Source organism: Pseudomonas sp. AP19 (genome assembly GCF_001728855.1).
In the GTDB taxonomy this organism is placed as follows: Bacteria; Pseudomonadota; Gammaproteobacteria; order Pseudomonadales; family Pseudomonadaceae; genus Aquipseudomonas; species Aquipseudomonas fluorescens.
This window is the reverse complement of sequence record NZ_LXJP01000017.1, coordinates 1-56,997: the sequence shown is the minus strand read 5'-3', so window position 1 is coordinate 56,997 and position 56,997 is coordinate 1. Positions and strand designations below refer to the sequence as shown.

The window sequence follows — 56,997 nt, the reverse complement described above, 5'->3', positions numbered from 1 at the left end:
GGCATCGCTGGCTTGTTGCAGGCCGGGCAGCAGGATGATGAATTCGTCGCCGCCCAGGCGCGCCACGGTGTCGACGTCGCGCAGTTGCTCCTTGAGCCGCACGGCGATGTCCTTGAGCAACAGGTCGCCAACGGGATGGCCAAGGCTGTCGTTAATGTGTTTGAAACGGTCCAGGTCGAGGAACAACACGGCACCCTGGTTACCGCTTTCCTGCTGGCCATTAAGTGCCGCCTGCAAACGGCTTTCAAACAGGGTGCGATTGGGCAGCCCGGTCAGCGGATCATGATGGGCCTGGTAGTCGAGGCGGGCCTGGGCATGCTTGAGGCTGGAGATGTCGGCAAACACCGCGACAAAGTGTGTGACCACTTGATCGCGGTTGCGCACGGCACTGATGGTCAGCCAACTGGGGTACAGTTCGCCGTTCTTGCGGCGGTTGGAAATCTCACCTTGCCAGTGTCCATAAGCGGTCAATTGGTGCCACATTGCCGCATAGAATGCGCTGTCATGCAGGCCGGAGGCGAGCAGACGCGGCGTGCTGCCGAGGGCTTCGGCTTCGCTGTAGCCGGTGATTTCGCTGAAGGCGCGGTTGACGGCGCTGATGTTCTGCCGGGTGTCGGTGATCAATACCCCTTCGGCCGTACTTTCGAACACGGTGGCGGCCTGTTGCAGTTTTTCCTGCATGAGTTGGCGCTCGGTAATGTCCCGCGCGATGGTCAGCATGCAATTTTCATCGGCAATGGGCAGCGGGCGGCTGGACACTTCGCACAGACGAATTTGCCCATCACTGCGTCGTATATGGCAGACGAAATCGCGGACAAAACCGTCGCGCTTCAACAGTTCCAGCATGTGCCTGCGCTCGTTGAGGTCGACCCAGATGCCCAGGTCCAGGGTTGACTGGTCAAGTGAGGTTGCGCTGGTGTACCCGGTCAGTCGGCTGAAACCCTCGTTCACTTCAATCAGTAACCCATCGCTTTGGCGGCTCAGCAGCAAGCCATCGGGGGACGCGTGGAAGGCTTTGGCGAATTTCTCTTCGGAGGTTTGCAGCTGTTGTTGGGTTTCCTTGAGCTGGCTGATGTCACGCACCACCACGACCAGGGCCTCGGTGGTGTCGAGCTGGAACGGCTCCGCGGAGATCAGCCCGGTAAACGCTTGGCCGTTGCTGCGCCGAAAGGGCATTTCCAGGTTGCGCACGCTGCTGCTTTGGACCCGTTGCAGCAGGTCGGGGCCGACGCCCTGGATGCCCCAGATATTCAGTTCGGTGGCGGTTTTGCCGACGACTTCTTCGGCGCTAAGGCCAATCTGGTCCTCGAACGCTTTATTCACTTCAAGCAGGCAGCCATCGGACATCCGCGCAATCACCAGGATGTCCGGGCATTGCTGGAACACCGAGGCAAATTTCTGCTCGGACAGTTGCAAGGCTTCTTCGGTGCGCTTGGCTTCGCTGATATCGATCATCAGGCCGCGTAGCACCGGCTCATGCCCGTGCTCGATGAGGCTGACAATGTCGCGCACCCACAAGCAGCGGCCGTCGGCGGTAATCACTCGATAATCGATGCTGTGGTCGCGGTTGGCGCGCGTTTCCCGGTAGCAATAGGCTTCAGCGCGCGTCAGGTCGGCAGGGTGGATGATGTTGCGCCAAAAACCTGGAATCAGCCAATGGGCGCGCGGGTAGCCCAGCAGTTCTTCGGCATGGGGTGATACGTAGCTGTAGGTGAAATCGCTGATGCTGGCTTCCCAGGCGATGGCGGACAGGCTCTCGACCAGGCCGCGATAGTGATATTCACTGCTGCGCAATTCCTGCTCAAGGGCGACCCGCCGGGAAATTTCCGAGCTGAGTCGCCGATTGATCCGAATCACAATGGCCAGCACGGTGCTCAACAACAACACCGCCGGCAGGCCGTATTTCAGTAAGTCGACCCAGAAGGTGCGGTGATCGGTGACGCTGCCGACCCAGTGTTGCTGGATCGCGTCGGTTTCGTCTGAACTGAGGTCGGCGAGGACTTTGTCCAGAATGCCCACCAGCATTTTCTGATCGCGCGGCACCCCCATCGCCAACTGATAGCGGTAGGGGGTTTCGCCGCTGACGTACAACCCATCGAGTTTGAGCTGGCGCAGGCTCCAGACGCTGGATGCCAGATCGCTGATTACGGCATCCACTTCGTCAGTGGCCAGTGCTTGCAGGGTCGAGCTGACATTGGGCATCGCCACTAAATTGAGGTCGGGGTGGTGGGTGCGCAGCAATTCATGAGGCGCGTAGTTCTCGACGACCGCGATCTTCAAGCCATACAGGTCCTTGAGGTTGCGCGGTTGTGCGCCGCCCTCATGGGCGAGGATGATGATGGGGAAGTCCAGATAGGGCCGTGTGAAGGCCAGGTAGTTCTGGCGCTCCGGTGTGGACATGATGCCGGGCAGCAGGTCGAGCTGGTTGTTCTTTGCCTGCTCAAGCACGGCGGTCCAGTTGACGGGCTCGACCAGCTTGATCCTGACGCCCAGGCGGTCCTGGATCAGGCGAACATAATCGGCAGCCAGGCCTTGGTAACGGCCATTTTCATCACGGTATTCGAAGGGTGGCCAGGAAGCGTCCACCCCCAGGCGCAGCTCCTGATGGTCCGCCAGCCAGCCACGCTCTTCATCGGTGAGAGTCAACGCGCCAGCCGTTGCGGTCCAGGTCAGCAGCGACAGCAGTATCACAGTCGGCAGTCTGGGCATAACGGTCTCGTTATGGCACGGGGAATGTTTCGAGTGTAGACGGGCATTGCGGGGGAGGGGGATTGCGCGGCAGTAAATCTGTAGAAAGTAATCTGCAGAAAGCAAAACCCCCGGCCTGGGCCGGGGGTTCTGGTATCACTCGTCGAGGAAGGAGCGTAGATGCTCGCTTCGCGTCGGGTGGCGCAACTTGCGCAGTGCCTTGGCTTCGATCTGACGGATCCGTTCACGGGTCACGTCAAACTGCTTACCGACTTCCTCAAGGGTGTGGTCGGTATTCATGTCGATGCCGAAACGCATGCGCAGTACCTTGGCTTCACGGGCAGTGAGGCCGGACAGTACGTCGCGAGTCGCTTCTTTAAGGCTCTCAACGGTAGCCACATCGATGGGCGACTGCATGGTCGAGTCTTCGATGAAGTCACCCAGATGGGAGTCTTCGTCATCACCAATCGGCGTTTCCATGGAGATCGGCTCTTTAGCGATCTTCAATACCTTACGGATTTTATCCTCAGGCATTTCCATGCGTTCGCCCAGCTCTTCCGGCGTCGGTTCGCGACCCATTTCCTGCAACATCTGCCGGGAAATACGGTTGAGCTTGTTGATGGTCTCGATCATGTGCACCGGAATACGGATGGTGCGGGCCTGGTCGGCGATCGAGCGAGTGATCGCCTGACGGATCCACCAGGTGGCATAAGTCGAGAACTTGTAGCCGCGACGGTATTCGAACTTGTCCACAGCCTTCATCAAGCCGATGTTGCCTTCCTGGATCAGATCGAGGAATTGCAGGCCACGGTTGGTGTACTTCTTGGCGATGGAGATCACCAGACGCAAGTTCGCTTCAACCATCTCTTTCTTCGCGCGGCGGGCCTTGGCCTCACCGATCGACATGCGACGGTTGATGTCCTTGATCTCAGCAATCGTCAGACCGGTTTCGGTTTGAAGCGCGGTCAGCTTCTGCTGGCAACGGATGATGTCCGGCTGCAGGCGACCAATGGCTTCGGCGTACTTCGCCTTGCCTTTGGCCAGTGCGTCGGTCCAGCTTTCATCCACTTCGTTGCCCGGGAACTGGCGCAGGAAGTCGGCACGCGGCATGCGTGCATCACGTACGCAGAGCTGCATGATTGCGCGCTCTTGGGCACGCAGACGCTCAAGAGCACTGCGCACACGCTCAACCAGGCCTTCGAATTGCTTCGGCACCAGCTTGATTGGCATGAACAGCTCAGCCAGGGCCACCAGCTCGGCAATTGCCAGCTTGTTGCCGCGACCGTGCTTTTTCAGAGCCTTGCGGGTGATTTCCATTTGATCGGAAACCGCACCGAAACGCTGGGCAGCGATGATCGGGTCCGGGCCGCTTTCGACTTCATCTTCGTCGTCGCTGCTGGCTTCAGCATCGTCGTCGTCGGTGTCGTCGTCGGCTTTAGGGGCCTTCGGGTCGACGGGCGGCGGTACTTCGGCGGCAGGCGGCGCAATGCCGTCGTCCGGGTCGATATAACCGCTCAGAACGTCGGACAGGCGACCACCTTCGGTGGTGACGCGGGTGTACTCGGAGAGAATGTGGTCAACCGTGCCAGGGAAGTGCGCAATTGCGCCCATCACTTCGCGGATACCCTCTTCGATACGCTTGGCGATTTCAATTTCGCCTTCGCGTGTCAGCAGCTCGACAGTACCCATTTCACGCATATACATGCGCACCGGGTCTGTCGTGCGGCCAATATCGGTCTCTACTGCAGCCAGCGCGGCAGCGGCTTCTTCAGCGGCGGCCTCGTCGGTATCAGCGTCGGCCAGCATAAGGGAATCCTTATCTGGCGCGACTTCGAATACGTTGATCCCCATGTCATTAATCATGCGGATGATGTCTTCCACCTGCTCTGGATCTGAAATATCCTCAGGCAGGTGGTCGTTGACCTCCGCGTAAGTCAGGTAACCCTGCTCACGACCGAGTGTGATCAACTCTTTGATACGAGACTGCTGTTGCGCTTTTCCGGACATAACACCCTATCCACTGAAGGTCTTGGCGGGCAAAAAACAAGCCGAGGATTATACCCGAGCTATGACCTCACACGCCAGCTGAGGTCGGGTTTGATGCGGAAACATTCTGTTTTAAGAGGTCACGCATCTGTTTTGCTATCTGAATTTGCTCTTCAGCCGACAATCCCGGCTGCCTCGCTCTTTTGATGAGTTCATCGAGGGTCTGCGTATGCTGACCCGCTGATAACCTAGTAATGGTGTCTAAAAACTGTTGTTCAAGGTTATCGCCGTCAATTAGCCACTCCTTTTCCGCAAGTGCTTTAAGAAGGCGGCCTTGTTCGGTGCCATGCCAACGAGCCATCAACTGAATTGAGTTTAGCTTAGGATTTTTCTGTACCGCCTCGATCAAGGCGATCAGTACCTGAGCATAGGTGTTGCTCTCGTTGGCAAAATGCTCGGCGCTTTCGACCCTTTCCGCCAATTGCGGGTGGTGAATAAGCGTGCGCAACGCAATAAGCGTCGGGGCTTCTACCGCGACGGGGGTGCGTGGAGCGTAGGGCTCATCGCGATCACCGCGCTTACCGTTCTTGCTCCAGGGTTTCTTGTCCCATTTTTTACCGCCGGCGCCGGGCTTTTTCGGTGTCCACTCCTGCTGGGGCGCGTAGGCCTCCTGCGGTTGGTGGAAGTCGGAATAGTCCGGCATGGCGTCGTAATCCATGCCTGGGTCGTACGCGGGTGGCGCGTCTTGCGGTGCGTTGTGTACCAGCTGGCTGACGGCTTCGCCGCTCAAGCCGGTGATTTCCAGCAGTCGCATGCGCATCAGTGATTTCAGGTTGGCGCCCGGCACTTTGTCGATCAGCGGTGCCGCAAGGGTGGCCATGTGGGCCTTGCCTTCGAGGGAGCGCGGGTCGGCTTCTTCAGTCAGCTGCTGGAAGAAATAGTCCGCCAGGGGCTGCGCATGCTGATTAATGCGCGCGCGGAAAGCGTCGGTGCCTTCGGAGCGCACCAGGGTGTCCGGGTCTTCGCCTTCCGGCAGAAACAAAAAGCGCGCACGGCGCCCATCCTGCAGGCTCGACAGCGTGGCTTCGAGTGCGCGCCAGGCGGCGTTACGGCCAGCCTGGTCACCGTCGAAGCAGAACAATACGCTGGGCACCACGCGAAACAGGCGTTTCATGTGTTCTTCGCTGGTGGCGGTCCCCAGCGTGGCGACGGCATTGCGCAGGCCCTGCTGGGCGAGGGCAATCACGTCCATGTAGCCTTCCACCACGATGATTTCATCGAGGTTGCGATTGTTTTTGCGCGCCTCGAACAGGCCGTAGAGTTCCTGGCCTTTATGAAATACCGGGGTTTCCGGGGAGTTCAGGTACTTGGGTTTATCGTCCCCCAGCACTCGGCCGCCGAAAGCGATGATCCGGCCACGGCTGTCGCGGATCGGGAACATCACGCGGTCGCGGAACCGGTCGTAGCGCTTGCCCGTCTCGGCGTTTTCCACCAGCAGGCCGGCGTCGATCATCGCCTTCTGTTGCAGCGTGTCACTGCTCAGGTGCTTGTACAGGTTGTCCCAGCCAGGCGGGGCGAAGCCGAGGCCGAAGTCCCTGGCGATCTCGCCCGTGAGGCCGCGGCCCTTGAGGTAATCGACGGCAGCCTTGCGCTGCGGATGGCTTTTAAGCGCCTGACGATAGAAGTCGGCAGCGGCCGTCAGCAGCGGGTACAGCGGCGAATCGGTGGGTTGTCGCGGTTTGTGCGGGCGACCACTTTCTTCGCGAGGGATCTCCATGCCGGCGGCTTTCGCCAGTTCCTCGACAGCCTGGGGGAAGTCCAGGTTGTCGTGGTCCATGATGAAGCCGAGGGCATTGCCGCCCGCGCCGCAGCCGAAACAGTAGTAGAACTGCTTGTCGGGGCTGACGCTGAACGACGGGGTTTTTTCTTTGTGAAACGGGCAGCAGGCGGTGTAGTTCTTGCCAGCCTTCTTCATTTGCACGCGCGAGCTGACAACATCGACGATGTCGGTGCGGTTCAGAAGGTCGTCAATAAAGCTCTGGGGAATTAGCCCGGCCATGGCGTTCTCGTCATCACTGCGTGTCAATGAGGCCCGTGAAGTGCTCGGGCGCGCAAATTGTGCGGCTCGATCAACTGTCGTCTGCTTGGGCTGTCAGGAAGTGTATCTGCCGAACATTCACTGACGTTAATTTCAATCAGATTTCGGCATGGAAATGTTGCCCGGGAGTCCGGTCTTGGCCGTTTGCGGGCCTCGGAAGCTCATCGGTGGGCGCAGTCGATCTGTTGATCGCCTGTTAAAAAATAAGTGTGCTCGTCAGTAGCCTTGTTAGGCTCGTCAGAAGAGACGCGCACCGCTGGCAGAAGAGCCAGTCCTGACGTTTGAAGCAGTGTCTCGGTCGCGTGTGCGGCGTCGACGATGAAGCATCAAGCGATATCCGCAAATGCCAACAGCCCGGCTGAGGGCCGGGCTTGGCAGAAGCTTGCTACGAACGTCTGTGTATTAGTACAGACGAACGGCGCGGCGCTGTTCGCGCTGAACTTTCTTGGCGTGACGCTTAACAGCGGCTGCTGCTTTACGCTTACGCTCAGAAGTTGGCTTCTCATAAAATTCGCGGCTACGAACTTCAGCCAGAACACCGGCTTTTTCGCAGGAGCGCTTGAAACGACGCAGAGCTACGTCGAAGGGTTCGTTCTCTTTTACTTTGACGGCTGGCATCCAGAGCTACCTTCTTTCATTACCGGGAATCAACGTTCTCGTCGCAAAAAATTCGCGGCTGAGGTCGTCGGTTTTTAAGGGTTGCGGATGTTAACCCCTCATTGCCCGGAATGCAAAGCCTCTGATCGAAAACCGCTAGTCGGGAGGGGGAGTGGCGACTATTATGCGCGCCTTCGAATTCAGCCTCTACAAGGCGCAAACCCATGCTAGTACTGGGACTTGAAACCTCCTGCGACGAAACCGGTGTCGCACTTTACGACAGTGAACGCGGGCTTTTGGCCGATGCGCTGTTCAGTCAGATCGACCTGCATCGCGCCTACGGCGGCGTGGTGCCGGAGCTGGCCAGCCGTGATCACGTCAAACGCATGCTGCCGTTGATTCGCCAGGTGTTGGACGAGGCCGGCTGCGTGCCGACCGAGATCGATGCAATCGCTTACACCGCTGGCCCTGGATTGGTCGGAGCCCTGCTGGTTGGGGCCTCTTGCGCTCAGGCACTGGCGTTTGCCTGGGGCATTCCTGCCCTGGGTGTGCACCACATGGAGGGGCATTTGCTGGCCCCGATGTTGGAAAAAACACCGCCAGAGTTCCCGTTCGTCGCTTTGTTGGTTTCCGGCGGCCATACGCAGCTGGTTCAGGTCGATGGAATAGGCCAATACACGCTTTTGGGCGAGTCTCTGGATGACGCGGCCGGCGAAGCTTTCGACAAAACCGCGAAGATGATGGGCCTCAATTACCCTGGTGGGCCGGAAATCGCCCGTCTTGCCGAAAAAGGCGTCCCAGGCCGCTACACGTTCCCGCGCCCGATGTGTGATCGCCCTGGCCTGATGTTCAGCTTCAGCGGCTTGAAAACCTCGGCGCTCAACACGTGGCAGCAGAGCGTCAGCGCCGGGGACGACAGTGAGCAAGCCCGTTGCGACATCGCGCTGGCGTTCCAGCAGGCCGTGGTGGAGACTTTAACCATCAAGTGCAAGCGAGCCCTCAAGCAGGCCGGCATGAAGCGCCTGGTGATCGCGGGCGGCGTCAGCGCCAACAAGGCCCTGCGCACCTCGCTGGAAAAAATGCTCGGCGACATGAAGGGCGATGTGTTTTACGCGCGCCCTGAGTTCTGCACCGACAACGGCGCAATGATTGCGTATGCCGGTTGCCAGCGCCTGCAGGCCGGCCAGCATGAGAGCCTGGCGATCAGCGTGCAGGCACGCTGGCCGATGGAACAACTGACACCGTTGTAAGCGGCGGATGTGAGCCGGGCTCATCGAAGGTATTTAAAAATGCCGTTCGCGCCCGGCAAACAGGTCGCGTAAATTGCCGCGGTGGCGCCAGACGATCAGCAGCGTCAGTACGCTCATCGGCAGCAGCGCTGCCGGTTCTTGCCAAGCCAGTAATGGCAGGGTGAGCGGCGTGGCGATCAGTGCGGCCAGGGAGCTTGTACGGGTCAGGTAGAACGTCAGTAACCAGGCGAGCACGGCCAGCAGCGCTGCCGGAGGGTAAATCCCCAGCAACATGCCGGCCGCCGTGGCGACACCCTTGCCACCGCGAAAGCGGAAGTACAGCGGAAACAGATGGCCCAGGACGGCAGACACGCCCACCCAGGCTTGTTGTTGCAGGCTAAGGCCGAGGTAGTTGGCGAGCAGCACGGGCAGCAGGCCCTTGCACACGTCGCCCAGCAGCGTCAGCACGGCGAGTTTCTTGCCGGCCAGGCGCAACATATTGGTGGCGCCGGCATTGCCTGAGCCACTCATTCGCGGGTCGGGATTTCCCGTCAGGCGGCTGAGCAAAATGGCGAAGGACAGCGAGCCGAGCAGGTAGGCGAGAGTCGCCAGTAACCAAAACATGCTAACTATTCCGGGCGAGGACGCCCTGATTCTAACGGGGCAACGCGCCCTTGTCGTGCTGCGGAGAAGAGCTTGGACAGAGTGTTTATCGAAGGCCTGGAAGTCGACACCGTGATCGGGGCCTACGACTGGGAGCGCGGCATCAAGCAATGTCTGCGTCTGGACCTGAGCTTTGCCTGGGACAACCGCCCGGCTGCGGCGGGTGACGATCTGACCCTGGCGCTCGACTACGCCAGCGTATCTGCGCGTATCCAGGCCTTTGCCGAGCAATCCCAGTACCAGTTGGTAGAAACCTTTGCCGAGCGTCTGGCCGAAGTGCTGATGCGTGAATTTCAGATTCCCTGGCTGCACCTCAAGTTGACCAAGCCCGGCGCCGTACCGGCCGCCAAAGGCGTGGGCGTGGAGATCGAGCGCGGATGTCGCTAACTCAGATTTACCTTGGCCTTGGCAGCAATATCGAGCGCGAGCGCCATTTGGTCGCTGGCCTGGATGCGCTGGCGAGCTTCTTGATCGATGTGCGCTGTTCTCCAGTGTTCGAAAGCCAGCCGGTGGGCATCAAAAGCGGGCCATTCTTCAATCTGGTGGTGTCGGCCTATACCGACCTGCCGCTGATGGAGCTGGATCGTCGGTTGAAATTCATCGAGGCCGATAATGGTCGCTATGCCCCGGACCGCAAGGGGCTGCCGCTGGACATCGATGTGTTGCTGTACGGCGAGCTGGTGGGCAATTTCGATGGCTTGATCCTGCCGCGAGCAGAGATCCTGAAAAACGCCTTTGTGCTGTGGCCGCTGTCGTTGATGGCGCCCGATCGTGTGCACCCGGAGGCGGGCAAGACATTGGCGCAGCTATGGCGCGATGCGCAGATTGATCAAGTGCTGGCGCCCGTCGGTTTTGAGTGGCAGGGCCAGCAGCTGACGCCGGACGCGCCCCTATAGGGCGCGTTGTTCTTTGTAGACTTTCAACACCCTGAGCCGCTCACGCTTGAGCGCCTCACCGAGCTCGGGGCCTTTGAAACCTTTCTCCAGTAAAGGCGCCACAGGCACCTCGCGTGCCGCTTTCGCCGCGCCGCGTAAATAATCCGCTTGTGGATAACTTCTTTGCTCCAGGCCTTTGCGGCCCCGCGCGTCCATTTCACAGCTCACCACGAATTCTTCAAAACGCTGTGGCCTGCGATAAACATCGAAACTCTGCAGCAACTCCAACAATGTCGAAGCTTTCAGCTCCAGCGCGCGATGGCCATGGGTGTGATATTGGCCGACAAGCAGGGCCAGTTCCTGACAATCCTTCGGCACCTTGAAGCGCTCGTTCATCGCCTTGATCAGCTTCAGGCCGGTATGTTCGTGGGCAATATGCTGCGGCAACTTATCCACAGGTGTCAGGCCTTTGCCCACGTCATGCAGCAGGCAAGCCCAGCGCACGGTGAGCGGCTGTTGGTGCAGGGCCGCCTGTTCCAGCACGCTCAAGGTATGTAGGCCGGTGTCGATTTCCGGGTGATGGGCTGCGGGTTGCGGTACGCCGAACAGGGCGTCCACTTCCGGCATCAGGGTTTTCAGCGCGTTGCAGTCGCGCAGTACTTGAATAAAGACCTGAGGCTGATCCTCCATCAGCGCCCGGGAAATTTCTTTCCAACTGCGCTCGGGTGTCAGGGCGTCCAGTTCGCCGGATTCGCTGAGCTGGCGCATCAGCTCTATCGTTGGCGGCGCGACGGTAAACCCGAGGTGAGCGTAACGTGCTGAAAAGCGTGCAACGCGCAGTACGCGGAGGGGATCTTCGGCAAACGCGGGGGAAACGTGACGCAAAAGACGCGCTGCCAAATCACGCTGGCCGTGATAGGGATCGGTCAGGTTGCCGTCGTCATCCTCCGCCATGGCATTGATGGTCAGGTCGCGACGAATCAGGTCTTCTTCCAGCGTCACCTCGGGGCTGGCATGGAACACAAACCCCCCATAACCCCGGCCGCTCTTGCGTTCGGTGCGGGCGAGGGCGTATTCGTCGCCGTTTTTGGGGTCCAGGAATACCGGAAAGTCAGCACCCACCGGCTTATAGCCCTTGGCGAGCATTTCTTCGGTGGTTGCGCCGACAACAACCCGGTCGATGTCGGTGACCTTGATGCCCAGCAAGCGGTCACGCACCGCACCGCCGACTTTGTAGATTTTCATGAAAAAGCCTCCATTAGCGGCACAGGATAACGCCTGTGCCTGACCAATGGAGGCTTTGCTGTTTCAGAGATGAACGACGGCCAGGTCCAGGCGGCCGTAGTCGTTGTCGTTGTGATCACTGCGTGGCGGTACGTGGTGGGTCTTCATCACTTGATCGCCCTGCAGGGTTTCCAGGTGAATGTCGAAGCCCCATAACCGATGCAGGTGCTTGAGCACTTCCTCGGTGGATTCGCCCAGAGGTTTGCGGTCGTGCTGTTGATGGCGCAGGGTCAGCGAGCGGTCGCCGCGTACATCGATGCTGTAGATCTGCACGTTAGGCTCACGGTTGCCCAGGTTGTACTGCGCCGCCAGGGTTTCACGGATGGTGCGGTAGCCGGGTTCGTCATGAATTGCCGGCACCACCAAGTCATCCTTGAGGTCGTCATCCATGATGCTGAACAGCTTGAGGTCGCGAATCACCTGGGGTGACAGGTACTGCAGGATGAAGCTCTCATCCTTGAAGCTGCTCATGGCGAACTTGATGGTCGACAGCCAATCGCTGCCGGCGATTTCCGGGAACCAGCGACGGTCCTCTTCGGTGGGGTGCTCGCACATGCGCCGGATATCGCGATACATCGCAAAGCCCAGCGCGTAAGGGTTGATGCCACTGTAATACGGGCTGTCAAAACCGGGCTGGAACACCACGCTGGTATGCGAGGTGAGGAACTCCATCATGAAGCCGTCGGTGACCAGGCCCTCGTCATACAGGTCATTCATCAAGGTGTAGTGCCAGAACGTGGCCCAGCCTTCGTTCATCACCTGGGTCTGACGCTGTGGATAAAAGTACTGGGCGATCTTGCGCACAATGCGCACGATTTCCCGCTGCCACGGTTCCAGCAGTGGCGCGTGTTTTTCCAGGAAATAGAGGATGTTTTCCTGAGGTTCGGCGGGGAAGCGCGCATTGTCTTTGTCGCTGTTCTTGCCGGCGCGTTTTGGAATGGTGCGCCACAGGTCGTTGATCTGTTTCTGCAAGTGCTCCTCGCGCTCCTTCTGGCGCAGGCGTTCTTCCTCGGCAGAAATCGGGTACGGACGTTTGTAGCGATCAACCCCGTAGTTCATCAGGGCGTGGCAGGAATCGAGCAAGTCCTCCACCGCGTCGATGCCATGGCGCTCCTCGCACTGCATGATGTACTGCTTGGCGAACACCAGATAATCGATGATCGAGCTGGCATCGGTCCAGGTGCGGAACAGGTAATTGCCTTTGAAGAAGCTGTTATGCCCGTAGCAGGCATGGGCCACCACCAAGGCCTGCATGCAGATGGTGTTTTCCTCCATCAGATAGGCGATGCACGGGTCGGAGTTGATGACGATCTCGTAGGCCAGGCCCATCTGGCCGCGGGTGTAGGACTTTTCAGTGCTGAGGAAGTGCTTGCCATAGGACCAGTGGTGATAACCCAAGGGCATGCCGACCGACGCATACGCATCCATCATCTGTTCAGCGGTGATGACTTCGATCTGGTTAGGGTAAGTGTCCAGGGCATAACCCGCCGCAATACGGCTGATTTCCCGGTCATAGGCCTGGATCAGTTCAAAGGTCCACTCGGACCCCGTGGAAATGGGTTGGCGCTTATGCGCTTTGGCCGTCATGTCACTAACCTGCGCTGGAAGAGTTCACGGAAGACCGGGTAGATATCGCCGGCCGAGACCAGTTGCTGCTGGGCGAATGTATCGGCAAAGGCTTCGCCGATGCGCTCGTACTCGAACCACAGGGCCTGGTGCTCACGGGGAGTAATTTCGACATACGTGTAGTACTGCACAAACGGCATGATCTGGTTGATCAGGATGTCGCGGCAGATGGGCGAATCATCGTTCCAGTTGTCGCCATCGGAAGCCTGGGCGGCGTAGATATTCCACTCGTTGGCCGGGTAGCGCTCGGCCATGATCTCCTGCATCAGCTTCAACGCACTGGACACGATAGTGCCGCCGGTTTCCCGCGAGTAAAAGAACTCCTCTTCATCCACTTCCCGGGCGCTGGTGTGATGGCGGATAAACACCACGTCGATCTTGTCGTAGTTCCGCTTCAGAAACAGGTACAGCAGGATGAAGAAGCGCTTGGCGATGTCCTTGGTGGCTTGGGTCATGGAGCCCGACACGTCCATCAGGCAGAACATGACCGCTTTGGAACTCGGGTTGGGTTGCTTCACCAGCAGGTTGTATTTGAGGTCAAAGGTATCAAGAAACGGCACACGGTGAATTCGCGCGCTGAGCTTCTCGATTTCTGCCTCGATTTCCTGGATATCGCCGAAGTTGTCCGGTTCTTCGCGCTTCAAGCGCGCCAACTCTTCCTTGGCCTGTTTCAGTTTGGCGCGGCTGCTGCCCGACAGCGCGATGCGGCGTGCATGAGCCGAGCGCAGGGTGCGGATGATGTTGATCCGTGACGGATTGCCCTCGTTGCTGATCCCGGCGCGCACGGTTTTGAACGTATCGGTGCCGGTCAGGTTGCGTTTGACCAGGTTGGGCAGCTCCAGGTCCTCGAACATGAATTCGAGGAATTCTTCCTGGGTAATCTGGAACACGAACTCATCCATGCCTTCGCCGGAGTTACCGGCTTTGCCCGGGCCCTTGCCGCCGCCGCCACCTTGGGGGCGTTGGATGTGCTCGCCGGTGGTGAACTCCTTGTTGCCGGGGTGCACGACGGTCTGTTTGCCGCCCCGGCCATGGTGCAGCACCGGTTCGTCGATGTCCCGTCCGGGAATGCTGATTTGTTCGCCGTGCTCCATGTCGGTGATGGAGCGGCGGCTGACGGCCTCTTCAACCGCCTTTTTGATGTGGTCACGGTAACGCCGCAGGAAACGCTGGCGGTTTACCGTGCTCTTGTTCTTGCCATTAAGGCGTCGGTCGATCACATAGCTCATGGGGAGCCCTCCGGGCAGCTTCACGTTACAAGCTTCAAGCCGCGAGCTGGAAGCTTAGAGACAAGCGGTAAGCCGCCAGGCCTGGGGCCCGGCAGCATGCGCCCGTCGCTGCCTTACTGTGATTTGCGAACCCGCAGATACCACTCGGAGAGCAGCCGTACCTGTTTGTCGGTGTAGCCGCGCTCGACCATTCGTGTAACGAAGTCGTTGTGTTTTTGCTGGTCCTCTTTGCTGGCCTTGGCGTTGAAGCTGATGACCGGCAGCAGATCCTCGGTGTTGGAGAACATTTTCTTCTCGATAACCACCCGCAGCTTCTCGTAGCTGAGCCAGGTAGGGTTCTTGCCGTTGTTGTTGGCCCGGGCACGCAGTACGAAGTTGACGATTTCGTTGCGGAAATCCTTCGGATTGCTGATGCCGGCTGGTTTCTCGATCTTTTCCAACTCCTCGTTGAGGGCCACGCGGTTGAGGATTTCGCCGGTTTCCGGGTCGCGGTATTCCTGGTCCTGAATCCAGAAGTCGGCGTACAGCACGTAGCGGTCGAAGATGTTCTGGCCGTACTCGCTATAGGACTCCAGGTAGGCGGTCTGGATTTCCTTGCCGATAAACTCGATGTAGCGCGGCGCCAGGTATTCCTTGAGGAAGCGCAGGTAGCGTTCGCGGGTTTCCGCCTGGAATTGCTCCTGTTCGATCTGCTGCTCCAGCACATAGAGCAGGTGCACCGGGTTGGCGGCGATCTCGTGCGGGTCGAAGTTGAAGACCTTGGAGAGGATCTTGAACGCGAAACGGGTGGAAAGGCCGTTCATGCCCTCATCCACGCCTGCCGTGTCGCGGTATTCCTGGATCGACTTGGCCTTGGGGTCGGTGTCCTTGAGGTTTTCGCCGTCGTACACGCGCATCTTCGAGTAGATGTTCGAGTTTTCCGGCTCCTTGAGGCGCGAGAGCACGGTGAATTGCGCAAGCATCTTCAGGGTGTCAGGCGCGCAATGGGCCTTGGCCAGCGAGCTGTTGAACAGCAGCTTGTCGTAAATCTTGATCTCGTCGCTGACCCGCAGGCAGTACGGCACCTTGACGATGTAGATCCGGTCGATGAAGGCTTCGTTGTTCTTGTTGTTGCGGAAGGTATGCCATTCCGATTCGTTGGAGTGGGCCAGCAGGATCCCGGTGAACGGAATCGCGCCCAGACCTTCGGTACTGTTGTAGTTGCCTTCCTGGGTTGCGGTCAGCAGTGGGTGCAGCACCTTGATCGGCGCCTTGAACATCTCCACGAATTCCATCAGGCCCTGGTTGGCCCGGCACAGTGCGCCCGAATAGCTGTAGGCGTCGGCGTCGTTCTGCGGGAATTCTTCGAGTTTGCGGATATCGACTTTACCCACCAGGGCCGAAATGTCCTGGTTGTTCTCATCGCCGGGCTCGGTTTTGGCGACGCCGATCTGGTTGAGGATCGACGGGTACAGTTTCACCACGCGGAACTGGCTGATGTCACCGCCGAACTCGGCGAGGCGCTTGGTGGCCCAGGGCGACATGATGGTATTGAGGTAGCGGCGCGGAATGCCGAAGTCCTCTTCGAGGATCGCGCCATCTTCCGTGGCGTTGAACAGGCCCAGTGGCGACTCGAATACCGGCGAGCCCTTGATCGCGTAGAAGGGCACCTTCTCGATCAGTTGTTTGAGTTTTTCAGCCAGGGACGACTTGCCGCCGCCGACCGGGCCGAGCAGGTAGAGGATCTGTTTCTTCTCTTCCAGGCCTTGGGCGGCATGGCGGAAGTAGGAGACGATCTGGTCGATGCATTCTTCCATGCCATGGAAGTCTTCAAAGGCCGGATAGCGGCGAATCACCTTGTTGGAAAATATTCGCGACAAGCGCGAATTGTTGGCGGTTTCCACCAGTTCCGGCTCACCAATTGCCAATAGCAGACGTTCGGCGGCAGACGCGTAGGTGCTGCGGTCCTGCTTGCACAGCTCAAGATACTCTTGCAGCGTGAGCTCTTCCTGCTGTGTGGACGCGAAGCGTTGTTGGAAGTGGCTAAAGATACTCATGACGTCGTCACCTCGCTCGATACGTGGAGCCGACGCCGGATCAATCAGTCGATGCTGGCAGTCATTGGTGATCGCCAATGCCTGTTTTCCCCCCAGAACACCCTCAAACGCTACCGATGACCCGCACGCCGGTGTACCGGCTCTCCCCTGATTCGGATGGCCTGCGCTTAAGGATAGTTCGGAATCCGGGAGTTCAAGGCGCGATGCGCAATTAGTTGGCTGCGCCGTTCGTCAGAAACGGCGCGAGCCCAAGCGTCACGCGGGGTAGCGGGGTGTGAAAAAAATTATTGCGAATCGCCGGAGGCAATTTCTGCAGGATAGGTCGTACGCCACAGCTCAAAGCCGCCGTCCAGGCTATAGACGTCGGAGAAGCCCTGGCTGATCAGGTAGGCGGCCGCGCTCTGGCTGGAGTTACCGTGATAGCAGGCCACGATCACCGGTGCGTCGAGGTCGGCGGCGCGGATGAAGTCGGCGATGTTGTGGTTGTCCAGATGCTGCGCGCCGCTGATGTGAGCCGCTGCATAGGTCGGCTGGTCACGGATGTCGACCACCACGGCACCTTGCTCGCGCAGGGCCTGGGCTTGTTCGGGAGGGATACGTTTGAATTCGCTCATGGCGGGCTCCTATGGCTTGGCGGCCGGCAGTGTCACAGAAAGGGGGGATTCACACTGGCAGCTCAGGCGCTCGCCGGTGTCGATGTTCATCAGGGTCATGGCACCGCCCCACACACAGCCGGTATCGAGGGCGAATACACCCGGCTCGTCGCACTTGCCTTCAAGGGCAGCCCAGTGGCCGAAGATGATTTGCGTGTCGTGGGTCTTGCGCTCCTTGTGGGCAAACCAGGGCTTATAGCCAGGCAGCGCGGTGTCGGCGCCTTCCTTGCTTTTGAGGTCCAGTTTGCCATCGGCGGTGCAGAAGCGCATGCGCGTGAAGTAGTTGGTGATCACGCGCAGGCGCGCCACGCCGGTAAGGTCGCTGTCCCACTTGATGGGCTCATTGCCATACATGCCGTCGAGGTAAGCGGTGTAGAGGCTGTCATCGGCCAGTGCGCTTTCCACTTCAGCGGCACACTTGAGGGCTTTCTTCAGTGTCCACTGGGGCGGGATGCCAGCATGGACCAAAGCCATGTTGCGGCCTTCGTCGTAATGCATGAGCTTTTGCCTGCGCAGCCAATCCAGCAGTTGCGCGCGATCCGGCGCTTCAAGGATTTCGCGCAGGGTGTCACTTTTTTTCAGGCGTTCGATGTTGTTGCCGGCGGCTAACAAGTGCAGATCATGGTTGCCCAGTACACACACCAGGGAATCGCGCAGGCCATACAGAAAGCGCAGGGTTTCCAGGGACTCGGGGCCGCGATTGACCAGGTCACCCACCAGCCACAGGCGATCGCTTGCCGGGTTGAAGGCAACCCGCTCCAGCAGGCACTTGAGGGGTTTCAGGCAGCCTTGCAGGTCGCCGACCGCGTACGTCGCCATCAGTGCAGGGCTCCAGGCACGGCGAGGCGGAAGGGCGCGATGATGGCGTCGAACAATTTACCGTCGGTGGCTTTCATCTGATACGAGCCTTGCATGGTGCCGACTTTGGAGGTCATCACCGTGCCGCTGCTGTAGGTATGGCTGGCGCCGATGTCGATCAATGGTTGCTGGCCAACCACACCGGCGCCGCGCACTTCCTCAACCTGACCGTCACCGTCGGTGATCACCCAGTGGCGCGACAGCAGCTTGGCCGGCACCTGCCCGTTGTTCTTCACCGTGATGGTGTAGGCAAAGGCGAAACGGTTATGTTCGGGTTGCGATTGGTCAGCAAGAAAGCGGGTGACGACGCTGACGTCGATCTGGTAGCGAGGATCGGACATGCAAGAGGCCTTAAAAGCAAAAGCGGAGGACAGCAGATGCGGATCAGTCTAGGCCATCAGCAGGGCACTAGGCCAGACATGCTGTCTGGCCCATGCATGGCAGGCTTCAGTCCGCGGTGGGCGCAGGCTGGATGGCAAGCTGGTCGGCCAGGCGCACGAACGCGGCCAGGTCCAGTTGCTCGGGGCGCAGGCTGCCATCGACGCCGGCCGCTTCGATCTCAGCGTTGCTCAGCAGCGCCTTGAGCGTGTTGCGCAGGGTTTTGCGGCGCTGGTTGAATGCTTCGCGCACCACCCGCTCCAGTAACTTGTGGTCCTTGGCCGGGTGCGGCAGTACGGCGTGAGGCACCAGGCGCACGATGGCCGAGTCGACCTTCGGCGGCGGATTAAACGCGCCAGGGCCAACGTTGAACAGGTGTTCCACACGGCAATGGTACTGAACCATGATCGACAGGCGGCCCCAATCACCACCACCAGGGCCCGCCGCCAAACGCTCAACCACTTCTTTTTGCAGCATGAAGTGCATGTCGCGGATGATCCCGGCGTTGTTCAGCAGGTGGAAAATCAGCGGTGTGGAGATGTTGTAAGGCAGGTTACCGACCACCCGCAGGCTGTTGGGCGCGGCATTGAGGCTGTTGAAGTCGAACTTCAGCGCATCGCCCTGGTGCAGGTTGAAGTTGGACTTGCCCGCAAACTGCTGGTTGAGGATCGGGATCAGGTCCTTGTCCAGTTCAACCACGTCCAGTTGACCGCCACTGGCCAGCAGGCCTTGGGTCAATGCACCCTGGCCCGGGCCGATTTCCAGCAGGCGGTCTTCAGGTTTGGCATGGATGGAGCGCAGAATGCGGTCGATCACGCCAGCGTCGTGCAGGAAGTTCTGCCCGAAGCGCTTGCGCGCCCGGTGTTGGTAATGCTCGGTCATATACGGGTCTCGGCCATCTGATAGGCGGTTTCCAGGGCCACGTGCAGGCTGCCGGTATCGATCTTGCCACTGCCCGCCAGGTCCAGGGCCGTGCCATGGTCGACGGAGGTGCGGATGATCGGCAGGCCCAGAGTCACGTTGACTGCGGCGCCGAAGCCTTTGTATTTCAGCACGGGCAGCCCCTGGTCATGGTACATCGCCAGCACTGCGTCGCAGTGCTCCAGATATTTGGGGGTAAACAGAGTGTCCGCAGGCAGTGGGCCACGCAGGTCCATGCCTTCTTGGCGCAGACGCTCTAATGTCGGTTCAATGATGTCGATTTCTTCATGGCCCAAATGGCCGCCTTCACCGGCGTGCGGGTTAAGCCCGCAGACCAGGATTCGGGGTTGGGCAATGCCGAATTTTTGTTGCAGGTCGGTGTACAGGATGCGCGTGACGCGCTCCACGCGCTCGGCGGAGATGGCGTCGGCGATATCGCGCAGCGGCAGGTGCGTGGTCACCAGGGCCACGCGCAGGCCGCGTGTGGCAAGCATCATCACGACTTGAGCCGTGTGGGTCAGTTCGGCAAGGAACTCGGTATGGCCGGAAAAGGCGATGCCGGAGTCGTTGATGACACCTTTGTGCACAGGGGCGGTGATCATGCCGGCGAAGTCGCCGTCGATACAGCCTTGGCCGGCACGGGTCAGGGTTTCCAGCACAAACGCCGCATTGGCCTTGTTCAGTTGCCCGGCAACGACCTTGGCCGCAAGGGGGGTATCCCACACATACAGGCTGCCTGCGGGGGCCGGCAGGTCTGGCCAATGGCCCGGCGCCACGTCCAGCAAACTGACGGCCACGCCCAGCTGCGCGGCCCGCTCAAGGAGCAGGTCGCGGCTGGTAATGGCAATCAGGGGATGTGGCTGGGGTTGCGAGGCGAGGAGCAGGCACAGGTCTGGACCAATGCCGGCCGGCTCGCCGGGTGTGACCGCGAAACGCTGTGGTTTCACTTCGGTGCCTGGTCGGTGCCTGTTTGCTCGGCGCCTGGCAGCTTGTTTTCCACGTAGGCTTCGTCACGGATCTGACGCAACCAGGTTTGCAGCTCTTCGTCGTACTTGCGGTTACGCAATACGCTCAGGGCTTGTTGCTCGCGGGCCTGGGTGGTGTTGTCGGTCGCGCGGCGGCCAAGAACTTCCAGTACATGCCAGCCATATTGAGTCTTGAACGGCTTGGACAAAACGCCTTGCGGGGTCTTGGCCATCACGTCCTGGAACTCCGGCACCAGCGCTTTCGGGTCAATCCAGTTCAGGTCGCCACCGTTGAGGGCCGAGCCCGGGTCTTCCGAGAAGCTCTTGGCCAAGGTGGCGAAGTCTTCACCGCCTTCAATGCGGTCATAGATCTTCTGGGCCAGTTCCTTGGTTTGCGCCTCGGTACGGATTTCGCTTGGTTTGACCAGGATGTGACGAACATGTACTTCGTCTTTCAGCGAGGTCTCGCCGCCGCGTTTTCCCAGCAACTTGAGGATGATGAAGCCGCCCGGTGTGCGTGCTGGCTGGGTAATTTCACCCGGCTGCATGGCGCTCAGTTCACGGTCAAACGGAGGTGGCAATTGAGCGGCTTTACGCCAGCCCATGTCACCGCCGTCCAGGGCGTTGTCGCTGCCGGAGACGGCAATTGCCGTCTGGGCAAAGTCAGCGCCGGCTTTCAAACGGTCATAAACGGCCTGAGTCTTTGCGGCGGCGGCATTGAGCTGCTCGGCGTTAGCGCTGTCCGGTGTCGGGATCAGGATGTTGGCCAGGTGCAGTTCTTCGGAGAGCTGCATCTTGCCCAGGTCCGACGCCAGGAAGTTTTTCACTTCCTGCTCGGACACCTGAACCCGCTCGGCCACACGGCGCTGACGCACACGGCTGATGATCATTTCACGCTTGATCTGGTCACGGGCGTCCTCATAGGACAGGCCGTCGTGGGCCAGAGCGGCTTTGAACTGGTCAATGCTCATGTTGTTGCGCTGAGCGATGGTGCCTACTGCCTGGTTGAGTTCTTCGTCCGAAATACGGATGCCGGAACGATCGCCGATCTGCAGTTGCAGGTTTTCGACGATCAGGCGTTCCAGCACCTGTGGATCGAGCACGCTGGTCGGCGGCACGCCGCCACCACGTTTGGCGATGGTCTGCTGAACTTCCTTGACCCGTTGGTCGAGTTGGCTCTGCATGATCACGTCGTTATCGACAATGGCCACAACTTTGTCCAGCTGTTGAACCGCAGCGTGTGCCGATGCGGCCCCCAGGAACAGCGCGCCCAATACTAGCGGGCGCACGCAATCAGAAAGCTTGGTCTTCACGTTCACGATAACCTTCAATGCCTTTGTCGAGGAAGCTCTCTACCTTGGCGCCGGTCAGGCCGCCGAGTCCTTTAAGGACGATCTGGAAGAAGAGCCCGTGGTCACCCTTTTCGTTCAGCGGGGCGATCTGGCTGTATTCGTCGTTGGAAACCCAGTAACGGTTGATCACACGCAGTTTCCAGCAGCAGTTGTCGTACTCGAAACCACCGAAGGCTTCCAAAGTGCGGTTGCGGGCATAGTCATACTGCCAGCGGGTGATCAGGTTCCACTGGGGAATGATCGGCCACATCATCGAGAAGTCGTGTTGCTGGATTTTGTAGTAATCCTTCACGTAGTTAGGATCGCCAGGCTGACCGAAGTCACCGCCAAACTGGTACTTACCGGTCAACTGGTTATAAACCACTTGGTCGTTGCGATAGCGATAACCGAGGTTAACAACCTTGTTCGGGTTGTCTTCCGGCTGGTAGTGGAACATGGCACTGCCGGAACGTGGGCTACGTGAAGTAGGGTCCCAGTTGTAGTCTGCTGTGGCGCGCCAATCGCGGTTGAAGCGGAACTCATAGTCCAGCGCAATTGGGGAGACGTTCTCGGTCGCATCGTCGCGCGTAGAGGCCAGAATACCTGGCAGCTGGACTTCGCGATCCTTGAAGTAAACGGCTTGGCCGACGCTCACACGCTGACGTTCAAAGCCATTCTCTTCGATCCAGCGGCTGGTGACGCCCAAGGAAAGTTTGTTCTCGTCGCCAATCCGGTCGGTGCCGCTGAAGCGGTTGTCGCGGAACAGTGAGGCATAGCTAAACGAGTATTCACTGGTGTCGAATACCGGGATGTCACTCTGGTCCTTATTCGGGACATAGAGATAGAAAGCACGCGGCTCCAGGGTCTGGCGATAGTCTTTGCCGAACCAATTGGTATTGCGGTCGAAGTACAGGCCGCTGTCGATACTGGCGATCGGAACTGCACGGTCTTGGGAGCTTTTGAAGACGCCACCAGCATATGGATTAGCTGCGGTTGCGTTTGCCTGCGCTTGAATAATGTCGTTCTTGCCTTGGCTATCCAAGTCCAGATCGTACTTGGTGTAGACGTACTTGAGCTTCGGCGTAATAAAGCCGTAGGTCGAGGTCATCGGGTACTCGACGGCCGGAGCGATGTTCAAGCGGTCGCCGTTTGCACGGGTCAAGCCGTTTACATAATCATCCAGTCGCTTACTACCGATGGCAACACCGTTCGCATCGTACGGGCCACCGTCCTTGTCGAAAATATTGCCACTTCTGAGGTCCCGGTCAAATCGAACGGCTTCAGTCTCATAGGTGAAGTTCACCCCGCCCGGATGGTACGGCAGCGTTCCATTAAAGGTGATCTGCGGTAGCCGGTCATACGGAGTGATCTGCGAGATCGTCGCCAGTTGGTAAGCTTGCAGGTTCAGTCGAGCCTGGAAGCTGTCACCGCGATAGGTCACCGCACCCTGCTGGTTGACGAAGTCCTGAGTCTTGATGCCTTCCTGGTTGGACTTCAAGTCTTGGTAGTAGAAGGGGTCGCTGATCTTGGTGTAGTCGACCAAAGTCGAGACACGCGAATCAAGCCCGCCCTTGTGCTGCCAGTTGAGCATATAGCGGGTTTTTTCGTAGTCGCTCTGCTTTTTGCGTTCATCGCTGTCGTCGTTCAGGTACGCGCCGCCAAACTGACCTTCGCTGGACTTGGTGAGGTAGCGGAATTCGCCTTCCATCAACAAACCGCGTTTGGTCATGTATTGCGGGTACAACGTGGCGTCGTAGTTCGGCGCCAGGTTGAAGTAATACGGCGTAATCAGGGTAAAGCCAGTTTCCCCACCGGTGCTGAAGCTCGGCGGCAGGAAGCCGGATTGACGACGGTTGTCGATCGGGAAATAGATGTACGGGGTGTACAGGATCGGGATGTTCTTGATCCGCAACGTCGCGTTGGTCGCCGTACCGAAACCGGTGGCCGGGTTCAACGTGATGTTGTTGCCCTTGAGCTGCCAGGCGTTGCTGTCCGGCTCGCAGGTGGTGTACGTACCGTCTTTAAGACGGATGATCGCGTTCTCGGCACGCTTGGCGTACAGCGCGTTACCGCGGATGCGCGACTTGTGCAGCACGTATTCGGCGTTGTCGATCTGAGCGGCGCCGGTGTCGAGCTGGACCTCTGCGTGGTCGCCCACGATCAGGGCACCGTTGTCGCGCAGACGAACGTCGCCATTCAGCTCGCCACGGTTCTCGGCCTGATACAGACTGGCTTCCTGAGCCTCCATCTGCATGCTGCCCTGGCGCATGACGACGTCACCGGCCAGGGTTGCGACTTGTTGTTCCTGCTCGTAGCGAGAGGCCTTGGCACCGATGAAGGTCGGCGTATCGCTTTTGTCCGTCTTGTCGTTCATGCCAGGACGGGTCGGCTCGATGTACGCGCCGGAGCAATACGGACCGGTTTCGGCCAGCTGGGCCGCGGTCAGCTTCTCGCGAGGCACCCAGTCCAGGTGGCTGTAGTCGGCGCTGCGCGAACGCAGGCCACGGCCCTTGGCTTCGGTGACCAGCGCGGTCTTCGGTTCAGCGTCGCCGCTGCCGCCAGCGTCGGCTTGCGCCGTGCTGCCAGCCGGGCTGACGGCTGCGCCGTCATGCACTGGGCGCGGTGGCAATGGGGCTGCGGCGGTTTTCGGCGCGCAATCCCAGGCACCCGAAGCAGAGACTGAGCAGTCATACTGTTCCGCGGCGACCACGAATGAGGTGGCGAAAGGTTGCATGGCCAGCAGACTGCCGGTTACCAGCAACGGAAATTTTCTACGAAACGCGGGGGATTTCAATGCCATCTTATTAGTCCGGGCTTCCTGCGTGCCATCTGCCCGCGGTTTGGGCCGCACGCCTCTCGATGGTCTGAAAAAGATGCGTGATAATAAAGCATGACCCGCTTGACGGCTAGCGCCGTCGGAGACCCTTGTAATGCCCGAGCAAGATCTACGTTTACAACAGCTGAAAGTATGGCTGGATGAGCAGTTGCCAATCCTTTTCAACGCTCAGGATTGGGGTGTCGTACCTCCGGCCACATTGACCGCGGCCAGCAGCGACGCGAGTTTCAGGCGTTACTTCCGTTGGGAAGGCGGCGGTCGAACATTCGTCGTTATGGACGCGCCACCCCCCCAGGAAAACTGCAAACCTTTCGTCGATATCGCTGATTTACTCGCGAAATCGGGAATTAATGTGCCAAAAATTTATGCAGAAGATCTGCCGCGCGGCTTTCTTTTGCTCAATGACCTTGGCAGAAAAACCTATCTGGACGTGATTGACGAGCAAAACGCCGATCAATTGTTTGCCGATGCCATCGACGCGCTGCTGGCTTTTCAGCAGTTGCCGATGGACGCGCCGCTGCCCAGCTATGACGTCGCCTTGTTGCGCCGCGAGCTGGAATTGTTTCCGGAGTGGTACGTTCGTCGGCATTTGGGTATCGAATTCGACGCCCGGCAGCAAGCCTTGTGGCAGCGCGTCAGCGCTCACTTGATCGACAGCGCCCTGGCCCAGCCCAAAGTGCTGGTGCATCGCGACTATATGCCACGCAACCTGATGATCAGCACGCCGAACCCAGGTGTGCTGGATTTCCAGGACGCGGTCTACGGCCCGGTGACCTACGACATCACCTGCCTGTTCAAGGATGCGTTCCTCAGCTGGCCCAAGGCGCGCGTGCGCGAATGGCAGCGTGGTTACTGGGAGCGTGCCAGGCAGCTGGGCATCCCGGTGCAGGGCGATTTTCAGGCGTTCCTGCGGGCCAGTGACCTGATGGGGGTGCAGCGCCACCTCAAGGTGATCGGCATCTTCGCGCGCATCTGCCATCGCGACGGCAAGCCGCGCTACCTGGCGGACGTGCCGCGCTTCTTTGCTTATATAGAAGCGGTACTGGCCGACCGGCCTGAACTGGATGAACTGGGTGAGTTGCTGGCCAGCCTGCGCGAGCCGGCCGAGGCGGGTGTATGAAGGCGATGATCCTGGCGGCGGGCAAAGGCGAGCGCATGCGTCCGCTCACGCTGCACACGCCCAAGCCTTTGGTGCAGGCGGGCGGCAAGCGGCTGATCGAGTATCACCTTGAAGCGCTGGCCAAGGCCGGCTTCACCGATATCGTCATTAACCATGCGTGGCTCGGGCAGCAGATCGAAAGCTACCTGGGCGACGGCGCGCAGTTTGGTCTGCGCATTCAGTACTCGGCCGAAGGCGAGCCGCTGGAAACCGGCGGCGGTATTTTCAAGGCACTGCCACTGCTGGGCGATGAGCCTTTCCTTCTGGTCAACGGTGACATCTGGACCGACTTCGACTTCGCCAGCCTGCGCAAGAAGCCGCTGCAAGGGCTTGCCCACTTGGTGATGGTCGACAGGCCTGACCATGCCCCTGCGGGCGGCGACTTCTATTTGAGCGACGGCGTGCTTCATGATGCCGCGCCCGGTGCCGATAACCTGACCTTCAGTGGCATTTCAGTGCTCGACCCTCAGCTGTTCGCGGGTTGCAGCGCCGGGGCCTTCAAACTGGCGCCGCTGTTGCGGGAGGCCATGGCCAAAGGACGGGTTACGGGGGAACACATGACGGGACGCTGGATTGATGTCGGCACGCTGGAACGCCTGGCGCAGGTCGAGACCTTGCTGACTGCGGAGCAATAAGATGTTGTGGCCAGGGACACTGATCGGTGCCGGGGCTGGCTTTGCCATTGCCAGTATTCCGGGGGCCTTGTTGGGCGCATTGCTGGGGCAGGCACTGGACCGCCGCCTGCAGTTGCACAGTTGGGCGCAATTGCGTGAACGCCTGGGCGGGCGCCCGGCATTGCGCAACGACGAGCTGCTGTTTGTGTTGTTGGGGCGCCTGGCCAAAAGCAATGGCCGGGTCGTGGATGGGCATATCCAGCAGGCGCGCCTGGAAATGCGCGCGCTGGACATGAGTGAACACGCCCTGCGCCGGGCAATTACCGCGTTCAATCGCGGCAAGTCCGGTTCCGACCGGGTGCGCACGTATCTGCGCGTACTCAAGGCGCAGCCGCATGCGGCGGAAGGCGTGTTGCGTGCGTGCTGGCGAATGGCCTGGGCGGATGGCAGGGCAGATGAGGCCGAGCGCGACCTGATCGATCAATGGGGCAAGTGGCTGGGCTGGACGCCGCAACAGTTGCACGCGCTGGCCTGCGACTACGCGCCGGAACGCAAGCCCTTGGTCAGCCGCAGCGGCGCCTATCAGGAGGCGTTGCGGATTCTTGGCGTAACCGCCACCAGCGAACCGTCGGTGATCAAGCGTGCCTATCGTCGCCTGCTCAGTCGCCACCACCCGGACAAGATCGCCGGCACCGGCGCCAGCCCCGCGCAAGTGCGCGAGGCGACCGAGCGAACCCGCGAGCTGCATAACGCCTACGCGCTGATTCGCGAGCGGCGGGATTTCAGATAGCCAGCACTTTTTGGAAGTGTGCACCCAATCCATTGTGGGAGCGGGTTTGCTCGCGAGTCAGCCGATGCATCTGTTGACTGACATAGCCTATTCGCGAGCAAGCCCGCTCCCACATCAGGCCTACGGTGCTTTCGAGATAGGCGGTCAGCGCTATTTCGGCTCCGGGCTCAGCCACCCGCGCACCCGCCGATACAACTGCTCTTGCTCGGCCGAGCTATTGCCGGGCAGGGTTTTCAGTGACACCTGTTTGTAGCCGTCATTCTTCGTGCGCTTGGCGGCTTGCACGCGCTCCAGCGCATTTTTGCGTTCTTGGGCGCTGTCCTGGTAGAACACGTCCGCTGTAGGCACTTTCAGCGTTGGGGCCAGTTGTTGCAGATTCGGTTGCCGACCCGTAGGTGTCTTGCCAGCCACCATCACCAACTTTTGCACTTGGGACGGCTGCTTCTCGCTCAGGTAACGCGCGGCCCACCAGGCGCCGGTGCCATGGCCAAGCAACACCACGCTGCGCGCGCTCTGGGTTTGGGCAAAGGCGACGGCGGCGTCGATACGATCAAAGATGCGCTTGGCGTCGGTTTTTTCCTGCTGCTCCGCACCGGGCACCACCGCCGGGTCCGTCCCTTCAGCTTCGGCGCTGGCGGCTTGTTCGATGGGTTTGGCGGCGGTGCTGCCTTCTTTGCTGCTGGTGTCGACCGCTGCCTTGGGGGCTTCCATGACCCGCGGCGGTAAGGTGTCCAGGTTCACGTCCGGTAATGAAAGGCTGAGGGTGCCCCAATCGGCGTCCGGTAATTTACTGCGCAAAGGCGCAATTGCTTGCGGCCAGTCAGCACTTTCCCCGGCGCCAGGCACGATAATCACCACGCCTTGGGGTTCGGCGCTGTTGGCCGGTTTCCACAGGGCCAGGAATGAATCGCTGCCGGCCTGCAACTGTTGCTGCTCTTGTTGCGGAAGTTGCCGCTCAAGGGCGTTGGCCTCTTCCTGGCTGCGCTCGGGCAGAGGTTGGCGTTCAACCGATTTTTCGGCAGCGGGCGCAGGTGCGTCGGCGGCCTGAACAGAAAAGGCGCTGGTAAATAGCAGCGACAGGCACAATGCTGGCAGTGCCGAACGGTGGAGAAAGAGCATCGTTAATTCCCGGCCAGAAGTCATTCCAGCAGCCTAATGGGTTGGTCAGTGTTTGTCAGTGATGTGAGACGTGGATCATGGGTTTTCGCTGTCTGCTGGTTATCGGCTGTTGGTGCTTTGCCTTGATGGCAAGTGCCGCGCCTGCGCCTGCTGCACCACAGGCGCAACTGAATGCACAACAGCGGGAGTGGCTCGCCCAGCATCCGGAGTTGCGCGTGGGCCTGGTATTGCAGGCGCCTTACGCGCAATACGACCGGCGCTTGCAGCGGTTGTCCGGGGCCAATGTCGAGTTGATGCATTGGTTGGCCAAGGCGCTGAACATTGAGCTGACCTGGCGCAATTTCCCCACCCAAGAGCAATTGGAAGCCGCCGTGCGTGACGGCGAAGTGGATATCGCCCCCGGCCTGCAGCAAACCCCTGCGAGCCTGCGCCTGTGGTTATTCACCGACCCGTATATGCGCGTGCCCCAGCATATCGTCGGTGTCCGCGAGGGCGGCGGTGCCGTGGAGCTGGAAAAACTCGATGAGCAATCCCGCGTTGCCGTGCGCATGCCCAGCGCCGTGGCGGACTACCTGCGCAGCAATTATCCCAACCTGAATCTGCAAGGCGTGCCCATGGAGCGTCAGGCCTTGCAGTTGCTGGTCAGCCAGCAGGCGCGTTATGCCGTGGTGGATGAGGCACAGTTGAGCCGGTTGTCCGGCGAGGCGGAGTTTGCCGGGTTGGCCGTGGTGGGGGATATCGGCTTGCCGCAATTGCTGCGTGTGGCCACCCGCCGTGAATGGCCGGAACTGGCGACCATCATGCAAAGCGCCTTGCGCGCGATACCCGCCCGCGATCTGGATCAACTGCATAGCCGCTGGTTGCAACCCAAGTACCCACAGTTGTCGGAGTCACCCGCCTTCTGGAAAAACCTCAGCCTGCTCTTGGGGTTGTTCCTGATCGCCAGTCTTGCCGTGGTGGTCTGGCAGCGTCGCCAGCAACGTGGGCTGGAACAGCACCTGCTGGCGGCTCGGGAAGAAAGTGCCGCGCGCGCCACCAGTGCCGAAGCCTTGCGGTTGACGCAGTTTTCCATCGATCAAAGTACGGTCGGTATCCTGTGGGTCAATTGGGACAGCCATGTGCGCTACGCCAACCTCGCCGCCGAAACCATGCTCGGTTATGGCGCCGGTGCATTGATCGAGCGACCGCTGATCGATTTTGACCCGACGTTGAACATGGACCGCTGGCTCAACCTGTGGAAACGCGCCCGCGCCAGCGAAGAAGGCCCGCAAAACTTTGCAGCCGATTGTGTGCGCGCAGACGGCACGATCCTGCCCGCTGATGTGTCCTTGAGCTTTCTGCGCTTTGCCGATGGCGAATACCTGGTCGTGTATCTCAGTGACGTGACCGAGCGCCGCCGTTATGTGGCCGCCTTGCTGCAAAGCGAGGCACAGTTGCGCGAATTGTCCGCCCACCTGGAAACCGTGCGCGAAGAAGAAAAGGCCCGTATCGCCCGCGAAGTGCACGACGAACTCGGGCAGATGCTCACGGTGCTCAAGCTGGAAACCTCGATGTGCGAGCTGGCCTATGCGCAATTGGATCCGGGCTTGAACGAGCGCCTCAACAGCATGAAGCGCCTGATCGCCCAGCTGTTCCAGCTGGTGCGCGACGTGGCGACCGCATTGCGCCCGCCGATTCTCGACGCGGGCATCGCCTCGGCCATCGAGTGGCAAGCCCGCCGCTTTGAAGCCCGTACGCAAATCCCCTGCCTGGTACAAGTCCCGGACAACCTGCCCGCCCTGAGCGACGCCAAGGCCATCGGCCTGTTCCGCATCCTGCAGGAGGCGTTGACCAATGTGATGCGCCATGCCCAGGCGCATACTGTCGAGCTGACCCTGGTGGTTGAGGGCGGCGACTTGCAGTTGACGATCAGCGATGACGGCGTCGGCTTCGTTGAGTCCCAGGGCCGGCCCGTGTCCTTTGGCGTAGTGGGTATGCGCGAGCGGGTGTTGATGATGGGCGGGCAACTGAGCCTGCACAGCGAGCCGGGGGAGGGCACCACCTTGAGTGTCAGGGTGCCGTTGGATGCATAACGCTAAGAGGAAACCCCTGTGATTCGTGTATTGGTAGCCGAAGACCACACCATCGTCCGTGAAGGCATCAAGCAATTGATCGGCCTGGCCAAAGACCTGCAAGTAGTGGGCGAGGCGAGTAACGGCGAGCAGTTGCTGGAGACTTTGCGCCACGTGGCGTGCGAGGTTGTGTTGCTGGATATCTCGATGCCCGGTGTGAATGGGCTGGAGGCCATTGCGCGCATCCGTGCACTGAATAACCCGCCGGCGATCCTGGTGTTGTCCATGCACGATGAAGCGCAAATGGCCGCCCGCGCCTTGAAAGTCGGGGCGGCGGGGTATGCGACCAAAGACAGCGACCCGGCCCTGTTGCTGACGGCGATTCGCAAAGTCGCGGCGGGCGGGCGCTATATCGACCCGGACCTGGCTGACCGCATGGTGTTTGAAGTCGGCTTGACGGACGCGCGGCCGCTGCATTCGCTGCTCTCGGAGCGCGAGTTTTCGGTGTTCGAGCGCCTCGCCCAGGGCGCCAACGTCAATGACATCGCCCAGCAACTGGCGCTGAGCAGCAAGACCATCAGCACCCACAAGGCGCGCCTGATGCAAAAGCTGAATATCACGTCCCTGGCCGAATTGGTGAAGTACGCCATGGAACATAAGCTGTTGTGACGACATGCCTGTTTACGACCTCCCGCGCGTCCTGCCAGGGCCATTCCCGGCGCGCGGGGCGCTGACACTGTTCCATCCCCGCCATCGTTGTAGGGCGATCCTTACCCCCAGCCTTCCATCCGGCTGATGCAATTCTCTCCTGGCCCCCGATTTCCGCGGCCTCGCGCCTGGACTACGCTTGTGCCACAGCAGTCCAAAATACAAAGGTGCGGGTATGAGCGAGGTGGATTCAAATGATGTGCTGGTCAGCTTTCGTGGCGTGCAGAAGAGCTACGACGGCGAGAACCTGATCGTCAAAGACCTCAACCTGGAGATTCGCAAGGGCGAGTTCCTCACCCTGCTCGGGCCATCGGGCTCGGGCAAGACCACCAGCCTGATGATGCTTGCCGGTTTCGAGACGCCGACCGCCGGTGAAATCCTGCTGGCCGGGCGCGCGATCAACAACGTGCCGCCGCACAAGCGCGACATCGGCATGGTGTTCCAGAACTATGCATTGTTCCCGCACATGACCGTCGCCGAAAACCTGGCGTTTCCCTTGTCGGTGCGCGGCTTGAGCAAGACCGATATCAGCGAGCGGGTCAAACGTGTGTTGAGCATGGTCCAGCTCGATGCCTTCGCCCAGCGCTATCCGGCGCAACTCTCCGGGGGGCAGCAACAACGTGTGGCTCTGGCCCGGGCGCTGGTGTTCGAACCGCAGCTGGTGCTGATGGACGAACCCCTCGGCGCACTCGACAAACAACTGCGCGAACACATGCAGATGGAGATCAAACACCTGCACCAGCGTCTCGGTGTGACGGTGGTGTACGTGACCCACGACCAGGGCGAAGCCTTGACCATGTCCGACCGCGTGGCGGTGTTCCACCAAGGCGAAATCCAGCAGATCGCCGCGCCGCGCACCTTGTACGAAGAGCCTAAAAACACCTTCGTCGCCAACTTCATCGGTGAGAACAACCGCCTCAACGGGCGCCTGCACAGCCACAGCGGCGAGCGTTGCGTGGTGGAGCTGGCGCGGGGCGAAAAGGTCGAGGCGCTCGCGGTGAATGTCGGCCAGATCGGCGGCCCGGTGACCCTGTCGGTGCGCCCGGAGCGCGTGAGCCTCAACGGCTCCAGCGAAAGCTGCGTCAACCGTTTCTCTGGTCGTGTGGCGGAGTTTATCTACCTGGGCGACCACGTGCGTGTGCGCCTGGAGGTTTGCGGCAAGGCCGATTTTTTTGTGAAACAACCGATTGCCGAGCTGGACCCGGCCCTGGCGGTCGGCGACGTGGTACCGATTGGCTGGCAAGTCGAGCACGTTCGCGCACTCGACCCACTTCTAGAGGCGAATTAATCGCCCCATGGCTTCACCAACCCTGCACGTGGAGAGAACAACAATGTTGAGATCCCTTAAATATTCCGCCCTGGTTTTAGGCCTGATGGGCGCGACACAGGCCATGGCAGGCCCGGACCTGACGGTCGTGTCCTTTGGTGGCGCGAACAAGGCGGCCCAGGTCAAGGCTTTCTACGCGCCGTGGGAAAGCGCGGGCAACGGCAAGATCGTCGCGGGTGAGTACAACGGTGAAATGGCCAAGGTCAAAGCCATGGTCGACACCAAGAGCGTGTCCTGGGACCTGGTGGAAGTGGAGTCGCCGGAACTGTCCCGTGGCTGTGACGAAGACATGTTCGAGCCGCTCGACCCCAAACTGTTCGGCAATACGGCGGACTACGTGAAGGGCGCGATTCAGCCCTGCGGCGTGGGCTTCTTTGTGTGGTCCACCGTGCTGGCCTACAACGCCGACAAGCTGGCCAGCGCACCGACCAGTTGGGCGGATTTCTGGGACACCAAGAAATTCCCTGGAAAGCGCGGCTTGCGTAAGGGCGCCAAGTACACCCTGGAATTCGCCTTGATGGCTGACGGCGTGGCCCCCAAGGACGTGTACAAAGTGCTGGCCGGCAAAGATGGTCAGGACCGTGCATTCAAGAAGCTGGATGAACTCAAACCGTCGATCCAATGGTGGGAAGCTGGCGCACAACCGCCACAGTACCTCGCTTCTGGCGACGTGGTGATGAGCTCTGCCTACAACGGGCGCATCGCCGCCGTGCAAAAAGAGAGCAACCTGAAAGTGGTCTGGAACGGCGGCATCTACGACTTCGATGCGTGGGCCATCCCTAAAGGCTTGGCCAAGGACCGCGCGGAAGCCGCGAAGAAGTTCATCGCCTTCTCGGTGCAGCCGCAACAGCAGAAGACCTATTCGGAAAACATCGCCTACGGCCCGGCCAACACCCAGGCTGTGCCGTTGCTGGCCAAGGATGTGTTGAAGGATATGCCGACCACTCCGGAAAACATTGCCAACCAGGTGCAGATCGACGTGAGTTTCTGGGCGGATAACGGCGAGCAATTGGAGCAGCGCTTCAATTCGTGGGCGGCTAAGTAACCCGCAATACCGCTAAATCCTTGTGCGAACCGGTAAGTGTGGGAGCGGGCTTGCTCGCGAATGCGATGTGACAGTCAGCGCGTGAAGAGACTGATCCACCGTATTCGCGAGCAAGCCCGCTCCCACACAGCCCGGCTCCCATTGGGGGCCTGTTGTGTTGGGCAGAGCGCATTCATTTTTAAGTTCCGGAGTTTGCCATGGTTATCGCCATTCCCAGCCCCACCCTCAAGCAGCGCCTGGCGCGTGCCGAGCGGCTCAACCGCTGGAAGGCCCAAGCGTTGATTGCGCCATTGGTGCTGTTTTTGCTGCTGGTGTTCCTGGTGCCGATCGTTGCGCTGCTTTACAAAAGCGTCGGCAACCCGGAAGTGGTGGGTGGTTTACCGCGCACCGTGGTGGCGGTAAAGACCTGGGATGGTCGTGGTCTGCCGGGTGAGCCGGTGTATCAGGCCCTCAGCGAAGACCTGGGCGAAGCGCGTAAAAACCAGACACTGGGCGACCTGTCCAAACGCTTGAACATGGAACTGGCCGGCTATCGCAGCCTGCTGACCAAAACCGCGCGGTCGCTGCCTTTTACCGAAGCGCCCGCCTCTTATAAACAGGCGCTGGAAACCCTCGACGAGCGCTGGGGCGATCCGGCGTACTGGCAGGCAATCCGGCGCAATACCAGCAGCCTTACGCCTTACTACCTGCTGGCGGCCGTCGATCACCGCATCGATGACCTCGGCGAAGTGGCCCCGGCAACGCCGGACCAGGCGATCTACCTGGACATCTTCGCCCGCACGTTCTGGATGGGCCTGGTGATTACCTTCATCTGCCTGTTGCTGGCGTACCCATTGGCCTACTTGCTGGCCAACCTGCCGGCACGCAAAAGCAACCTGTTGATGATCCTGGTGTTGCTGCCGTTCTGGACCTCGATCCTGGTGCGCGTGGCAGCGTGGATTGTGTTGCTGCAATCCGGTGGGCTGATCAACAGCGCGCTGATGAGTGTGGGCCTGATCGATAAACCGTTGGAATTGGTCTTCAACCGCACCGGCGTGTACATCTCCATGGTGCATATCCTGCTGCCGTTCATGATCCTGCCGATCTACAGCGTGATGAAAGGCATCTCGCCCACGTATATGCGGGCGGCGATCTCGCTGGGATGCCACCCGTTCGCCAGCTTCTGGCGCGTGTACTTCCCGCAGACCTATGCCGGTGTCGGCGCCGGTTGCCTGCTGGTGTTCATCCTGGCGATTGGTTACTACATCACGCCGGCGCTGCTGGGCAGCCCGAACGACCAGATGGTCAGCTACTTTGTGGCCTTCTACACCAACACCAGCATCAACTGGGGCATGGCCACGGCGTTGGGCGGCTTACTGCTGCTGGCGACCGTGCTGCTGTACCTGATCTACAACCGGCTGGTGGGCGCCAGTCGCCTGCGCCTGAGCTGAGGAGACCTTGCGATGCTGAGCCCTTATATGTCACCGGTGGAACGGGTGTGGTTCTACAGCTTGCGGATCTTGTGCGGCTTGATCCTGCTGTTCCTGATATTGCCGGTGCTGGTGATTATTCCGCTGTCGTTCAACAGTGGCAGTTTCCTGGTGTACCCGCTGCAAGGTTTCTCGCTGCATTGGTACCAGGACTTCTTCGCCTCGGCCGAATGGATGCGCGCACTGAAGAACAGCATCATCGTTGCCCCGGCGGCCACGGTGCTGGCAATGGTGTTCGGCACCCTGGCGGCGATTGGCCTGACGCGCGGCAACTTCCCCGGCAAGGCGTTGGTGATGGCGCTGGTCATTTCGCCGATGGTGGTGCCGGTGGTGATTATCGGCGTGGCCAGTTACCTGTTCTTTGCACCGTTGGGGCTGGGCAACAGTTTCTTCTCGCTGATCGTGGTGCATGCGGTGCTGGGCGTGCCGTTTGTGATTATCACGGTGTCGGCGACCTTGCAGGGTTTCAACCATAACCTGGTGCGAGCTGCCGCCAGCCTGGGCGCCTCGCCGTTGACCGCGTTTCGTCGGGTGACCTTGCCGTTGATTGCGCCGGGGGTGATTTCCGGGGCGCTGTTTGCGTTCGCTACGTCATTCGATGAAGTGGTCGTGACGCTGTTCCTTGCCGGCCCTGAGCAAGCGACCTTGCCGCGGCAGATGTTCAGCGGCATCCGTGAAAACCTCAGCCCGACGATTGCTGCCGCGGCGACCTTGCTGATTGCCTTCTCGGTGTTGCTGTTGCTGACCCTGGAATGGCTGCGAGGCCGCAGCGAAAAACTGCGCACCGCGCAGGTCTGAAGCCAAACCGAGATCAACCTGTGGGAGCGGGCGTGCTCCCACATGGGGGTGTGTTTATTCAGATAATGACCATTCAGCCGCTGAATGGCAGACAACCCATGTGCCTCAGCTACTCTTGTGCAAGCCCATTAATAACAAGAGGCCGCGCACATGAGCACTTCCTCATTCAAGATCGCCCACAAACTGCTGACCGGCGCCGGTGCCATCGAGCAGTTGGCCGCCGAGCTCACGCGTTTGGATGTGGATAACCCACTGATCGTGACGGACGCCGCGCTGGTCAAGTCCGGCACCGTGGCGCTGGCGCTTGAGCATTTGGGCGAGCGCACCTACGAGATTTTTGATCGTGTGCTGCCCGACCCGGAAATCGCCATCGTCGAAGACTGCATGCGTGCGTACCGCGAAGGCGGGCATGACGGCCTGATCGGGGTGGGCGGCGGCAGCGCTATCGACATTGCCAAAAGTGTCGCGGCCTATGCCGGTTACCACGGCGCCCTGGCGGATTTGTTCGGCATCGACCAGGTGCCGCGCAAGGGGCCGCCGTTGATCGCGATCCCGACCACGGCCGGCACCGGTTCGGAGGTGACCAATGTGGCGATCCTCTCGGACAAAGTGGCGCAACTGAAAAAAGGCATCGTCAGCGATTACCTGCTGCCGGATGTCGCGTTGATCAGCCCGCAAATGACGCTCACGTGCCCGCGCAGTGTCACCGCCGCCAGTGGCGTGGATGCATTGGTGCATGCCATCGAGTCCTACCTGTCACTGAATGCCTCGCCGATTACCGATGCGTTGGCCATTGGCGCGATCAAGCTGATTGCCAATGCGCTGCCCAAGGCCTACGCCAACCCGGCCAACCTGCAGGCCCGCGACGACATGGCCACCGCCAGCCTGATGGCCGGTATGGCGTTCGGCAACGCTGGAGTGGGCGCGGTGCATGCGTTGGCCTACCCGCTGGGCGGGCGATTCAATATTGCCCACGGCGTGAGCAATGCGCTGTTGCTGCCCTACGTGATGCACTGGAATAAGCTGGCGTGTGTCGAGCGCATGCAGGACATTGCCCAGGCGATGGGCGTCAATGTCACCGGGCTCAGCATCAACGACGCAGCCGACCAGGCGGTTGAGGCAATGACGCGACTGTGTGCCGCAGTCGAGATCCCGGCGGGCCTGCGCAGCTTCGGGATACCCGAGGATGCAATCCCGGCCATGGCCACGGAGGCGGCGGGTATCGAGCGGCTGATGCGCAACAACCCGCGCCAGCTCAGCGCAGCGGATATCGAGAAAATCTACCGGGCAGCTTACTAACTGTTGAGTGAGGTCACGGTGCGCGCGGCAAAGCATGAGGTATACAATGCGCGCCATCGTGATTTAGCTCAAAAAGGTGCGTCATGCAGCCCTTCGTCATTGCTCCATCGATTCTCTCCGCCGATTTCGCCCGCCTGGGTGAGGAAGTGGACAAGGTATTGGCCGCCGGTGCCGATTTCGTGCACTTCGATGTCATGGACAACCACTACGTGCCGAACCTGACCATCGGCCCGATGGTGTGCGCGGCACTGCGCAAGTACGGCATCACCGCGCCGATTGATGCGCACCTGATGGTCAGCCCGGTGGATCGCATCATCGGCGACTTCGTTGACGCTGGTGCGACCTACATCACCTTCCACCCGGAAGCCTCGCTGCACGTCGACCGCACCCTGCAACTGATCCGCGAAGGCGGCTGCAAGGCGGGCCTGGTATTCAACCCGGCGACCCCGTTGAGCGTGCTTGAGTACGTGATGGACAAGGTCGACATGATCCTGCTGATGAGCGTCAACCCAGGCTTCGGTGGCCAGAAGTTCATCCCCGGCACCCTGAACAAGCTGCGCGAAGCCCGCGCGCTGATCGATGCGTCGGGCCGTGATATCCGCCTGGAAATCGACGGTGGGGTCAACGTCAACAATATCCGTGAGATCGCCGCTGCCGGGGCCGACACCTTCGTGGCCGGCTCGGCGATCTTCAACGCCCCGGACTACCAGGAAGTCATCGACAAGATGCGTGCCGAACTCGCGCTGGCGCGTCCATGAGCGGTTTTGAGCGGCTGTTCCCCGGCAAACTGCCACGGCTGGTGATGTTCGATCTGGACGGTACGTTGATCGACTCGGTGCCAGACCTGGCGGCGGCGGTGGACGAGATGCTGCTCAAGCTGGGGCGCAAGCCGGCGGGTATCGAGTCGGTACGCGAGTGGGTCGGCAATGGCGCGCAGATGCTGGTGCGCCGGGCCCTGGCCAACCATATCGAGGCTGAAGGCGTCGATGATGTCGAGGCCGAACATGCCCTGGAATTGTTCAATGCAGCCTATGAAAGCAGTCACGAACTGACCGTGGTTTACCCCGGCGTGCGCGATACGCTCAAGTGGCTGCACAAGCAGGGCGTGGAAATGGCCCTGATCACCAACAAGCCGGAGCGCTTTGTCGCGCCGCTGTTGGACCAGATGAAAATCGGCCGTTATTTCCGCTGGATCATCGGTGGCGATACCTTGCCGCAGAAGAAACCCGACCCGGCGGCGCTGTTTTTCGTGATGAAAATGGCCAACATTCCGGCATCCCAATCGTTGTTTGTCGGCGATTCGCGCAGTGACGTGCTGGCCGCAAAAGCCGCCGGTGTGCAGTGCGTGGCCCTGAGTTACGGCTACAACCATGGTCGGCCGATTGCCGAAGAATCGCCGGCACTGGTGATAGATGACCTGCGACTGCTAATCCCCGGTTGCTTGGGAGCGGGCGCTGAGATAACGTTGCCCGATACCGAACCGTCCCCTTCTGGAAATCCCATCGTGGTGGTCACTCGCAAACTCTGGATGAAAGTCATCAAGGCCCTGGCCCGCTGGCGTTGGCGCGCCTGACTGATCCTGGCCGCGCTGCGGCATGTTTGCACACCTGACCGTTTGACCCTCAAGCCACGAGGCACCTCATGATCCGCGAAGAATTCCTGCGTTTGGCCGCTGCCGGCTATAACCGTATCCCCTTGGCCTGCGAAACCTTGGCCGACTTCGATACGCCGCTGTCGATCTACCTGAAACTGGCCGACGAGCCCAATTCCTACCTGCTGGAATCGGTACAGGGCGGCGAGAAATGGGGCCGTTACTCGATCATTGGCCTGCCGTGCCGCACCGTGCTGCGCGTGCATGACCACCATGTGAGCATTACCCAGGACGGCGTCGAGATCGAAAGCCACGACGTCGAAGACCCGCTGGCCTTCGTCGAAGCGTTCAAGGCGCGCTACAACGTGCCGACCATTGCCGGCCTGCCGCGCTTTAACGGCGGCCTGGTGGGGTATTTCGGCTACGACTGCGTGCGTTATGTGGAAAAACGCCTGGGCAAATGCCCGAATCCAGACCCGCTGGGCGTGCCGGACATTCTGCTGATGGTCTCTGACGCGGTGGTGGTGTTCGACAACCTCGCCGGTAAGATGCACGCAATTGTCCTCGCTGACCCTTCCCAGGCCGATGCCTTCGAGCAAGGCCAGGCCAGCCTGGAAGCCTTGCTGGAAAAACTGCGCCAGCCGATCACCCCGCGTCGTGGCCTGGACCTCAGCCGGCCGCCGGCTGCCGACCCGATCTTTCGTTCAAGCTTTACTCAGGATGACTACGAGCGCGCGGTCGACACGATCAAGGAATACATCCTGGCCGGTGACTGCATGCAGGTGGTGCCGTCGCAACGCATGTCCATCGACTTCAAGGCTGCGCCGATCGATCTGTATCGCGCGCTGCGTTGCTTCAACCCGACGCCGTACATGTATTTCTTCAACTTCGGTGACTTCCACGTGGTGGGCAGTTCGCCGGAAGTGCTGGTGCGCGTCGAAGACAATCTGATTACCGTGCGCCCGATCGCCGGCACTCGCCCGCGTGGCGCGACCGAAGAGGCTGATCTGGCGCTGGAAGAGGACTTGCTCAGCGACGACAAGGAAATTGCCGAGCACTTGATGCTGATCGACCTCGGGCGTAACGACACCGGGCGCGTTTCGGAAATCGGTTCGGTGAAGCTGACCGAGAAGATGGTGATCGAGCGCTATTCCAACGTGATGCACATTGTGTCCAACGTCACCGGCGAGCTGAAAGCCGGGTTAACCGCCATGGACGCGTTGCGCGCGATTCTGCCGGCGGGCACGTTGTCGGGTGCACCAAAGATTCGCGCGATGGAAATCATCGACGAACTGGAACCGGTCAAGCGTGGTGTATACGGCGGCGCTGTGGGGTATTTCGCCTGGAACGGCAACATGGACACCGCGATTGCGATCCGTACCGCCGTGATCAAGGATGGCGAGCTGCATGTACAGGCCGGTGGCGGGATTGTTGCTGACTCGGTGCCGGCGCTCGAATGGGAAGAAACACTGAACAAACGCCGCGCGATGTTTCGGGCTGTGGCGTTGGCCGAGCAGACTCCTCAGGGTTAACGGTCGACCCAGATCCAAATGTGGGAGCGGGCTTGCCCGCGAATGCGCAGTGTCAGTCACTGAATAAGTAGCTGATCCACCGTATTCGCGAGCAAGCCCGCTCCCACATTGGTATCTACTGTCCTTAAGACTTCATCAGAAATCCAGACTCACCCCGACACTCACTCCTTGCTGGGTCAGGCTGTCATCCTTCCTCACGTTATACACCGCCCGCAACGCCAGTTCCTGAGTCAGCTTGTGGCTAATGCCGAGGTTCAGGCGATCCGAATTGCTGCGAGGTGTGTAGCCGTCCAGCTTGAAGTCGATTCCCTGCACGCTGTTGAGTGAAATGTTTACCTTCTGAGCATCGTTTTCGAACTCGTGCTCGTGGGCCACTTCACCAAACACCTGGGTTTGCGGGGTGACGCGGTAGCTGCCCTGCAGGCCGACGCCGAGACGCTTGGAGTCGCGTTGCTGGTCATCAAACGTCAGTGCCGTGGAGCGGTTGTCCTTTTCCGAGTAACCGTTCACTTCGACCCGCGCATAGTCGGCGCTGATAAACGGTGACAGGTGCCAATCGCTGCCGGCTCCAGCAATGTCGTAGCCCACTCGGCCGCTCAAGGCCCAGAGCCAGCCATCGGTGTCGCCTTTTTCGGAGCCTTCACTGACGCCCAGGGCGAACTTGCGCTTGAGGCTGTCGAAGTCCAGCTTGCCGCCGGTCAGCGCCGCATCGGCCCACCAGTGATTTTGCTGGTATTGAGCGAAGGCGGTGCCCATGTAGCTGTTGAGCGTGTAGTCCGAGTCGCGTGCGCCGACTTCGAGTGTCTGGCGATACAGCCCGGCGGCCACACCGACGCGCCAGTTGTCGTCGAGCCGGTAGCTGCCGCCGACATTCACGTTGTAGCCACTGCCGTCGCCACTGGCCGAGCTGCGTTGATCATCGAAGTCCAGGTGCTGGCCACCACCGGCCACGATCGCGCGCCATTGGCCGACGGCTTGCCAGTTGCCGTTGTCGGCCTGCCATTGGTTGCGCAGTTCATCCTGGTGGGCGCGCAAGGTGCCTTGGGCCATCTCCGGCAGCAAGGTGATTTCCCAAGGGGCTGCAAGCAGGGAATAGGCGTAGTCGGCGATCAGTTGTTGGCCGGCAATGGTGGGGTGGACCGAGTCGTTGTAGATCAGCTTGGTTGGGTCCGGCTGGGTGCCGCCGATGCCGTAGATCGGGTTGGCGGTGCAGCTGTTGCCGCTGAAGCAGGTGCCCGTGAGGTTTTGCCCGGTGGCCAAGCCAAAGCGGGCCGGGTCAGCGAAGGTTTCGTTTAACAGCAGCGGAATATTCAGCGGGATGATCTGGGCATCGATCTGCGACAGGCGTTGCACCAGTGACTGGTTGAAGATCCCGCTCAGGGCCGAGCTTGCTGCCTGCGCTGGCGTGCCGTTGATGGCGGGGGTCAAGCCCAGGTCGGGCAGCATCCACACCATGATGTACCGCGCCCCGGCCTGTTGCAGGGTTTGGGCACTGTCGGCCAGGCGCCCACCTGCGGCAACCGCTTGACCGGGGCTGAGCACACGCCCTTGCAGGAAGTCATTGCCGCCACCGGACAGAAAATACAGCGCGTTCGGGTCGGCCCGCCCGCCGTTTGCCGGCAGATAACCCTGGCGACTGCGCAAAACGGTACCGCCGCCGGGGTTTCCAGGTGGAATCGCTGCATTGGAGACTGAGGTGATGGAGTCCAGGATGTTGTCGGTACGGTAGCCGCCGACCGCCCAGTTGTTCCCGTCAGGCAGGCCTTGTGCCGCGCGAACCGGCGAGGTGGAGGCATTCAGGTCGTTAGGTGCGACACCCAGTTTCGAACCCAGGAGGGTCGATGAGACAAGGCCATAGTTGCCCTGAAAGGTCGGCCCGGTGCGGTTGGTGAAGCGCAAAGTGGCGCCGGCCGAGCCATCGGGGAACTGGCCGGCGTCTGCCAGGCTGTCGCCAAAAACGACCATGGTTGAATAGGGTGAAGGGGCTGCAAACGCCTGCGCGCAGGCCAGGGACAAGAGGGCGCCGGCGAGGGGTGCGAACAACGGTGGTCTGAGCATGCGAAATTCCATTTAGTTGTTTTTGTATCGGATGCGAAACACTAGCAATGTAGTGAGGGTTTTCGTCGAAGAAAACTATTTTTTCCTATAAAGACACCGTAGTGATTCCCCCGTATTCGCTGCTCCATATTGCACCGCTGGCGAGGCTACGTTACTGTGCCTGAACGTATGAATGAGACCCTTCCCGTGTTGATCATCAGCAAACTCTTGATGCGAGTAGTCAAGGCACACGCCCGTTGGCGTTGGCGCGCCTGACATTTTTCTCTGCCGGCCCGGCCGGACCTGTACCGATTTGCCTTCTTCACCCGTTGTTCGACGCCCCTTGCCGGCTAACCCTGGCAACCGGAACGTGCGTCTGGCAGCGGGACACTCTCTTGGAAGGCGGTCATTCGAAATCAGTGAATTCAAGAGGTTTGAACCCACATGTTGCTGATGATTGATAACTACGATTCCTTTACCTACAACGTTGTGCAGTACCTGGGCGAACTCGGTGCCGAGGTCAAGGTGGTGCGTAACGATGAACTGACGGTTGCCGAAATCGCTGCCCTGAACCCGGAGCGTATTGTGGTTTCGCCTGGCCCTTGCACGCCGACCGAAGCGGGCATTTCGCTCGAAGCCATCCAGTATTTCGCCGGCAAATTGCCGATTCTGGGCGTGTGCCTGGGCCACCAGTCCATCGGCCAGGCCTTTGGCGGTGATGTGGTGCGCGCCCGCCAGGTGATGCACGGCAAGACCAGCCCGGTGTTCCATAAAGACCTCGGTGTATTCCACGGGTTGAACCTGCCGGTGACGGTAACCCGTTACCACTCGCTGGTGGTCAAGCGTGAAACCCTGTCCGAGTGCCTGGAGCTGACAGCCTGGACCCAATTGGAAGACGGCTCCGTCGACGAGATCATGGGCCTGCGCCACAAGACACTGAATATCGAAGGGGTGCAGTTTCACCCCGAGTCAATCCTGACCGAGCAGGGCTACGAGCTGTTCGCCAACTTTCTCAAGCAAAGCGGCGGCACGCGCTAAGGACTTTCCATGGATATCAAGACTGCCCTGAGCCGTATCGTCGGCCACCTGGACCTGAGCACCGCTGAAATGAGCGATGTGATGCGCGAGATCATGACTGGCCAATGCACCGATGCGCAGATTGGCGCGTTCATGATGGCGATGCGCATGAAGAGCGAAAGCATCGACGAAATCGTCGGTGCCGTATCGGTCATGCGGGAGCTGGCGGACAAGGTCGAACTCAAGACCCTCGACGGTGTGGTCGATGTGGTCGGCACCGGCGGTGACGGTGCGAATATTTTCAACGTGTCCACGGCGGCGTCCTTTGTGGTCGCAGCGGCCGGCTGCACCGTGGCCAAACACGGTAACCGTGCGGTCTCCGGCAAAAGCGGCAGTGCCGACTTGTTGGAAGCCGCCGGGATCTACCTGAACCTCACGCCCGTACAAGTGGCTCGCTGCATCGACAGCGTCGGCATTGGCTTCATGTTTGCCCAATCCCATCACGGCGCGATGAAACACGCCGCCGGCCCGCGCAAGGACCTTGGCCTGCGTACCCTGTTCAACATGCTTGGCCCGCTTACGAATCCGGCCGGTGTGAAACATCAGGTGGTAGGCGTGTTCAGCCAGGCCCTGTGCCGGCCATTGGCTGAAGTGCTGCAGCGCCTGGGCAGCAAGCATGTATTGGTGGTGCATTCCAAAGATGGCCTGGACGAGTTCAGCCTGGCGGCACCGACCTTTGTGGCGGAGCTGAAGAACGATCAGGTCACTGAATATTGGGTCGAACCTGAAGACCTCGGCATGAAAAGCCAGAGTTTGCATGGACTCTCAGTGGAGAGCCCGGCAGCGTCCCTGGAGCTGATTCGTGATGCTTTGGGGCGCCGCAAGACTGAAAATGGCCAGAAAGCGGCAGAAATGATTGTGCTCAATGCCGGCGCGGCGCTGTATGCCGCGGATCATGCCTACAGTCTTAAAGAGGGCGTGGCCCTCGCTCATGATGCTTTGCATACCGGGCTCGCTCGCGAGAAACTCGAAGAACTGGGTGCCTTTACTGCGGTGTTCAAAATGGAGAATGAAGGATGAGTGTTCCGACCGTTCTGGAAAAGATCCTGGCCCGCAAGGCTGAAGAAGTCGCCGAGCGTCGCGCCCGTGTCAGCCTGGCCGAGCTGGAAAGCCTGGCGAAAAGCGCCGATGCTCCGCGTGGCTTTGCCAATGCGATGATCAAGCAGGCGAAGGAAAAGCAGCCCGCCGTCATTGCTGAGATCAAAAAAGCTTCACCCAGCAAGGGCGTGATTCGCGAGATCTTCATTCCTGAAGACATTGCCAAGAGCTACGAGAAGGGCGGCGCCACGTGTTTGTCGGTGCTGACCGATATCGATTTCTTCCAGGGTTCCGATCTGTTCCTGCAGCAGGCCCGCGCTGCGTGCAAGTTGCCGGTGATCCGCAAGGACTTCATGGTCGACCCTTACCAGATCGTCGAAGCCCGTGCCTTGGGCGCCGACTGTGTGTTGCTGATCGTCTCGGCGCTGGATGACGTGAAAATGGCAGAGTTGGCGGCAGTCGCCAAAAGCGTCGGCCTGGATGTGCTGGTCGAAGTGCACGACGGCGACGAACTTGAGCGAGCGCTGAAAACCCTCGACACACCGTTGGTGGGGGTCAACAACCGTAACCTGCATACATTTGAGGTCAGCCTGGAAAACACGCTCGACCTGCTGCCACGTATTCCGCGCGACCGCTTGGTGATTACCGAAAGTGGCATCGTCAACCGCGCCGACGTTGAACTGATGGAAATCAGCGGTGTGTACTCGTTCCTGGTGGGCGAGACCTTCATGCGCGCCGAGAACCCGGGCGCGGAACTGCAACGTCTGTTCTTCCCTGAGCGTGGCGTGGCCGTCAGTGGTTCGACCCTGGATTGATTGAAGTGCGGTTGTGTGTCTATTTATGGCGATAGGTGTTCGATGCTCAAGCCAGTGCCGATGACAGTTGAAGCAGGCCTTGCCGCCGAGCAAGACCTGCTGGCGGCCGTTTGCGCGGGCGAGCAAGCATTTGGCCTGCTGTTTTGGCAGCCCAGTGATCAGGCCTTGGTCATGCCGCGCCGGTTGAGCCGCTTGCCGGCGTTTGATGCGGCCAGCCAGATCTCGGCCGAGGCCGGTTGGCCGGTATTGCTGCGCGAAACCGGCGGTGAGCCGGTGCCGCAGTCCGCCGCGACCGTTAATATCGCGCTGGTTTACGCGCCACCGCGCAGTGAAGGCGATCAAGGGCGGATCGAAACCGGCTACCAGCGTTTGTGCCAGCCGATCTGTGACTTTCTGATTGAGTTGGGTGGCGATGCCAGTGTCGGTGAGATTGACGGCGCCTTCTGCGACGGCCGTTACAACGTCAACCTCAATGGTCGCAAGATGGTGGGCACCGCCCAGCGCTGGCGGCAGAGCGGCGGGCGGCCGGTGGGGTTGGTGCACGGTGCTTTATTGCTGGATAACGATCGCGAGGCGTTGATTGCGGCGGTCAATCGCTTCAATGAAGCGTGTGGCCTCGACCAGCGGGTGCGTGCCGACAGCCATATTGCCTTGCACGAAGCGTTTCCCGCGCCGGATGCGATCACCCGGCTGGATGCGTTGTACCGTCAGATGCTGGCCGGGTTCCTGCCGGTTTAACGCGTACCGAACACCACCATCGTCTTGCCTTTGACGTGCACCAGGTTGCGTTCTTCCAGGTCCTTGAGCACGCGACCGACCATTTCCCGTGAGCAGCCGACAATGCGCCCGATTTCCTGGCGCGTGACTTTGATCTGCATGCCGTCAGGATGGGTCATGGCGTCTGGTTGCTTACACAGTTCCAGCAGGCAACGGGCCACGCGGCCGGTAACATCAAAGAACGCCAGGTCGCCGACTTTGCGGGTGGTGTCGCGCAGCCGTTGGGCGATCTGACCGCTCAGGGCGTACAGGATGTCGGGATCATGCTGGGCCAGTTCGCGGAACTTCGTGTAACTGATCTCAGCCACTTCGCACTCGATCTTGGCCCGCACCCAGGCGCTGCGTTCCTGCTCTTTGCCCGCCTGTTCAAACAGGCCCAGTTCCCCAAAGAAATCGCCGGTATTGAGGTAGGCGATGATCATTTCGCGGCCATCTTCATCCTCAATCAGGATGGTGACCGAGCCCTTGATAATGAAGAACAGTGTTTCCGAACGTTCGCCCGCACAGATGATGTTGTGCTTGGCCGGATAGCGCCGGCGCTGGCAATGCATCAACAGTTTGTCGAGGTTCTTGATCTTGGGTGTGGGAGTAAGAGCAACCATGGTTGTATCCCGGAAAGACTGCACGGTGTGGTTGGATTTATTTTTCTATCCAGCGGCGTCGGCATTGATACACGCTGTACAAAGGATGGCAATGCGCCATTGAATTGGCGCCAGCTTAACAGACACATTCTGCCTCGATTAAGGAATTTGCTCGGCAGAGACTGCTATTTATCACTTTCATGCTGGACGCTGCGGTTTCAAAGCCCTGTGCTAAGCTGGCGACCCTTTTTTAGCAGTGGAGTCTGGGCGATGAAGGCACGCATCCAATGGGCGGGCGAGGCCATGTTCCTCGGTGAGTCGGGCAGTGGCCATGTAGTGGTCATGGATGGCCCGCCGGACGCCGGTGGCCGTAACCTGGGCGTACGCCCCATGGAAATGCTCCTGCTGGGTGTCGGCGGTTGCAGCAATTTCGACGTGGTCAGCATCCTGAAGAAATCCCGTCAGGCCGTGGAAAGCTGCGAAGCCTTCCTGGAAGCCGAGCGCGCCACTGAAGATCCCAAGGTATTCACCAAGATCCACATGCATTTCGTGGTGAAGGGCCGGGCGCTGAAAGAGGCTCAGGTCAAGCGTGCCATCGAGCTGTCTGCCGAGAAGTATTGCTCGGCGTCGATCATGCTCGGTGCGGCTGGTGTAGCGATCACTCATGATTACGAGATCATCGAGTTGGGTTGAGACACACGGCAAAAGAAAAGGGCGCTTCGATAGCGCCCTTTTTTGTGGATCAGTTTTGAGGCACTTAGATTCGATAGGTGCTTTTGGTCATGACCTTGGCCAGCAGGCTCATGCCAAACCGCACCGGTGCCGGGAAGCGGAAGCCGCCGGCATCCAGTGCGCTATCGGCGTGATGTTCTTCATCAATGCGCATTTGTTCAAGAATGGCGCGGGACTTTTCGTCTTCGGCCGGCAGTTGCTCCAGGTGTTCATCCAGGTGTTTGCAGACCTGATGTTCCGTGGCGGCGACAAAACCGAGGCTGACCTTGTCGCTGATCAACCCGGCAGCCGCGCCGATACCGAACGACAAACCGTAAAACAGTGGGTTGAGCACGCTGGGGTGGCTGCCGAGCTGGCGAATACGTTGCTCGCACCAGGCCAGGTGGTCGATCTCTTCTTCGGCCGCATGTTCCATCGCTGCGCGTACTTGCGGCAGCTTGGCGGTCAGCGCCTGGCCTTGGTACAACGCCTGGGCACAGACTTCGCCGGTATGGTTGATGCGCATCAGGCCGGCAACATGACGGGTGTCGGTTTCGCTCATCTGCGCGTCGGGCTGCACGATGGCCGGCGATGGGCGGTACGGTTGGCCGCTGAACGGCAACAGCGTGCGCATGGCCGTGTCGGCTTGCAGCAACAGACGGTCAATCGGCGAGTAGTGACGTTGGGTAGTCATGCTGACCTCCGGAAAGAATCTCGGCGGCCAGTTTACCGCAAGACAGGGTGATGCGTTTGCGCTGAGTCAGGGCATAGGGTCGCAGCCCCGGGCTGCGACCGTTGTTGCAGGTCGATCAGCCCGGTGGCCAGTTCATCTGGCGCTGACCCAGCACGTGCATATGAATGTGATAAACGGTCTGGCCGCCATCCTCATTGCAGTTCATGACCACGCGAAAGCCTTTCTCGCAGCCTTGCTCCACCGCCAATCGCTGAGCGGTGAACAAAATGTGGCCAGCGAGGGCTTTGTCTTCTTCGGTAAGGTCGTTGAGCGTACGAATCGGCTTTTTCGGAATTACCAGAAAATGCACGGGCGCCATTGGGGCAATATCGTGGAAGGCGAGGACCTGGTCATCTTCATAGATGATCTTCGCGGGTATTTCCCTGTTGATGATCTTGGTGAACAGAGTATCCACAGCTGTTTCTCCATTGTGAAAGTGCAGGGGAGTGTACCCAGCCAGTCAGCGTGGGCAATAGGCCTTGTTGATCGCGCCGGCAATCTTGCGCGTCAGCCAGCGTGGGCTGAACCGCGGGCTGAAGGCCAGCCAACGGTTGCGCCGCCCGGGAATGATGATGGCTTTGTTTTTTTCCAGTGCGCGCACGGTGTAGAGCGCGACTTCTTCCGGGCTCATCAGCTGTTGGCTGCGGTCGAGCTTGGCGGTGTCCATTTGCGCAGTGCCGAAGAACGCAGTGCGTGTCGGGCCGGGGCAGAGGACCGAGACCTTGATGCCGCAGGTCTTGAGCTCTTCGCGCAGGCCTTCGGAGAAGTGCAGCACATAAGCCTTGCTGGCGTAGTAACTGCTCATCCATGGGCCCGGTTGAAAGGCCGCGACCGAGGCAACGTTGAGAATCTGGCCTCCACCATTCAGGGCCATGGCGTTACCCAGGGCATGACACATACGCGTGAGGGCCAGGATGTTGACTTCGATCAGGTCTTGCTCGGTCATCCAGTCCTGGGCCAGGAACGGCCCGCTGGTGCCCATACCGGCGCAATTGACCAGCAGGTCTATCTGGCGCTCACCTTCTTCAAGCTCCAGCAGAAACCCGGACAAGCGCAACGGCTCGCCCAGGTCGCAGGCACGAAACAGCACCTCGACGCCAAAGCGTTGAGTCAATTCGATTGCAATGCTTTCCAACTGATCACGCTGGCGGGCCACCAGAATCAAGCTGCGGCCGCGACGAGCCAGTGCTTCGGCCAAAGCCAGGCCGATGCCGCTGGATGCGCCGGTGATCAGAGCGTAACGGGTCATGCCTTTCTCCATCGCAACGCCGCCGGGCCTGTGACAGAGGCATCACAGGCGGCGGGCGTTTCTTCACTGTTCTGGAGAGTCTACAGGTTCGGCTGTGTCCTCAGCACTTTGCGCGCTGTCTTCTTCATCAACGGTGACGCTTTGATCGGTGGCGTCATCGGAGGTGATGGAGCTGCTTTCGTAGCTGCTGTCCATATTGGCTTCGAGTTGGTTCAAGTAGCCGTTCATACCCAGCGTCACCAGAATGGCGAACATCACCGGAATGAATGCCAGCCACAGGGCCGCCAACACTTTCACTGCAGTGGAGTTGCGCGGAGGCGGTGCGCCGTATTGGTTGGCGCCGGCGTTACCCGGCAACACCAGCAACAGGATCGGGAAGACGCTGTTCACCAGGGGCACCAGGTGCAGGAACCACAGCCAGCCCGACCAACCCAGGTCGTGCAGGCGTTGCACACCGATTTGCACACTGACCCAGACAATCGCAACAACCAGCGCGAAGCCCAGCAGCGAGCCGAGAATGATGCCGGCGGTCGGCGAGGCGGTCGCCACGGCAAAGCTCGCGGTACTGATGATGCCGCCAGCGACCAGCATTGCCAGGGTCAACACCAGCGTCCAGGCGAGATACCGCAGACGCCCGATACGCCCGTTGATAGTGAAGACCTTGAGTGTCGAGTATTCCTCGGTGTGGTCACCCACTGCGGCGCGCGGTGGAGCGTAGGGCGAAGTAGCGGAGCGTGAGAAGTCAGACGCGCTGCTATCCGTCTCGTGAGCTTCGGCCAGGCTGAATGCCACGGGTTGCTCAGGTTCGATACGTGCATCGACCCCGGCGTTTTTCAGTGCTGTGAGGTAAGTTTCGGCATCGGAACGGGACAGGTCACGCTTGAGCGCAACCGGGCGGCCGGTAAAAAGCTTTTCGATGGCTGCCACGTCGCTTTTGAAGAGTTCGGCGAGGTTGAGCTTGGCAGTGGTGCTTTCGACACCCGGGAGCAAGGCCCCGTCAAACACAATCTTGAAACGGTTGTCGCTCATGCGGGCATCCTTGTCTCTTAATCAGGGAGGTTATCCAGGCCTGCAGTAGACAGGCCTGACGGTTGTCAGCGTGGCCAGCGAAGTTGTGCCGCCTGCTCGCGAGCCTTGCGGTATTCGGCATCCAGGCGGGCAATCAGTTCATCGACGCTGGGCAAATCATTAATCTCACCGACGCCCTGGCCGGCGGACCATACAGTTTTCCAGGCTTTGGCCTCGTCGCTCAACGGTTTGAGCTTGGAGCCGAAGTTTACTTCACCTTTGCCTTGTAAGGCAGCGAGGTCGAAACCGGCGTTTTCCAGGCTCTGGCGCATAAAGCTCGCGGGTACGCCAGAGACTGCGGGAGTGTGCACGATGTCGGCGGCGCGCGATGTGAGCAGCATCTCTTTATAGGCATCCGGGGCGTGGCTTTCAGTCGTGCCGATAAAGCGCGTGCCGAAGTACGCCAGGTCAGCGCCCAGCACCTGGGCGGCGAGAATCTCGTGCCCATGGTTGAGGCAACCGGCCAGCAGCAGGGTCTTGTCGAAGAATTGGCGAATCTCGGCAATCAGCGAAAATGGGCTCCACGTGCCCGCATGGCCGCCGGCACCTGCAGCCACGGCAATCAGGCCGTCAACACCGGCTTCTGCGGCTTTCTCGGCATGGCGCCGAGTGGTGACATCGTGAAACACCAGGCCGCCGTAGCTGTGCACGGCGTCGACCAATTCCTTTACTGCGCCCAGGCTGGTGATGACGATCGGTACTTTGTGCTCGACGCAGATCGCCAGGTCGGCTTCCAGCCGTGGGTTGCTGTTGTGCACGATCAGGTTCACGGCATACGGCGCAGGGTTGTCCAGTTGTGCCAGGCCCGCTTCGATTTCTTCCAGCCAGGCCTTGAAACCGCTGCTTTCGCGCTGGTTGAGCGCCGGGAAGCTCCCGACCACCCCATTGCGACAGCAAGCCAGGACCAGTTGCGGGTTGGAAATCAGAAACATCGGCGCAGCCACGACGGGCAAGCGCAGACGTTGTTCGAGCAAAGCAGGCAATGACATTGGAGGTACCCCGAGTAATTGGAATTAGAACGGTTTGACCACGACCAAAATTACGATAGCCAGCAATATCAGAACGGGCACTTCGTTGAACCAGCGATAAAAGACGTGGCTGCGGGTGTTTTCGCCACGGGCGAAGCGTTTTACCTGTGCGCCGCACATATGGTGGTAGCCGATCAGCAGTACCACCAGCGTCAGCTTGGCGTGGATCCACGCGCCGGATTGAAAGATGGCGGGGTTGAGGTAGATCAGCCAAGCCCCGAACACCAGGCTGGCAATCATCGCCGGGCCCATGATGCCGCGGTACAGCTTGCGCTCCATGACGCTGAAGCGTTCTTTGCTGACGGTGTCTTCACTTTGTGCGTGGTAGACGAACAGGCGTGGCAGGTAGAACAGCGCGGCAAACCAGCAGACGATGCTGACGATGTGGAAGGCTTTGACCCATAGATAGAGCATTTCTAGTTATTCCCAGGTTCACGGTAACTGAAGATAGTAGTGGCTCATGCGCCCTTACGTCACGTTGACGGTTGTCGCAGGACGATACGGCCCCTATTATCGACGGCTTTCCAGTGGGTTCGTTGAGGGCAGGTTTATGGTCAAGGTCGGTATCGTCGGCGGCACGGGTTACACCGGTGTCGAATTGCTGCGTCTGTTGGCTCAGCATCCGCAAGCTGAGGTGGTGGTCATCACCTCCCGATCCGAGGCCGGGCTGGCCGTTGCCGACATGTACCCGAACCTGCGAGGTCACTATGACGGCCTGGCATTCAGCGTTCCGGACATCAAGACCCTCGGCGCGTGTGATGTGGTGTTCTTTGCTACCCCGCACGGAGTGGCCCATGCACTGGCTGGCGAACTGCTGGCTGCCGGGACCAAAGTCATTGATCTGTCGGCTGACTTCCGTCTACAGGACGCCGATGAGTGGGCCAAGTGGTACGGCCAGCCGCACGGCGCGCCTGAGTTGTTGGAGGAAGCGGTGTATGGCCTGCCGGAAGTCAATCGCGAGCACATCAAGCAGGCGCGCCTGATTGCGGTGCCGGGTTGCTATCCCACCGCGACGCAGTTGGGGTTCCTGCCATTGCTGGAAGCCGGGTTGGCGGACACTTCGCGCCTGATTGCGGACTGCAAGTCGGGCGTCAGCGGCGCCGGTCGTGGTGCTGCCGTGGGTTCGTTGTACTCCGAGACCTCGGAAAGCATGAAGGCCTATGCAGTAAAAGGACATCGTCATTTGCCGGAAATCCGCCAGGGGCTGCGTCGTGCTGCCGGTAAGGATGTGGGCCTGACCTTCGTTCCGCACCTGACGCCGATGATCCGTGGCATTCACTCCACGCTGTACGCAACCGTTGTCGATCGCTCGGTAGACCTGCAGGCGCTGTTTGAAAAGCGTTATGCCAACGAACCGTTCGTCGATGTAATGCCTGCCGGCAGCCATCCGGAAACCCGCAGCGTGCGCGGCGCCAACGTGTGCCGTATCGCGATTCACCGGCCGCAGGATGGCGACTTGGTGGTGGTGTTGTCGGTGATCGATAACCTGGTCAAAGGCGCGTCGGGCCAGGCGGTGCAGAACATGAACATCCTGTTCGGCCTGGACGAGAAGCTGGGCTTGTCCCATGCGGGCATGTTGCCTTAAGGCTTCGCGGTTGATTTCAAAAGGCCCGTTGATCGGGCCTTTTGTGTTTTTAATGGCGGCAGCGCAGATTGATATACCGTAACAATAGTTGACCGCTTTTCTAGGAGAAGCGGATAATGCCCGTCATTACGCATATGGCGGCGGTACGCCGGGAGATTATCAGCATGAGCGTTGAGTCCTTCACCCCCACGGCTTTGCAATTCACCCACGGTGCTGCGCACAAGGTGAAGAGCCTGGTCGATGAAGAGGGTAATGATCGCTTGAAGCTGCGCGTATTTGTTACGGGCGGCGGTTGTTCAGGGTTTCAGTACGGTTTTACCTTCGATGAAGATGTAGCCGATGATGACACCATCGTCGAGCGCGAGGGCGTCAGCCTGGTCGTGGACCCGATGAGCTTCCAATACCTGGCAGGTGCCGAGGTGGATTACCAGGAAGGGCTTGAAGGTTCGCGTTTCGTGATCAAGAACCCAAACGCCACCACCACCTGTGGTTGCGGGTCTTCGTTCTCGATCTGATCGGCAGCGGATACAAAAACGCCGCATGGCTTAATGGGCCACGCGGCGTTTTGCTGTCTGCAGATTTTGCAGGGTGGTCAGGCGGGGTAGATCGCGCCCAGCACCCGCAGCCCGTGTGCGCCGGTGACGCTCGGGCGGTTGGCGGCGATGCCTTCCAGGCAGCAATGGGCCAGCCAGGCGAAGGCCATGGCTTCAACCCAGTCGGGGTCCACGCCGTAAGTGGCGGTGCTGCTCACTTGGGTGGACGGCAACAGCGCCGCCAGACGGCTCATCAGTGCGGCGTTATGCGCGCCGCCACCACAGACCAGCAAGGTTTCGGTGTCGGCTTGTGCGGCTTGCAGGGACTCGACGATGGTCGATGCGGTCAGCTCAAGCAGGGTTGCTTGTACATCCTCGGGTTGAAACGCCGGCAATCGGCCGAGGTGATGTTGCAGCCATCCCAGGTTGAAGACTTCACGGCCGGTACTTTTCGGGCCCCTGGTCAGGAAGAAGGGGTCGCTGAGCAGCGCGTTGAGCAGCTGAGTCTCGACTTTGCCACTGGCGGCCCATTGGCCGTCGCGATCAAACTGTTCGCCACGTTGATGGTTAATCCAGGCGTCAAGCAACACGTTGCCTGGGCCGCAGTCGAAGCCGGCTACAGGTTTGCCGGTCTCGATCAGGCTGAGGTTGCTGAACCCGCCGATATTTAACACCGCGCGGTTGCCGGTACGTTCCCCGAATAATGCTTCATGAAAGGCCGGCACTAATGGTGCACCCTGGCCTCCGGCGGCAACGTCGCGACTGCGAAAATCACTGACGACGGTAATGCCAGTCAGCTCGGTCAGCAGGGCCGGGTTGCCGATCTGTACGGTAAAGCCCCGTGCAGGTTCGTGGCGAATGGTCTGGCCGTGGCTGCCAATTGCGCGAATGTCCTGAGGCGTGAGGTTCTGCTGGGCCAGCAAGGCGTGGATGCCTTGGGCTGCAAGTGTCACCCAGTGTTGCTGGGCAATCGCCGAGCGGGCGATTTCGTCAGGGCCGCTGGCGCACAGGCCTAGCAGTTCGGCGCGCAGGGTTTCAGGCATAGGAATGTAGTGAGTGGCGATCAAGTTGATCGCCGGGGCTTGCTCGATCAGAGCGATGTCCAGGCCATCGAGGCTGGTCCCGGACATCACGCCTATATAGAGCGGCATACCTTAACGCTTCGCCGAGGCCAGCAGGGTAGAGCGCTCCTGGTCCATGCGTGCCATCAATGGCTGGCTTTGTTGCAGGAAGCGCGCGCGCTCGGCTTTGGCGATAGGGTCGGCCATCGGCAGCTTCTGGCCCAATGGGTCGACGTGGACGCCGTTGACCTGGAACTCATAGTGCAAATGCGGGCCGGTGGACAGGCCGGTAGTGCCGATGTAGCCGATCACCTGGCCTTGCTTCACGTTGCTGCCCGTGGAGACGCCTTTGGCAAACCCTTGCATATGGCCGTACAGCGTGCGGTAGGTGTTGCCGTGCTGGATGATCACGGTATTGCCGTAGCCACCGCGACGTCCGGCCAGCAGGACCTTGCCATCACCGGCCGCTTTGATTGGCGTGCCACGTGGAGCGGCATAGTCGACGCCTTTGTGGGCGCGGATTTTGTTGAGGATTGGATGCTTGCGACCCATGGAGAAACGCGAACTGATGCGAGCGAAGTCCACTGGCGTGCGGATGAAGGCTTTGCGCATGCTATTGCCATCAGCGGTGTAGTAGCTGCTATTGCCTTGTTTGTTGGTGTAGCGAACAGCGGTGTAGGTCTTGCCACGGTTGGTGAAGCGCGCGGAAAGAATGGCGCCGGTGCCGACCACCTTACCGTTGGCGACTTTCTGTTCGTAGATCACGTCGAATTCGTCACCCTGGCGAATGTCCTGGGCGAAATCGATGTCGTAGCCAAATACGCTGGCCATGTCCATGGTCATGCTGTGTGACAAGCCGGCGCGGGCGGCCGATTGTGACAATGAACTGTTGATCACACCGTGCACGTAAGCTGAGCGCATTACCGGTTTGGTGGTGATGCGGTTGAAGGCAAAGCCTTTGGCGCCCTTGGTGAGGGTAATGCTTTCGAGGTCGCTGACATTGCTGTGCAGGTTCTTCAGTTGGCCATTGGGCGCCAATTCGAACTCAAGCTTCTGGCCGTGTTTGAGCTGGGTAAATTGCTTGGCTTGTTTATCGCTGGCCAGCACCTCATTAACAGCAGAGGTGGGCAGGCCGACCTTTTCGAACAGCGTTGAAAGCGTATCGCCTTTGGCGACGATGACTTCGAGGTGCAGGGGATTCTTTGGGGGGACCGCTGCAGCCGGCTCTTGAGCGGCGTGTTGAGTGTCTTCGGGTGTGCTTTCTATCTGTGCAAACGGTGAATCGGCTGGCGCGTTTGTGGCTTGTTGCGCGTCAGAAGCGTCTTGATCTTGTGTCAGTTGTTCAACTGGACTTTCCAGGTCAAGGCTCAGGGATGTTCGTTTGGCTTCTACGTCACTGGAAGGGAATACCAGGAGTGCCAGGCTGAGAAGGGCGGCGATACCACTTGCGGCGAGCAGGTGGGTCTTCGGGTAAAGCGGCGGCGCTTTAGACGGTTCTGTGGTCATAAGTAATTTTGACTTTGAAGATGAAATGGAAAAGATGAATGACATGATGAAGATGAAATAACTGTATAAAATATAACCAAATCATCTGTGGCGCAAGCTCGCGAACGCTGGGCTTGCTGAACGGTGTCCGTGCGCAGGGCAAAACTTGTAATTAGTCCCTGATCTTGTATGGTTGGTTCCCTTTTGAATCTGAGCCTTGCGGGTCTGTTATGAAGTCGGTTGAAGAGCAGCTAGCGCTGATAAAACGTGGTGCGGAAGAACTGTTGGTCGAGGCCGAGCTGATCGAAAAGCTCAAGCGTGGCCAGCCCCTGCGTATTAAGGCTGGCTTCGATCCAACGGCGCCAGACCTGCACTTGGGTCATACGGTGCTTATTAACAAGCTGCGCCAGTTCCAGGAACTGGGGCACCAGGTCATCTTCCTTATAGGTGACTTCACCGGGATGATCGGTGATCCGAGCGGCAAGAGCGCCACGCGCCCGCCGTTGACGCGTGAGCAGGTTCTCGACAATGCCGAGACCTACAAGACTCAGGTGTTCAAGATTCTCGATCCGGCCAAGACCGAGGTGGCATTCAACTCCACCTGGATGGACCAGATGGGGCCGGCAGATTTCATTCGCCTCACCTCCCAGTACACTGTGGCGCGCATGCTTGAGCGTGATGATTTCGACAAGCGCTACTCCACCAATCAGCCTATCGCGATTCATGAGTTTCTTTACCCGCTGGTACAAGGGTATGACTCGGTGGCACTGCGCGCGGACGTTGAGCTTGGCGGCACCGATCAGAAGTTCAACCTGCTGATGGGGCGTGAGTTGCAGCGCGCATACGGCCAAGAGGCTCAGTGCATTCTGACCATGCCGTTGCTGGAGGGGTTGGATGGCGTCAAGAAGATGTCCAAGTCCTTGGGTAACTATGTGGGTATCCAGGAAGCGCCGGGTGTTATGTATGGCAAGCTGGTTTCGATTCCAGATGCGCTGATGTGGCGTTACTTCGAGCTGCTGAGCTTCCGTTCGATGGATGAGATTAATGCGCTGCGCGCTGAAGTCGAGGCGGGCGCCAATCCGCGTGATGTGAAGATCAAGTTGGCGGAGGAGATTGTTGCGCGCTTCCACGGTGAGGAGGCTGCGGCGAGTGCTCATCGTGCGGCGGGTAACCGTATGAAGGATGGCGAGCTGCCGGATGATCTGCCGGAGATCGAATTGACTGCTGCTGAAGCGATGCCGATCGCTGCCGTCCTTAATAAGGCGGGCCTGGTGAAGAACTCTGCGGTTGCTCGCGACCTTTTGGGTTCCGGTGGTGTGCGTATAGATGGTGAGGTTGTCGATCGCACCTTTATATACGAGCTGGGCGCTACCCATGTTTGCCAGGCTGGCAAGAAGGCATTTGCGCGTATTACGCTCAAATCCGAATAAAGCTGGAATTAGGTGTTGACGGCGAATTATATCT

51 protein-coding genes (1 of these 51 only partly in view) are annotated in these 56,997 nt (G+C 59.8%); 24 read left to right on the top strand and 27 right to left on the bottom strand.

Annotated elements, in window-relative coordinates; genetic code table 11:
* The 4 genes from A7D21_RS14310 to rpsU form a co-directional block, all read right to left on the bottom strand.
* Positions 1-2,709: the 5' portion of an EAL domain-containing protein gene (locus A7D21_RS14310; protein WP_053258329.1), read on the bottom strand. It extends 1,035 nt beyond the left edge of the window; only the first 2,709 of its 3,744 coding nucleotides appear in the window; it begins with the start codon at positions 2,707-2,709; the stop codon falls past the left edge of the window.
* A gap of 135 nt (positions 2,710-2,844) precedes the next feature.
* The gene (gene rpoD / locus A7D21_RS14305) at positions 2,845-4,695 is read right to left on the bottom strand and encodes an RNA polymerase sigma factor RpoD (protein WP_053258328.1); all 1,851 of its coding nucleotides are present in this window, start codon (positions 4,693-4,695) and stop codon (positions 2,845-2,847) included.
* A gap of 67 nt (positions 4,696-4,762) precedes the next feature.
* Complete coding sequence (gene dnaG, locus A7D21_RS14300) at positions 4,763-6,733, bottom strand: DNA primase (protein ID WP_053258327.1); 1,971 nt, start codon at positions 6,731-6,733, stop codon at positions 4,763-4,765.
* Between the two features lie 441 nt (positions 6,734-7,174).
* Positions 7,175-7,390, bottom strand: coding sequence for a 30S ribosomal protein S21 (gene rpsU / locus A7D21_RS34345; RefSeq protein WP_002551877.1), 216 nt, complete (start codon positions 7,388-7,390; stop codon positions 7,175-7,177).
* Between the two features lie 203 nt (positions 7,391-7,593).
* Between rpsU and tsaD the strand changes: the two genes are divergently transcribed.
* A complete protein-coding gene (gene tsaD, locus A7D21_RS14290) occupies positions 7,594-8,619 on the top strand; it encodes a tRNA (adenosine(37)-N6)-threonylcarbamoyltransferase complex transferase subunit TsaD (RefSeq protein WP_053258326.1) in 1,026 nt (341 codons plus the stop codon).
* Positions 8,620-8,652: 33 nt separating this feature from the next.
* On the opposite strand, the gene plsY is transcribed toward tsaD, so the two are convergent.
* Positions 8,653-9,222, bottom strand: a complete 570-nt coding sequence (gene plsY, locus A7D21_RS14285; RefSeq protein WP_053258325.1) for a glycerol-3-phosphate 1-O-acyltransferase PlsY — start codon at positions 9,220-9,222, stop codon at positions 8,653-8,655.
* A gap of 72 nt (positions 9,223-9,294) precedes the next feature.
* On the opposite strand from plsY, the gene folB reads away from it, so the two are divergent.
* Together folB and folK are read left to right on the top strand one after the other, a co-directional pair.
* Positions 9,295-9,648 (top strand): dihydroneopterin aldolase, encoded by a 354-nt coding sequence (folB, locus tag A7D21_RS14280; RefSeq protein ID WP_053258324.1) that lies wholly within the window; start codon positions 9,295-9,297, stop codon positions 9,646-9,648.
* A complete protein-coding gene (gene folK, locus A7D21_RS14275) occupies positions 9,639-10,157 on the top strand; it encodes a 2-amino-4-hydroxy-6-hydroxymethyldihydropteridine diphosphokinase (RefSeq protein WP_053258323.1) in 519 nt (172 codons plus the stop codon). Before folB ends, folK begins: the two co-directional genes overlap by 10 nt.
* Here the strand turns inward: folK and A7D21_RS14270 are convergent.
* From A7D21_RS14270 to A7D21_RS14220, 11 genes are all read right to left on the bottom strand, one after another.
* Positions 10,152-11,381: a multifunctional CCA addition/repair protein gene (locus tag A7D21_RS14270; protein ID WP_053258322.1), complete on the bottom strand. Its 1,230-nt coding sequence runs from the start codon at positions 11,379-11,381 to the stop codon at positions 10,152-10,154. The genes folK and A7D21_RS14270 overlap by 6 nt on opposite strands.
* A 63-nt stretch (positions 11,382-11,444) precedes the next feature.
* The gene (locus A7D21_RS14265; protein WP_053258321.1) at positions 11,445-13,007 is read right to left on the bottom strand and encodes a SpoVR family protein; all 1,563 of its coding nucleotides are present in this window, start codon (positions 13,005-13,007) and stop codon (positions 11,445-11,447) included.
* On the bottom strand, positions 13,004-14,275 hold the full coding sequence (locus A7D21_RS14260; RefSeq protein ID WP_003194735.1) for a YeaH/YhbH family protein: 1,272 nt from the start codon (positions 14,273-14,275) through the stop codon (positions 13,004-13,006). The genes A7D21_RS14265 and A7D21_RS14260 overlap by 4 nt, the downstream gene beginning before the upstream one ends.
* A 113-nt stretch (positions 14,276-14,388) precedes the next feature.
* A complete protein-coding gene (locus A7D21_RS14255; RefSeq protein WP_003194732.1) occupies positions 14,389-16,311 on the bottom strand; it encodes a PrkA family serine protein kinase in 1,923 nt (640 codons plus the stop codon).
* A gap of 284 nt (positions 16,312-16,595) precedes the next feature.
* Positions 16,596-16,925: a thiosulfate sulfurtransferase GlpE gene (gene glpE / locus A7D21_RS14250; protein ID WP_053258320.1), complete on the bottom strand. Its 330-nt coding sequence runs from the start codon at positions 16,923-16,925 to the stop codon at positions 16,596-16,598.
* Between the two features lie 9 nt (positions 16,926-16,934).
* Positions 16,935-17,783, bottom strand: coding sequence for a symmetrical bis(5'-nucleosyl)-tetraphosphatase (locus A7D21_RS14245; protein WP_053258319.1), 849 nt, complete (start codon positions 17,781-17,783; stop codon positions 16,935-16,937).
* Positions 17,783-18,163 carry a Co2+/Mg2+ efflux protein ApaG gene (gene apaG / locus A7D21_RS14240; protein ID WP_069551974.1) on the bottom strand — a complete coding sequence of 127 codons (381 nt, stop codon included), beginning with the start codon at positions 18,161-18,163 and terminating at the stop codon, positions 17,783-17,785. Before apaG ends, A7D21_RS14245 begins: the two co-directional genes overlap by 1 nt.
* Positions 18,164-18,269: 106 nt before the next feature.
* Positions 18,270-19,082 (bottom strand): 16S rRNA (adenine(1518)-N(6)/adenine(1519)-N(6))-dimethyltransferase RsmA, encoded by an 813-nt coding sequence (rsmA, locus tag A7D21_RS14235; protein ID WP_053258317.1) that lies wholly within the window; start codon positions 19,080-19,082, stop codon positions 18,270-18,272.
* Complete coding sequence (gene pdxA, locus A7D21_RS14230; protein WP_069551973.1) at positions 19,079-20,068, bottom strand: 4-hydroxythreonine-4-phosphate dehydrogenase PdxA; 990 nt, start codon at positions 20,066-20,068, stop codon at positions 19,079-19,081. The genes rsmA and pdxA overlap by 4 nt, the downstream gene beginning before the upstream one ends.
* Positions 20,065-21,399: a peptidylprolyl isomerase gene (locus tag A7D21_RS14225; RefSeq protein ID WP_073638414.1), complete on the bottom strand. Its 1,335-nt coding sequence runs from the start codon at positions 21,397-21,399 to the stop codon at positions 20,065-20,067. Before A7D21_RS14225 ends, pdxA begins: the two co-directional genes overlap by 4 nt.
* Positions 21,380-24,217 carry an LPS-assembly protein LptD gene (locus A7D21_RS14220; RefSeq protein WP_069551971.1) on the bottom strand — a complete coding sequence of 946 codons (2,838 nt, stop codon included), beginning with the start codon at positions 24,215-24,217 and terminating at the stop codon, positions 21,380-21,382. Before A7D21_RS14220 ends, A7D21_RS14225 begins: the two co-directional genes overlap by 20 nt.
* Positions 24,218-24,347: 130 nt before the next feature.
* On the opposite strand from A7D21_RS14220, the gene A7D21_RS14215 reads away from it, so the two are divergent.
* The 3 genes from A7D21_RS14215 to A7D21_RS14205 are packed head-to-tail and all read left to right on the top strand — an operon-like array spanning position 24,348 to position 26,816.
* Positions 24,348-25,373, top strand: a complete 1,026-nt coding sequence (locus A7D21_RS14215; protein ID WP_069551970.1) for an aminoglycoside phosphotransferase family protein — start codon at positions 24,348-24,350, stop codon at positions 25,371-25,373.
* Positions 25,370-26,047 (top strand): N-acetylmuramate alpha-1-phosphate uridylyltransferase MurU, encoded by a 678-nt coding sequence (gene murU / locus A7D21_RS14210; protein WP_053258313.1) that lies wholly within the window; start codon positions 25,370-25,372, stop codon positions 26,045-26,047. The genes A7D21_RS14215 and murU overlap by 4 nt, the downstream gene beginning before the upstream one ends.
* Position 26,048: 1 nt before the next feature.
* Positions 26,049-26,816, top strand: a complete 768-nt coding sequence (locus tag A7D21_RS14205) for a TerB family tellurite resistance protein (protein WP_069551969.1) — start codon at positions 26,049-26,051, stop codon at positions 26,814-26,816.
* Positions 26,817-26,966: 150 nt separating this feature from the next.
* On the opposite strand, the gene A7D21_RS14200 is transcribed toward A7D21_RS14205, so the two are convergent.
* Positions 26,967-27,935, bottom strand: coding sequence for an alpha/beta hydrolase family protein (locus tag A7D21_RS14200; protein ID WP_069551968.1), 969 nt, complete (start codon positions 27,933-27,935; stop codon positions 26,967-26,969).
* 77 nt (positions 27,936-28,012) lie between these two features.
* On the opposite strand from A7D21_RS14200, the gene A7D21_RS14195 reads away from it, so the two are divergent.
* From A7D21_RS14195 to trpE, 10 genes are all read left to right on the top strand, one after another.
* Positions 28,013-30,007, top strand: coding sequence for a histidine kinase (locus A7D21_RS14195; protein WP_069551967.1), 1,995 nt, complete (start codon positions 28,013-28,015; stop codon positions 30,005-30,007).
* A gap of 18 nt (positions 30,008-30,025) precedes the next feature.
* Positions 30,026-30,655, top strand: a complete 630-nt coding sequence (locus tag A7D21_RS14190) for a response regulator transcription factor (RefSeq protein ID WP_053258309.1) — start codon at positions 30,026-30,028, stop codon at positions 30,653-30,655.
* 214 nt (positions 30,656-30,869) lie between these two features.
* Positions 30,870-31,982 (top strand): ABC transporter ATP-binding protein, encoded by a 1,113-nt coding sequence (locus A7D21_RS14185; protein WP_053258308.1) that lies wholly within the window; start codon positions 30,870-30,872, stop codon positions 31,980-31,982.
* Between the two features lie 43 nt (positions 31,983-32,025).
* The gene (locus A7D21_RS14180) at positions 32,026-33,066 is read left to right on the top strand and encodes an ABC transporter substrate-binding protein (protein WP_053258307.1); all 1,041 of its coding nucleotides are present in this window, start codon (positions 32,026-32,028) and stop codon (positions 33,064-33,066) included.
* A gap of 197 nt (positions 33,067-33,263) precedes the next feature.
* Positions 33,264-34,496 (top strand): ABC transporter permease, encoded by a 1,233-nt coding sequence (locus tag A7D21_RS14175; protein WP_069551966.1) that lies wholly within the window; start codon positions 33,264-33,266, stop codon positions 34,494-34,496.
* A 12-nt stretch (positions 34,497-34,508) separates the two neighbouring features.
* Positions 34,509-35,333: an ABC transporter permease gene (locus A7D21_RS14170; protein ID WP_017739612.1), complete on the top strand. Its 825-nt coding sequence runs from the start codon at positions 34,509-34,511 to the stop codon at positions 35,331-35,333.
* Between the two features lie 150 nt (positions 35,334-35,483).
* Positions 35,484-36,632 (top strand): iron-containing alcohol dehydrogenase, encoded by a 1,149-nt coding sequence (locus A7D21_RS14165; protein WP_053258305.1) that lies wholly within the window; start codon positions 35,484-35,486, stop codon positions 36,630-36,632.
* An 83-nt stretch (positions 36,633-36,715) separates the two neighbouring features.
* On the top strand, positions 36,716-37,390 hold the full coding sequence (gene rpe / locus A7D21_RS14160) for a ribulose-phosphate 3-epimerase (protein WP_046035020.1): 675 nt from the start codon (positions 36,716-36,718) through the stop codon (positions 37,388-37,390).
* A complete protein-coding gene (locus A7D21_RS14155; protein WP_053258304.1) occupies positions 37,387-38,205 on the top strand; it encodes a phosphoglycolate phosphatase in 819 nt (272 codons plus the stop codon). The genes rpe and A7D21_RS14155 overlap by 4 nt, the downstream gene beginning before the upstream one ends.
* 68 nt (positions 38,206-38,273) lie before the next feature.
* Positions 38,274-39,755 carry an anthranilate synthase component I gene (gene trpE, locus A7D21_RS14150; RefSeq protein ID WP_053258303.1) on the top strand — a complete coding sequence of 494 codons (1,482 nt, stop codon included), beginning with the start codon at positions 38,274-38,276 and terminating at the stop codon, positions 39,753-39,755.
* Positions 39,756-39,890: 135 nt separating this feature from the next.
* On the opposite strand, the gene estP is transcribed toward trpE, so the two are convergent.
* A complete protein-coding gene (gene estP / locus A7D21_RS14145; protein WP_069551965.1) occupies positions 39,891-41,813 on the bottom strand; it encodes an esterase EstP in 1,923 nt (640 codons plus the stop codon).
* A 423-nt stretch (positions 41,814-42,236) separates the two neighbouring features.
* Between estP and A7D21_RS14140 the strand changes: the two genes are divergently transcribed.
* From A7D21_RS14140 to A7D21_RS14125, 4 genes are read left to right on the top strand one after another with little or no spacing between them, the layout of a single operon-like run.
* Positions 42,237-42,830 carry an aminodeoxychorismate/anthranilate synthase component II gene (locus A7D21_RS14140; protein ID WP_069551964.1) on the top strand — a complete coding sequence of 198 codons (594 nt, stop codon included), beginning with the start codon at positions 42,237-42,239 and terminating at the stop codon, positions 42,828-42,830.
* 9 nt (positions 42,831-42,839) lie between these two features.
* Positions 42,840-43,889 carry an anthranilate phosphoribosyltransferase gene (gene trpD / locus A7D21_RS14135; RefSeq protein ID WP_053258300.1) on the top strand — a complete coding sequence of 350 codons (1,050 nt, stop codon included), beginning with the start codon at positions 42,840-42,842 and terminating at the stop codon, positions 43,887-43,889.
* Positions 43,886-44,722, top strand: coding sequence for an indole-3-glycerol phosphate synthase TrpC (gene trpC / locus A7D21_RS14130; RefSeq protein ID WP_053258299.1), 837 nt, complete (start codon positions 43,886-43,888; stop codon positions 44,720-44,722). Before trpD ends, trpC begins: the two co-directional genes overlap by 4 nt.
* 42 nt (positions 44,723-44,764) lie before the next feature.
* A complete protein-coding gene (locus A7D21_RS14125; RefSeq protein ID WP_053258298.1) occupies positions 44,765-45,460 on the top strand; it encodes a lipoate--protein ligase family protein in 696 nt (231 codons plus the stop codon).
* Here the strand turns inward: A7D21_RS14125 and crp are convergent.
* Positions 45,457-46,101: a cAMP-activated global transcriptional regulator CRP gene (gene crp, locus A7D21_RS14120; protein ID WP_053258297.1), complete on the bottom strand. Its 645-nt coding sequence runs from the start codon at positions 46,099-46,101 to the stop codon at positions 45,457-45,459. The genes A7D21_RS14125 and crp overlap by 4 nt on opposite strands.
* A gap of 249 nt (positions 46,102-46,350) precedes the next feature.
* On the opposite strand from crp, the gene A7D21_RS14115 reads away from it, so the two are divergent.
* On the top strand, positions 46,351-46,773 hold the full coding sequence (locus tag A7D21_RS14115; RefSeq protein ID WP_017138086.1) for an OsmC family protein: 423 nt from the start codon (positions 46,351-46,353) through the stop codon (positions 46,771-46,773).
* Positions 46,774-46,837: 64 nt separating this feature from the next.
* On the opposite strand, the gene coq7 is transcribed toward A7D21_RS14115, so the two are convergent.
* The 6 genes from coq7 to hemJ form a co-directional block, all read right to left on the bottom strand.
* Positions 46,838-47,485 (bottom strand): 2-polyprenyl-3-methyl-6-methoxy-1,4-benzoquinone monooxygenase, encoded by a 648-nt coding sequence (gene coq7, locus A7D21_RS14110; protein WP_053258296.1) that lies wholly within the window; start codon positions 47,483-47,485, stop codon positions 46,838-46,840.
* Positions 47,486-47,600: 115 nt separating this feature from the next.
* Complete coding sequence (locus A7D21_RS14105; protein ID WP_003210943.1) at positions 47,601-47,939, bottom strand: histidine triad nucleotide-binding protein; 339 nt, start codon at positions 47,937-47,939, stop codon at positions 47,601-47,603.
* 45 nt (positions 47,940-47,984) lie between these two features.
* Positions 47,985-48,773, bottom strand: a complete 789-nt coding sequence (locus A7D21_RS14100) for an SDR family oxidoreductase (RefSeq protein WP_069551963.1) — start codon at positions 48,771-48,773, stop codon at positions 47,985-47,987.
* 63 nt (positions 48,774-48,836) lie between these two features.
* Complete coding sequence (locus A7D21_RS14095) at positions 48,837-49,802, bottom strand: DUF805 domain-containing protein (RefSeq protein WP_053258294.1); 966 nt, start codon at positions 49,800-49,802, stop codon at positions 48,837-48,839.
* Between the two features lie 65 nt (positions 49,803-49,867).
* The gene (locus A7D21_RS14090; RefSeq protein WP_069551962.1) at positions 49,868-50,830 is read right to left on the bottom strand and encodes a nitronate monooxygenase family protein; all 963 of its coding nucleotides are present in this window, start codon (positions 50,828-50,830) and stop codon (positions 49,868-49,870) included.
* Positions 50,831-50,854: 24 nt separating this feature from the next.
* Positions 50,855-51,283: a protoporphyrinogen oxidase HemJ gene (gene hemJ / locus A7D21_RS14085; RefSeq protein WP_069551961.1), complete on the bottom strand. Its 429-nt coding sequence runs from the start codon at positions 51,281-51,283 to the stop codon at positions 50,855-50,857.
* 136 nt (positions 51,284-51,419) lie between these two features.
* Between hemJ and argC the strand changes: the two genes are divergently transcribed.
* Together argC and erpA are read left to right on the top strand one after the other, a co-directional pair.
* Positions 51,420-52,454 (top strand): N-acetyl-gamma-glutamyl-phosphate reductase, encoded by a 1,035-nt coding sequence (gene argC / locus A7D21_RS14080; RefSeq protein ID WP_053258291.1) that lies wholly within the window; start codon positions 51,420-51,422, stop codon positions 52,452-52,454.
* Positions 52,455-52,618: 164 nt separating this feature from the next.
* Complete coding sequence (erpA, locus tag A7D21_RS14075) at positions 52,619-52,969, top strand: iron-sulfur cluster insertion protein ErpA (protein ID WP_003176443.1); 351 nt, start codon at positions 52,619-52,621, stop codon at positions 52,967-52,969.
* 77 nt (positions 52,970-53,046) lie between these two features.
* Here erpA and A7D21_RS14070 read toward each other — a convergent pair whose 3' ends face one another.
* Together A7D21_RS14070 and A7D21_RS14065 are read right to left on the bottom strand one after the other, a co-directional pair.
* Complete coding sequence (locus A7D21_RS14070) at positions 53,047-54,138, bottom strand: anhydro-N-acetylmuramic acid kinase (protein WP_053258290.1); 1,092 nt, start codon at positions 54,136-54,138, stop codon at positions 53,047-53,049.
* 3 nt (positions 54,139-54,141) lie between these two features.
* Positions 54,142-55,554, bottom strand: coding sequence for a peptidoglycan DD-metalloendopeptidase family protein (locus A7D21_RS14065; RefSeq protein WP_069551960.1), 1,413 nt, complete (start codon positions 55,552-55,554; stop codon positions 54,142-54,144).
* Positions 55,555-55,763: 209 nt separating this feature from the next.
* On the opposite strand from A7D21_RS14065, the gene tyrS reads away from it, so the two are divergent.
* Positions 55,764-56,963 (top strand): tyrosine--tRNA ligase, encoded by a 1,200-nt coding sequence (gene tyrS / locus A7D21_RS14060; RefSeq protein WP_069551959.1) that lies wholly within the window; start codon positions 55,764-55,766, stop codon positions 56,961-56,963.
* Positions 56,964-56,997: the final 34 nt, after the last annotated feature.

Excerpts from the sequence above, each read along its gene's own strand:
- rpoD (WP_053258328.1), bottom strand. The coding sequence starts at position 4,695 with ATGTCCGGAAAAGCGCAACAGCAGTCTCGTATCAAAGAGTTGATCACA.
- dnaG (WP_053258327.1), bottom strand. The coding sequence starts at position 6,733 with ATGGCCGGGCTAATTCCCCAGAGCTTTATTGACGACCTTCTGAACCGC.
- rpsU (WP_002551877.1), bottom strand. The coding sequence starts at position 7,390 with ATGCCAGCCGTCAAAGTAAAAGAGAACGAACCCTTCGACGTAGCTCTG.
- tsaD (WP_053258326.1), top strand. The coding sequence starts at position 7,594 with ATGCTAGTACTGGGACTTGAAACCTCCTGCGACGAAACCGGTGTCGCA.
- plsY (WP_053258325.1), bottom strand. The coding sequence starts at position 9,222 with ATGTTTTGGTTACTGGCGACTCTCGCCTACCTGCTCGGCTCGCTGTCC.
- folK (WP_053258323.1), top strand. The coding sequence starts at position 9,639 with ATGTCGCTAACTCAGATTTACCTTGGCCTTGGCAGCAATATCGAGCGC.
- A7D21_RS14270 (WP_053258322.1), bottom strand. The coding sequence starts at position 11,381 with ATGAAAATCTACAAAGTCGGCGGTGCGGTGCGTGACCGCTTGCTGGGC.
- A7D21_RS14265 (WP_053258321.1), bottom strand. The coding sequence starts at position 13,007 with ATGACGGCCAAAGCGCATAAGCGCCAACCCATTTCCACGGGGTCCGAG.
- A7D21_RS14260 (WP_003194735.1), bottom strand. The coding sequence starts at position 14,275 with ATGAGCTATGTGATCGACCGACGCCTTAATGGCAAGAACAAGAGCACG.
- A7D21_RS14255 (WP_003194732.1), bottom strand. The coding sequence starts at position 16,311 with ATGAGTATCTTTAGCCACTTCCAACAACGCTTCGCGTCCACACAGCAG.
- glpE (WP_053258320.1), bottom strand. The coding sequence starts at position 16,925 with ATGAGCGAATTCAAACGTATCCCTCCCGAACAAGCCCAGGCCCTGCGC.
- A7D21_RS14245 (WP_053258319.1), bottom strand. The coding sequence starts at position 17,783 with ATGGCGACGTACGCGGTCGGCGACCTGCAAGGCTGCCTGAAACCCCTC.
- apaG (WP_069551974.1), bottom strand. The coding sequence starts at position 18,163 with ATGTCCGATCCTCGCTACCAGATCGACGTCAGCGTCGTCACCCGCTTT.
- rsmA (WP_053258317.1), bottom strand. The coding sequence starts at position 19,082 with ATGACCGAGCATTACCAACACCGGGCGCGCAAGCGCTTCGGGCAGAAC.
- A7D21_RS14220 (WP_069551971.1), bottom strand. The coding sequence starts at position 24,217 with ATGGCATTGAAATCCCCCGCGTTTCGTAGAAAATTTCCGTTGCTGGTA.
- A7D21_RS14215 (WP_069551970.1), top strand. The coding sequence starts at position 24,348 with ATGCCCGAGCAAGATCTACGTTTACAACAGCTGAAAGTATGGCTGGAT.
- murU (WP_053258313.1), top strand. The coding sequence starts at position 25,370 with ATGAAGGCGATGATCCTGGCGGCGGGCAAAGGCGAGCGCATGCGTCCG.
- A7D21_RS14205 (WP_069551969.1), top strand. The coding sequence starts at position 26,049 with ATGTTGTGGCCAGGGACACTGATCGGTGCCGGGGCTGGCTTTGCCATT.
- A7D21_RS14200 (WP_069551968.1), bottom strand. The coding sequence starts at position 27,935 with ATGCTCTTTCTCCACCGTTCGGCACTGCCAGCATTGTGCCTGTCGCTG.
- A7D21_RS14195 (WP_069551967.1), top strand. The coding sequence starts at position 28,013 with ATGGGTTTTCGCTGTCTGCTGGTTATCGGCTGTTGGTGCTTTGCCTTG.
- A7D21_RS14185 (WP_053258308.1), top strand. The coding sequence starts at position 30,870 with ATGAGCGAGGTGGATTCAAATGATGTGCTGGTCAGCTTTCGTGGCGTG.
- A7D21_RS14180 (WP_053258307.1), top strand. The coding sequence starts at position 32,026 with ATGTTGAGATCCCTTAAATATTCCGCCCTGGTTTTAGGCCTGATGGGC.
- A7D21_RS14175 (WP_069551966.1), top strand. The coding sequence starts at position 33,264 with ATGGTTATCGCCATTCCCAGCCCCACCCTCAAGCAGCGCCTGGCGCGT.
- A7D21_RS14170 (WP_017739612.1), top strand. The coding sequence starts at position 34,509 with ATGCTGAGCCCTTATATGTCACCGGTGGAACGGGTGTGGTTCTACAGC.
- A7D21_RS14165 (WP_053258305.1), top strand. The coding sequence starts at position 35,484 with ATGAGCACTTCCTCATTCAAGATCGCCCACAAACTGCTGACCGGCGCC.
- rpe (WP_046035020.1), top strand. The coding sequence starts at position 36,716 with ATGCAGCCCTTCGTCATTGCTCCATCGATTCTCTCCGCCGATTTCGCC.
- A7D21_RS14155 (WP_053258304.1), top strand. The coding sequence starts at position 37,387 with ATGAGCGGTTTTGAGCGGCTGTTCCCCGGCAAACTGCCACGGCTGGTG.
- trpE (WP_053258303.1), top strand. The coding sequence starts at position 38,274 with ATGATCCGCGAAGAATTCCTGCGTTTGGCCGCTGCCGGCTATAACCGT.
- estP (WP_069551965.1), bottom strand. The coding sequence starts at position 41,813 with ATGCTCAGACCACCGTTGTTCGCACCCCTCGCCGGCGCCCTCTTGTCC.
- A7D21_RS14140 (WP_069551964.1), top strand. The coding sequence starts at position 42,237 with ATGTTGCTGATGATTGATAACTACGATTCCTTTACCTACAACGTTGTG.
- trpD (WP_053258300.1), top strand. The coding sequence starts at position 42,840 with ATGGATATCAAGACTGCCCTGAGCCGTATCGTCGGCCACCTGGACCTG.
- trpC (WP_053258299.1), top strand. The coding sequence starts at position 43,886 with ATGAGTGTTCCGACCGTTCTGGAAAAGATCCTGGCCCGCAAGGCTGAA.
- A7D21_RS14125 (WP_053258298.1), top strand. The coding sequence starts at position 44,765 with ATGCTCAAGCCAGTGCCGATGACAGTTGAAGCAGGCCTTGCCGCCGAG.
- crp (WP_053258297.1), bottom strand. The coding sequence starts at position 46,101 with ATGGTTGCTCTTACTCCCACACCCAAGATCAAGAACCTCGACAAACTG.
- A7D21_RS14115 (WP_017138086.1), top strand. The coding sequence starts at position 46,351 with ATGAAGGCACGCATCCAATGGGCGGGCGAGGCCATGTTCCTCGGTGAG.
- coq7 (WP_053258296.1), bottom strand. The coding sequence starts at position 47,485 with ATGACTACCCAACGTCACTACTCGCCGATTGACCGTCTGTTGCTGCAA.
- A7D21_RS14100 (WP_069551963.1), bottom strand. The coding sequence starts at position 48,773 with ATGACCCGTTACGCTCTGATCACCGGCGCATCCAGCGGCATCGGCCTG.
- A7D21_RS14095 (WP_053258294.1), bottom strand. The coding sequence starts at position 49,802 with ATGAGCGACAACCGTTTCAAGATTGTGTTTGACGGGGCCTTGCTCCCG.
- A7D21_RS14090 (WP_069551962.1), bottom strand. The coding sequence starts at position 50,830 with ATGTCATTGCCTGCTTTGCTCGAACAACGTCTGCGCTTGCCCGTCGTG.
- hemJ (WP_069551961.1), bottom strand. The coding sequence starts at position 51,283 with ATGCTCTATCTATGGGTCAAAGCCTTCCACATCGTCAGCATCGTCTGC.
- argC (WP_053258291.1), top strand. The coding sequence starts at position 51,420 with ATGGTCAAGGTCGGTATCGTCGGCGGCACGGGTTACACCGGTGTCGAA.
- erpA (WP_003176443.1), top strand. The coding sequence starts at position 52,619 with ATGAGCGTTGAGTCCTTCACCCCCACGGCTTTGCAATTCACCCACGGT.
- A7D21_RS14070 (WP_053258290.1), bottom strand. The coding sequence starts at position 54,138 with ATGCCGCTCTATATAGGCGTGATGTCCGGGACCAGCCTCGATGGCCTG.
- A7D21_RS14065 (WP_069551960.1), bottom strand. The coding sequence starts at position 55,554 with ATGACCACAGAACCGTCTAAAGCGCCGCCGCTTTACCCGAAGACCCAC.
- tyrS (WP_069551959.1), top strand. The coding sequence starts at position 55,764 with ATGAAGTCGGTTGAAGAGCAGCTAGCGCTGATAAAACGTGGTGCGGAA.